The 48,234-nt window shown below is 72.0% G+C and carries 46 protein-coding genes and 2 riboswitches; of the genes, 26 read left to right on the top strand and 20 right to left on the bottom strand.

Annotated features, from left to right (window positions below; translation table 11 throughout):
* Window positions 1–150 precede the first annotated feature (150 nt).
* The 7 genes from ACFVIU_RS20270 to ACFVIU_RS20240 form a co-directional block, all read right to left on the bottom strand.
* On the bottom strand, window positions 151–1,128 hold the full coding sequence (locus ACFVIU_RS20270) for an aminotransferase class I/II-fold pyridoxal phosphate-dependent enzyme (RefSeq protein ID WP_385844031.1): 978 nt from the start codon (window positions 1,126–1,128) through the stop codon (window positions 151–153).
* Complete coding sequence (locus ACFVIU_RS20265) at window positions 1,128–1,367, bottom strand: acyl carrier protein (protein ID WP_385844030.1); 240 nt, start codon at window positions 1,365–1,367, stop codon at window positions 1,128–1,130. Before ACFVIU_RS20265 ends, ACFVIU_RS20270 begins: the two co-directional genes overlap by 1 nt.
* A 26-nt stretch (window positions 1,368–1,393) precedes the next feature.
* Window positions 1,394–2,407: a beta-ketoacyl-ACP synthase III gene (locus ACFVIU_RS20260; RefSeq protein WP_385844029.1), complete on the bottom strand. Its 1,014-nt coding sequence runs from the start codon at window positions 2,405–2,407 to the stop codon at window positions 1,394–1,396.
* 13 nt (window positions 2,408–2,420) lie between these two features.
* The gene (locus ACFVIU_RS20255; RefSeq protein WP_385844028.1) at window positions 2,421–3,440 is read right to left on the bottom strand and encodes a phytoene/squalene synthase family protein; all 1,020 of its coding nucleotides are present in this window, start codon (window positions 3,438–3,440) and stop codon (window positions 2,421–2,423) included.
* Window positions 3,441–3,480: 40 nt separating this feature from the next.
* The gene (locus ACFVIU_RS20250) at window positions 3,481–5,259 is read right to left on the bottom strand and encodes a thiamine pyrophosphate-binding protein (protein ID WP_385844027.1); all 1,779 of its coding nucleotides are present in this window, start codon (window positions 5,257–5,259) and stop codon (window positions 3,481–3,483) included.
* Between the two features lie 54 nt (window positions 5,260–5,313).
* Window positions 5,314–5,994, bottom strand: coding sequence for a hypothetical protein (locus tag ACFVIU_RS20245; RefSeq protein WP_385844025.1), 681 nt, complete (start codon window positions 5,992–5,994; stop codon window positions 5,314–5,316).
* A gap of 131 nt (window positions 5,995–6,125) precedes the next feature.
* On the bottom strand, window positions 6,126–7,073 hold the full coding sequence (locus ACFVIU_RS20240; RefSeq protein ID WP_385844024.1) for a 3-oxoacyl-ACP synthase III family protein: 948 nt from the start codon (window positions 7,071–7,073) through the stop codon (window positions 6,126–6,128).
* 507 nt (window positions 7,074–7,580) lie between these two features.
* Here ACFVIU_RS20240 and trpD point away from each other — a divergent pair.
* The 3 genes from trpD to ACFVIU_RS20225 all read left to right on the top strand — a co-directional run bounded on the left by trpD (window position 7,581) and on the right by ACFVIU_RS20225 (window position 11,649).
* Window positions 7,581–8,645 carry an anthranilate phosphoribosyltransferase gene (trpD, locus tag ACFVIU_RS20235; RefSeq protein WP_385844023.1) on the top strand — a complete coding sequence of 355 codons (1,065 nt, stop codon included), beginning with the start codon at window positions 7,581–7,583 and terminating at the stop codon, window positions 8,643–8,645.
* Window positions 8,646–9,216: 571 nt separating this feature from the next.
* Window positions 9,217–9,891 (top strand): undecaprenyl diphosphate synthase family protein, encoded by a 675-nt coding sequence (locus ACFVIU_RS20230; RefSeq protein WP_385844022.1) that lies wholly within the window; start codon window positions 9,217–9,219, stop codon window positions 9,889–9,891.
* 102 nt (window positions 9,892–9,993) lie between these two features.
* Window positions 9,994–10,110: riboswitch (SAM riboswitch) on the top strand.
* Window positions 10,111–10,287: 177 nt separating this feature from the next.
* Entirely contained in the window at window positions 10,288–11,649 is a 1,362-nt protein-coding gene (locus ACFVIU_RS20225) for an aminotransferase class V-fold PLP-dependent enzyme (RefSeq protein ID WP_385844020.1), read from the top strand.
* Window positions 11,650–11,685: 36 nt separating this feature from the next.
* Here ACFVIU_RS20225 and ACFVIU_RS20220 read toward each other — a convergent pair whose 3' ends face one another.
* Complete coding sequence (locus ACFVIU_RS20220; RefSeq protein ID WP_037931200.1) at window positions 11,686–11,967, bottom strand: Lrp/AsnC family transcriptional regulator; 282 nt, start codon at window positions 11,965–11,967, stop codon at window positions 11,686–11,688.
* Window positions 11,964–12,704: a rhomboid family intramembrane serine protease gene (locus ACFVIU_RS20215; protein WP_385844019.1), complete on the bottom strand. Its 741-nt coding sequence runs from the start codon at window positions 12,702–12,704 to the stop codon at window positions 11,964–11,966. The genes ACFVIU_RS20220 and ACFVIU_RS20215 overlap by 4 nt, the downstream gene beginning before the upstream one ends.
* A 154-nt stretch (window positions 12,705–12,858) precedes the next feature.
* Between ACFVIU_RS20215 and ACFVIU_RS20210 the strand changes: the two genes are divergently transcribed.
* From ACFVIU_RS20210 to ACFVIU_RS20190, 5 genes are all read left to right on the top strand, one after another.
* Window positions 12,859–13,098 carry a hypothetical protein gene (locus tag ACFVIU_RS20210; protein WP_009309707.1) on the top strand — a complete coding sequence of 80 codons (240 nt, stop codon included), beginning with the start codon at window positions 12,859–12,861 and terminating at the stop codon, window positions 13,096–13,098.
* A 44-nt stretch (window positions 13,099–13,142) separates the two neighbouring features.
* The gene (locus ACFVIU_RS20205) at window positions 13,143–14,486 is read left to right on the top strand and encodes an NYN domain-containing protein (protein WP_385844018.1); all 1,344 of its coding nucleotides are present in this window, start codon (window positions 13,143–13,145) and stop codon (window positions 14,484–14,486) included.
* A 212-nt stretch (window positions 14,487–14,698) separates the two neighbouring features.
* Window positions 14,699–15,739 (top strand): NlpC/P60 family protein, encoded by a 1,041-nt coding sequence (locus ACFVIU_RS20200; protein ID WP_385844017.1) that lies wholly within the window; start codon window positions 14,699–14,701, stop codon window positions 15,737–15,739.
* Window positions 15,740–15,998: 259 nt separating this feature from the next.
* Window positions 15,999–17,048 carry an NlpC/P60 family protein gene (locus ACFVIU_RS20195; protein ID WP_385844015.1) on the top strand — a complete coding sequence of 350 codons (1,050 nt, stop codon included), beginning with the start codon at window positions 15,999–16,001 and terminating at the stop codon, window positions 17,046–17,048.
* Window positions 17,049–17,096: 48 nt separating this feature from the next.
* Complete coding sequence (locus ACFVIU_RS20190) at window positions 17,097–18,287, top strand: hypothetical protein (protein ID WP_385844014.1); 1,191 nt, start codon at window positions 17,097–17,099, stop codon at window positions 18,285–18,287.
* A gap of 42 nt (window positions 18,288–18,329) precedes the next feature.
* On the opposite strand, the gene ACFVIU_RS20185 is transcribed toward ACFVIU_RS20190, so the two are convergent.
* Complete coding sequence (locus ACFVIU_RS20185) at window positions 18,330–19,565, bottom strand: glycosyltransferase 87 family protein (RefSeq protein WP_385844013.1); 1,236 nt, start codon at window positions 19,563–19,565, stop codon at window positions 18,330–18,332.
* A 107-nt stretch (window positions 19,566–19,672) separates the two neighbouring features.
* Between ACFVIU_RS20185 and ACFVIU_RS20180 the strand changes: the two genes are divergently transcribed.
* Entirely contained in the window at window positions 19,673–20,815 is a 1,143-nt protein-coding gene (locus tag ACFVIU_RS20180) for a glycosyltransferase family 4 protein (protein ID WP_385844012.1), read from the top strand.
* Window positions 20,816–20,894: 79 nt separating this feature from the next.
* Window positions 20,895–22,532 carry a GMC oxidoreductase gene (locus ACFVIU_RS20175; RefSeq protein WP_385844011.1) on the top strand — a complete coding sequence of 546 codons (1,638 nt, stop codon included), beginning with the start codon at window positions 20,895–20,897 and terminating at the stop codon, window positions 22,530–22,532.
* Window positions 22,533–22,545: 13 nt separating this feature from the next.
* Here the strand turns inward: ACFVIU_RS20175 and ACFVIU_RS20170 are convergent, their stop codons facing one another.
* Window positions 22,546–24,342 (bottom strand): AMP-dependent synthetase/ligase, encoded by a 1,797-nt coding sequence (locus ACFVIU_RS20170; RefSeq protein ID WP_385844010.1) that lies wholly within the window; start codon window positions 24,340–24,342, stop codon window positions 22,546–22,548.
* A 297-nt stretch (window positions 24,343–24,639) separates the two neighbouring features.
* On the opposite strand from ACFVIU_RS20170, the gene ACFVIU_RS20165 reads away from it, so the two are divergent.
* From ACFVIU_RS20165 to ACFVIU_RS20140, 6 genes are all read left to right on the top strand, one after another.
* Window positions 24,640–25,437, top strand: coding sequence for a metallophosphoesterase (locus tag ACFVIU_RS20165; protein WP_385844009.1), 798 nt, complete (start codon window positions 24,640–24,642; stop codon window positions 25,435–25,437).
* A 122-nt stretch (window positions 25,438–25,559) separates the two neighbouring features.
* Complete coding sequence (locus ACFVIU_RS20160) at window positions 25,560–26,000, top strand: SRPBCC family protein (protein WP_385844007.1); 441 nt, start codon at window positions 25,560–25,562, stop codon at window positions 25,998–26,000.
* Between the two features lie 53 nt (window positions 26,001–26,053).
* Entirely contained in the window at window positions 26,054–27,226 is a 1,173-nt protein-coding gene (locus tag ACFVIU_RS20155; RefSeq protein ID WP_385844005.1) for an ArsA family ATPase, read from the top strand.
* A gap of 57 nt (window positions 27,227–27,283) precedes the next feature.
* Window positions 27,284–27,772, top strand: a complete 489-nt coding sequence (locus ACFVIU_RS20150) for a DUF5304 domain-containing protein (RefSeq protein WP_385844004.1) — start codon at window positions 27,284–27,286, stop codon at window positions 27,770–27,772.
* A gap of 67 nt (window positions 27,773–27,839) precedes the next feature.
* Entirely contained in the window at window positions 27,840–28,793 is a 954-nt protein-coding gene (locus tag ACFVIU_RS20145) for an ROK family glucokinase (RefSeq protein ID WP_385844003.1), read from the top strand.
* Window positions 28,794–28,964: 171 nt separating this feature from the next.
* Window positions 28,965–29,717 (top strand): endonuclease/exonuclease/phosphatase family protein, encoded by a 753-nt coding sequence (locus ACFVIU_RS20140; RefSeq protein ID WP_385844002.1) that lies wholly within the window; start codon window positions 28,965–28,967, stop codon window positions 29,715–29,717.
* 6 nt (window positions 29,718–29,723) lie between these two features.
* On the opposite strand, the gene ACFVIU_RS20135 is transcribed toward ACFVIU_RS20140, so the two are convergent.
* Together ACFVIU_RS20135 and ACFVIU_RS20130 are read right to left on the bottom strand one after the other, a co-directional pair.
* Window positions 29,724–30,302: a hypothetical protein gene (locus tag ACFVIU_RS20135; RefSeq protein WP_385844001.1), complete on the bottom strand. Its 579-nt coding sequence runs from the start codon at window positions 30,300–30,302 to the stop codon at window positions 29,724–29,726.
* On the bottom strand, window positions 30,295–31,074 hold the full coding sequence (locus ACFVIU_RS20130; protein WP_385844000.1) for an alpha/beta hydrolase: 780 nt from the start codon (window positions 31,072–31,074) through the stop codon (window positions 30,295–30,297). The genes ACFVIU_RS20135 and ACFVIU_RS20130 overlap by 8 nt, the downstream gene beginning before the upstream one ends.
* Before the next feature lie 174 nt (window positions 31,075–31,248).
* Here ACFVIU_RS20130 and ACFVIU_RS20125 point away from each other — a divergent pair, with 174 nt between their 5' ends.
* From ACFVIU_RS20125 to ACFVIU_RS20110, 4 genes are all read left to right on the top strand, one after another.
* On the top strand, window positions 31,249–31,971 hold the full coding sequence (locus ACFVIU_RS20125; RefSeq protein WP_385844109.1) for a lysophospholipid acyltransferase family protein: 723 nt from the start codon (window positions 31,249–31,251) through the stop codon (window positions 31,969–31,971).
* 35 nt (window positions 31,972–32,006) lie between these two features.
* Window positions 32,007–33,224: a MacS family sensor histidine kinase gene (gene macS / locus ACFVIU_RS20120; protein WP_385843998.1), complete on the top strand. Its 1,218-nt coding sequence runs from the start codon at window positions 32,007–32,009 to the stop codon at window positions 33,222–33,224.
* Complete coding sequence (locus tag ACFVIU_RS20115) at window positions 33,221–33,904, top strand: response regulator (protein WP_385843997.1); 684 nt, start codon at window positions 33,221–33,223, stop codon at window positions 33,902–33,904. The genes macS and ACFVIU_RS20115 overlap by 4 nt, the downstream gene beginning before the upstream one ends.
* A gap of 124 nt (window positions 33,905–34,028) precedes the next feature.
* Window positions 34,029–35,057 carry a 6-phosphofructokinase gene (locus ACFVIU_RS20110; protein WP_385843996.1) on the top strand — a complete coding sequence of 343 codons (1,029 nt, stop codon included), beginning with the start codon at window positions 34,029–34,031 and terminating at the stop codon, window positions 35,055–35,057.
* Between the two features lie 65 nt (window positions 35,058–35,122).
* Here the strand turns inward: ACFVIU_RS20110 and ACFVIU_RS20105 are convergent, their stop codons facing one another.
* Window positions 35,123–36,988 carry an anthranilate synthase family protein gene (locus ACFVIU_RS20105; protein ID WP_385843995.1) on the bottom strand — a complete coding sequence of 622 codons (1,866 nt, stop codon included), beginning with the start codon at window positions 36,986–36,988 and terminating at the stop codon, window positions 35,123–35,125.
* Between the two features lie 340 nt (window positions 36,989–37,328).
* Between ACFVIU_RS20105 and ACFVIU_RS20100 the strand changes: the two genes are divergently transcribed.
* Complete coding sequence (locus ACFVIU_RS20100) at window positions 37,329–38,648, top strand: class II 3-deoxy-7-phosphoheptulonate synthase (protein ID WP_385844108.1); 1,320 nt, start codon at window positions 37,329–37,331, stop codon at window positions 38,646–38,648.
* 139 nt (window positions 38,649–38,787) lie between these two features.
* Complete coding sequence (locus tag ACFVIU_RS20095; RefSeq protein WP_385843993.1) at window positions 38,788–39,012, top strand: bacterioferritin-associated ferredoxin; 225 nt, start codon at window positions 38,788–38,790, stop codon at window positions 39,010–39,012.
* A 13-nt stretch (window positions 39,013–39,025) separates the two neighbouring features.
* On the opposite strand, the gene bfr is transcribed toward ACFVIU_RS20095, so the two are convergent.
* Complete coding sequence (gene bfr / locus ACFVIU_RS20090) at window positions 39,026–39,505, bottom strand: bacterioferritin (RefSeq protein ID WP_385843992.1); 480 nt, start codon at window positions 39,503–39,505, stop codon at window positions 39,026–39,028.
* A gap of 176 nt (window positions 39,506–39,681) precedes the next feature.
* Between bfr and ACFVIU_RS20085 the strand changes: the two genes are divergently transcribed.
* Window positions 39,682–40,314 (top strand): sulfite oxidase-like oxidoreductase, encoded by a 633-nt coding sequence (locus tag ACFVIU_RS20085; RefSeq protein ID WP_385843990.1) that lies wholly within the window; start codon window positions 39,682–39,684, stop codon window positions 40,312–40,314.
* 18 nt (window positions 40,315–40,332) lie between these two features.
* Here ACFVIU_RS20085 and ACFVIU_RS20080 read toward each other — a convergent pair whose 3' ends face one another.
* From ACFVIU_RS20080 to thiO, 5 genes are all read right to left on the bottom strand, one after another.
* On the bottom strand, window positions 40,333–41,214 hold the full coding sequence (locus tag ACFVIU_RS20080) for a deoxyribonuclease IV (protein ID WP_385843989.1): 882 nt from the start codon (window positions 41,212–41,214) through the stop codon (window positions 40,333–40,335).
* A gap of 57 nt (window positions 41,215–41,271) precedes the next feature.
* Window positions 41,272–43,203, bottom strand: coding sequence for a Stk1 family PASTA domain-containing Ser/Thr kinase (gene pknB / locus ACFVIU_RS20075; protein ID WP_385843987.1), 1,932 nt, complete (start codon window positions 43,201–43,203; stop codon window positions 41,272–41,274).
* Between the two features lie 541 nt (window positions 43,204–43,744).
* The gene (locus ACFVIU_RS20070) at window positions 43,745–44,539 is read right to left on the bottom strand and encodes a thiazole synthase (RefSeq protein WP_385843985.1); all 795 of its coding nucleotides are present in this window, start codon (window positions 44,537–44,539) and stop codon (window positions 43,745–43,747) included.
* A gap of 3 nt (window positions 44,540–44,542) precedes the next feature.
* Entirely contained in the window at window positions 44,543–44,743 is a 201-nt protein-coding gene (gene thiS, locus ACFVIU_RS20065) for a sulfur carrier protein ThiS (protein WP_385843984.1), read from the bottom strand.
* Entirely contained in the window at window positions 44,740–45,900 is a 1,161-nt protein-coding gene (thiO, locus tag ACFVIU_RS20060; RefSeq protein ID WP_385843983.1) for a glycine oxidase ThiO, read from the bottom strand. The genes thiS and thiO overlap by 4 nt, the downstream gene beginning before the upstream one ends.
* Window positions 45,898–46,009: riboswitch (TPP riboswitch) on the bottom strand. Its footprint overlaps the gene before it by 3 nt.
* Before the next feature lie 52 nt (window positions 46,010–46,061).
* On the opposite strand from thiO, the gene ACFVIU_RS20055 reads away from it, so the two are divergent.
* The 3 genes from ACFVIU_RS20055 to ACFVIU_RS20045 all read left to right on the top strand — a co-directional run bounded on the left by ACFVIU_RS20055 (window position 46,062) and on the right by ACFVIU_RS20045 (window position 48,143).
* Window positions 46,062–46,412 carry a hypothetical protein gene (locus ACFVIU_RS20055; RefSeq protein WP_385843981.1) on the top strand — a complete coding sequence of 117 codons (351 nt, stop codon included), beginning with the start codon at window positions 46,062–46,064 and terminating at the stop codon, window positions 46,410–46,412.
* Window positions 46,413–46,459: 47 nt separating this feature from the next.
* A complete protein-coding gene (locus tag ACFVIU_RS20050; protein ID WP_385843980.1) occupies window positions 46,460–47,692 on the top strand; it encodes an NAD(P)/FAD-dependent oxidoreductase in 1,233 nt (410 codons plus the stop codon).
* Between the two features lie 85 nt (window positions 47,693–47,777).
* The gene (locus tag ACFVIU_RS20045; RefSeq protein ID WP_030641990.1) at window positions 47,778–48,143 is read left to right on the top strand and encodes an Rv2175c family DNA-binding protein; all 366 of its coding nucleotides are present in this window, start codon (window positions 47,778–47,780) and stop codon (window positions 48,141–48,143) included.
* Window positions 48,144–48,234 lie beyond the last annotated feature (91 nt).

The raw sequence follows: 48,234 nt of genomic DNA, 5'->3' as shown, positions 1-48,234 counted from the left end.
CGCTGCGCGAGTGCGAGCCGCCCCCCCGGCCGCGCTCCCCCGCCCCGCCCCGGGGTGGGGTGTTATCTCCGTCGCACCCACAATCATGGGGGGGGGGGGGGGGGGGGCCCCCCCCCCCCCCCCCCCTCTTCTTCGTCCGCGGTGCGGGCGTTACGACAGCGCGCGCAGCACCGCGTCGTTGGCCTCGGCGTCGCCGACGGTGAGCCGGACGCCCTCGCCCTCGAAGAACCGGGCCAGGACCCCGCTCTGCTCCAGGGCCGCGCGGAGCTGCGGCACCCGCTCCGGCTCGTCGAACCAGAGGAAGTTCGTCCGGCTGGGCAGGACCGCCCAGCCGGCGGCGGTGAGCCCCCGGGCCAGCCGGTCGCGTTCCCGCACGATGCGTTCCACCCGCGCGCCCAGCTCGCCCTGCTCGCGCAGGGAGGCCTCCACCGCGGCCACCGACAGCGAGCTGATGGCGAAGGGAAGCTGGAACTCGTTGATCCGCCGGGCCAGCTCGGGGCTGGTCAGGCCGTAGCCGACGCGCAGGTCGGCGAGGCCGTACGCCTTGGAGAAGGTGCGCAGCACCAGCAGGTTGGGGAACTCCCGCACCCACTCCGCCGAGTCCGGACGCTCCTCGGCCGCGACGAACTCGATGTACGCCTCGTCCAGCACGACCGTGGTCCCGGCCGGGACCAGGGCGAGGAAGTCCCGCAGCTCCTCGGCCGTGACAAACCGTCCGGTCGGATTGTGCGGGTTGCAGACGATCACCGCATCGGCCTCCGCCGCCGCCTTCGCCAGACGGGTGAGATCCTGGTGGCCGCCCGGCAGCAGCGGAACCTCCAGCGGACGGGCCGCCGTCATCCGGGCGAGCAGCGGGTACGCGTCGAAGTTGCGCCAGCCGTACGCCAGGCCGCCGCCGGGACGCACGGTCGCCTGGAGGGCCTGGAGCGCGACACCGACCGACCCGGAGCCCACCACGACACCCTCGCGCGGGAAGCCGAGCCAGTCGGCGAGCACGCCCTTCAGCCGCTCCGGGTAGAACTCCGGATACCGGTTGACCGCGGCGGCATGCCGGGCGATCTCCGCGGTCACCGATTCCAACGGCGGAAGCGGATTCTCGTTCAGGGCCAGCCGGTGTTCCCCGGGCATCAGCTCACACCCAGGGATCTGAGCAACTCGCGGGCGTCCTCCAGATTGTTGTCGATGCCCAGCTCGTTTCCGTTCAGCATCGGGGTGCCGAAGTGACGCTCCATCTCCACGATGAATTCGACCACCCCCATCGAGTCGATTCCCGACTCCTTGAAGGTGGCCCCCGCGAAAAGGGAGTCGGTGGATTTGGGAAAACGATCGTCAAGCAGTGACTTCAGGTTTTCGTCAAGGTTGCCCATGGTTCTCTTCTCGCTTGTACGACTGCTCAGCTCTCGGTGATGGGGACGAGCGAGCCCGGCCAGGTGAGCAGGGCCGAGCCCCAGGTCAGTCCGCCGCCGAAGCCGGTGAGGACGACGGACTGCCCCGCCTCGAACCGGCCGGCCGTGGCGCCCGCGGCGAGCGCCAGCGGAATGGACGCGGCCACGGTGTTGCCGACCCGGTCGATGTTCTTCACGACCCGCTCCGCCGGCAGGCCCAGATCGCGGGCGCAGGTGTCCAGGATGCGCACATTGGCCTGGTGCGGCACCAGATGGGCGAGGTCGTCCGGTGCCAGCCCGGCCCGGTCGAGCACGGCGCGTACCGAGCCGCTCATGTGCCGGACCGCACGCGCGAAGACCTGGGGCCCGTCCATGTGGAAGTAGACGTCCGACGGCGCCGGACCGGTCTCGGCGAGCCGCTGCTCCGAGCCGCCGGCCGGCACGGTGATGAGGTCCACCCCCCGGCCGTCGCTGCCCAGGTCGAACCCGAGCAGCGCGCCGTCCTCCGTCCGCTCGCCGGCCCGGAGCACCGCGGCCCCGGCGCCGTCCCCGAAGATGACCCGGGTGGTGCGGTCGGCCGGGTCCAGGATCGTGGAGAAGGTGTCCGCCCCCACCACCAGGGCGGTGTCGACCACCCCGGTGCCGATCAGTCCCGCCGCGGTGGCCAGGCCGTACACGAACCCGGTGCACACCGCGGCCACGTCGAACGCGCCCACCCCGGTGAGCCCGAGGGCGTCGGCCACCACCGGGGCCGTCGCGGGACACGGCCGGTCCGGGGTGCTGGTGGCCACCACCACCAGGTCCACCCGCTCGGTGCCCGCCGACTTCAGCGCCCGCCGGGCGGCCTCCGTCGCCAGATGGCCGGTGCTCATGCCGGGCGACGCCACATGGCGCCGCTCGATGCCGGTGCGCGTTCTGATCCACTCGTCGGTGGTGTCCAGCTCGGCCGCGAGCATGTCGTTGGTGACCACCCGGGGCGGGACCCAGGTACCCAGCCCGCCGAGGACCGCGGTGCGTGTCATGGTCGGTGCTCCCTTATGCGGCGCTGCCGCCCTCGAAGGCGGGCCGGACGCGGTAACCCCGCTGCGCCGCCTGCTGGTTGATCTTCCGGGCGCGGGCGATGGCCTGGGCGGTACGCGCGATCATCAGCCCCGAGGTGAGGCCCAGCCCCTTCCGCGCGGTCTTGAAGAAGGCGTAGTCGTCCTTGGCCAGGGTCGGGAACATCGAGTCATGGAGCTGGATGTCGGCCTCCATGAACGTCCGCGACGTCGGGTGCAGCGCCTGCGGCCAGGAGCGGCCGGCGTCCAGGTGCTTCCTGGCCACACCGATCTCGTAGCGGATCAGCTCACGCACCGGGTCGCTGATCCGGCCGCTGCCGATCTGCCGGTCCAGGTCCTCGCGCTCCACGCCGAACCGGGCGAGGTGCTCCAGCGGCAGGTAGAGCCGCCCGAGGTCCATGTCCTCGCGCAGGTCCCAGATGAAGTCCAGCAGCTGGAAGGCCGTGATGGTGTGCCGGCACAGCTCCTCGGCCTCCTCGCCGCGCGGCTCGAAGATCTGGTTGATCCAGGTGGCGGGCAGCAGGGTGACGTTCTCGAGGAAGTCGTCGAGCGCCGCGTCGTCCGCGTACTCGTACGTCGTGAGCGCCCGGCGGTTGCCGGCGACGAACTCCGGCACGCGCAGGTAGGGCAGGTCCCAGGTGCGCAGGGTGTGCACCAGGGCGCGGGCGACGGCCGCGTCGGTCTCCTCCGAGCGGGACAGCGGCCGGTCCACCGGCAGCGGGTCGCCCTTGGCGACGGCCAGATAGGTGCGCTCCCACTCGTCGAGCCGGCGGTTGCGGACATCGACGCTGAGGTTGATGTCGTCGGTCAGGTTGTCGACGTAGGCGACGAAGGTGATGAAGGCGTCGAAGTAGGGCCGCTTGGCCTCGGGGAACATGTACCGGCCCAGGAAGCGTCCGCGGCCGATCTTGCGGAACAGCTGGGAGACGGTGATGTAGTCGGCGCGAAGACCGGAGTCCTTGATGCCCGCGAGATCGAGCTCTTGAACCATCGTCATGTCTGTGCTCTTTCGTGTGGGCCGGCCCGACGGCCGGCCGCTAGAGGGTGCTTCCGCTCATCTCGTACGAGTCGACGGACCGCCGTTGCCGCGGCACCGACACCGTGGGCTCGTCGGCCGGCAGGAAGGAGGCGAAGGGAGGCATCTCCTCGACCGGGAGCCGGAGTTCCAGCACACCGGGGCGCCGGCCGTCGAGGGCGTGGTCGTCCAGGTGCCGGACGAGTTCCGCACGGGTGCCCGCGCTCGCGACCCACAGCCGGTCCGGGGTGCCGAGCCCCCGTGCCACCGTGCACACATCGGCCGGCCGGTAGTCCACCGCCGTGATGCGGGAGTCGAAGAACGTCTGCTGCCGAGTGGCGCACATCCCGTGCATGCCGTTGTTGAAGACGACATAGAGGATGGGCAGTTGCAGTTCGACGGCGGTGTGCAGCTCCAGACCGCTCATCAGGAAGGCGCCGTCGCCGCAGAACACCACCGTCCGGGTGGACTCGGAGCAGCCGAGCTGGGCGCCGATCGCGCCGCCGATGCTGTACCCCATGCCGCCCATGCCCAGCGCGATCGTCGAGGTCGACCCCGGCGGCACGGACCCGTAGTGCATGGAGGCGACGGCGCAGTTGCCCGCGTCGTACAGCAGATGGCCCCCGGGCGGCAGGTGCTCCTGGATCAGCTGGACGGCCTCGCTCTGGAGGAGCACGTCGTCGGCCGAGGGAGTGCCCCGGCCCGGGAGCCGGTCGGCCCGCCGGGGCAGGAACCGCGTCATCGTGTACCCGTCGACCACCGGGGCGGTGAACGGGCTCACCTCGCGCAACCGCTCCAGCAGCTGGAACACCCGGCCGGCGTCCCCGCGGACCAGCAGGTCGGCGGCGCCGGAGCGGGCCAGCTGGCCCAGGTCCACATTGACCGCGGCGGCCTTCGCCGGGTCCCAGCCGGGTATCGCCCGGCGGGTCATCATGCTCAGGCCGGTACCGACCAGCACCACGAGATCCGAGCGCTCCACATAGGCGGCGGCCGAGGGATGGCCGCCCTCGCCGACGACCCCCAGGTACAGCGGGTTGTCGTTCGGGAACTCGCCCCGGGCGCCCATGGTCGTCACGACCGGTATCCGGGCGCGCTCCGCGAAGAGCCGTACCGCCTCGGGGGCGGCGGACCGGCGTACCCCGTGGCCGAGCAGCAGCACCGGCGAACGGGCCTCGCCCAGCCGCTCGAACAGCTCCCGCACCGCCGGCTCGTCGACCGGTCCCGGGTCGGCGAAGGCGCCGAGGTCGCGGGGCCAGTCGGCGGGCGGCTCGCCGACCTCCAGCTCGTTGCTGTCCCGGGGGATGAGCAGGGCCACGGGACCCTTGCGCCCGCTGAGGGCCGTGCCGAGCACCTCCCTCAGGGCGGGCCAGAACGCGTCCGCCCCGGTGATCCGGACGGTCTTCTTGGTGACCGCGCTCAGCAGGGGCAGCGCGTCCACCGTGCGGCCGATGCCGGAGGAGTCCTGGAAGGACCCCTTGCCGTCCAGGGCGGCCGGCGGCTGGCCGACGAGGGCCAGCACCGGCACCGATTCGGCGTAGGACTCGGCCAGCCCCGCCACCAGGTTCACCATGCCGCCGCCCGAGGTCGAGCAGCACACGCCCAGGGTCCGGTGGATCCGGGCCCGGGCGTCGGCCATGAACGCCGCGCCGTCCTCCCGTTTCGCCAGGACCGAGGTGAGCTGCCCCTGCCCGAGCCGTTCGACGGCGTCGTGGATGTGCTCGATGTTCGCGCCGCTGACACCGAAGACATACCTGGTGTCCAGGTCCCGCAGAACGGTGACCAGCGCGTCGGCCAGCCGCATCGTCCTACCCCCGTTCGTCGTGGATGTGCTGCCCCGGCTGTGCCCCGCCCCGCGTCAGCTCTGCGCCGAACCGAAACGGTGCTCGAGGATCCGCTTGAGGTTGCCCATCTCGATGCTGTGGCCGGCGTGGAACATGGGCCAGATGTCACCGACCCAGACGCGGTCGGTGCGGGCCCGGCCCTCGGCGATGTAGTCCGGGACGTTCTCCGTCTTGCGGTCGTAGTAGGGGTGCTTGCAGTTGGTCCACAGCACCACGGTGCCCGGCTTGTTGAGGACCTTCGAGGAGTCGATGATCGTCAGGTAGTAGCGCATCCACAGCTCGTGGCCCTGGTCCCAGGCGCACGGGTAGATCACCAGGCCGTGCTCGGGGCCCTTCTGGGCGTCGGCGCGGATGTAGATGTCCGTGTTCGGCTGGATCATCTCGTCGGCCTTGTACAGACCGCCGCCCAGGTGCCTCATGTTGCGGATGCTGTACGTCCACTCCTCCAGGGAACGGGCGTTGGCGGCGTACTCGAAGACGATGTCGTACGGCACGTTGATGTGCTCGGCGAGGGAGCAGTAGTCGCCGAACACCTCGTTGTGGTCGTACGTCTCCTTCGTCTTGCTCTCCATCAGCTTCATCATGTCGTCCATGCCGGTGTTCTCGTTCCACACCAGGCCCAGCTCCACCAGGTCGGAGCGGTCGAGGACGTAGTTCTGCGCGAGGCCCGACTCGTCGGGGACGCGGTTGGCCATGTTTCCTCCTGAATGAAGCAATGGTGAACACACATACAGGTGGTGCAGGACATGCGGTGATGCCGGACATGCCGGCGGTGCCGGGCATGCGGTGATGGTCGATGAGGGGCTGTCCGGACGGCCGGGACGGCTCAGTTCCAGCGCCAGACCATGGACGCGACGAGCTCGCCGCCATGGGAGAACGTGCCGAACGCCACGAGGTCTCCGGGGGAGATCAGCTTCTTCTCCAGGGCGTCGGCGAAGGTCACCGGAAGGGAGCCCTGGAACAGGTTGCCGTAGATGCCCAGGGTGTCGTGCGCACGGGAGTCGTCGAAGCCGCAGCGCTTGCGCCACTCCGCGACGTACTTCTCGTTCGGCTGGTGGGTGATGAGGCGGGCGATGTCCTCGTTCCGTACGCCGGCCTTCTCCAGGGCGGTCTCGACGGCCCGCGGGAGCTGCTCCATGGTGACGGTGTAGAGCCGCGCCAGCATCTTCTGGTCGAAGTTTACCGTCAGGGCGCCGGAACCGTGCGCCCAATAGGGAATTTCCATTCCGTCGACGGCACTCGGCTCGACCTTGAGCGCACCCCAGTTCTCACCGAAGGACTGCTCGTGCACGGAGAGAATGGTGGGCTCCTCGCCGGCGGTCAGCAAGGTGGCGGAGGCCCCGTCGCCGAGCACCCGGGATTCCGGGCTCTGCTGGAATTCCTCCAGCCGGGAGACGAAGTTGGTGACCGTGACCACGGCCACCGTGCGGTACTGGCCCGAGTCGATGAAGGCCTTGGCCGTGTTGATCGAGGAGACCCAGGAGCAGCAGCCGTTGTCCACCTGGAGAACCGCTGCCGAGGTCGCGCCCACCGCGTGCTGAATGGCGGTGCCCACACCGGGCGAGAAAGCGTCGTTCAGCTGGGAGGCGCAGATGATGAGATCCACGGTCGCCGGATCCACGCCATTGCGCTCGAGCAGCTTCTCGAGAGCGGCGGTACCCAGCCGGGCGGAGGTGTACTCGGGCCACGCGAAACGTCGTTCGTGAACGCCCGCGAAGAACGCATGGTCACTCAGGTCGCTGTCCTCGGAAAGCAGCTCACTGTTTCGAACCACTTTTTCCGGCATGAAATTGACTACATCGACAACGCGAGTCGATACCACAAAAATTCCCAATCTTCGCGGTGGGAGTGCTAGTCATGCATTGACCGGGAGAACCAGGAGAGGTGTGGCGGAAAGAAAAAAGAGAATGCGCTGCACGTTCCCCCCTCGAGTCCCCCGTTGACGCTTTGGAGTGGCGTTTATGTCGAGCGTGCTTGCAAGTGGCGCAAAAGCGATGGCAACTCTATGATCATCACGGTCACGGCCAGATCTCAGTTAGGTAACCGTAAGGTAACGGTCGCTCTGGGGGGAAGATATCCGCGATGTCCGGGTGTGCCAGGAAAAGCGGCCTGGACTTCGTTCAACATGCATTGGTTCCGGTGTTCAAACGTAAGATTCCTTACTTTTGAGTGGTCGCACTGTGAGACCGGCGCCCCCGTGCCCCGCCCGGCTGGATAGGCTGGGAGCCTCCCCGCGCGCGCGGTGGTGGATGGCTGAAACCGACGACTCAGGAGCGGCCGTATGAGCGCTGTGACCCCCGCTGGAGGCGACACCGCGGCGGGCCGTTCCTGGCCCGAGGTGCTGAACGCCCTGCTGTCCGGGCGCGACCTGGACGCCGGTGCGACGTACTGGGCGATGGACCGGATCATGCGCGGCGAGGCCACGGACGCGCAGATCGCCGGGTTCGTGGTGGCGCTGCGGGCCAAGGGTGAGACGGTGGAGGAGATCACCGGGCTGGTGGACGCGCTGTACCGGCACGCCACCGTCATCGAGGTCTCCGGGAACACCGTCGACATCGTCGGAACGGGCGGGGACGGCGCCAAGACCGTCAACATCTCCACGATGTCCTCGATCGTCATCGCCGGTACCGGCGCCAAGGTCGTCAAGCACGGCAACCGGGCCGCTTCCTCGGCCTCCGGCGCGTCCGATGTGCTGGAGGCGCTCGGCGTCAACCTGGACCTGGCGCCGAAGCGGGTGGCCGAGGTCGCCGAGGAGGCCGGCATCACGTACTGCGCCGCGGTGAAGTTCCACCCGGCGCTGCGCCATGTGGCCGCCGCGCGCGGCCAGTTGGGGATCCGCACCGTCTTCAACGCGCTCGGCCCGCTGGCCAACCCGGCCCGGGTCAAGGCGCAGGCCGTCGGTGTCGCCGACCCCCGGATGGCCCCGATCATGGCCGGCGTCTTCGCCGCCCGCGGCCACTCGTCCCTGGTCTTCCGCGGCGACGACGGGCTCGACGAGCTGACGACCACGGCCACCTCGCGGGTGTGGGTGGTACGCGACGGCAAGGTGACCGAGGAGGCCTTCGACCCGCGGGACGTGGGGCTGGAACTGGTGCCCGTCGAGGCGCTGCGCGGGGCGGACGCCACCTACAACGCGGGTGTCGCGCGGCGGCTGCTGGACGGCGAGAAGGGACCCGTGCGGGACGCCGTGCTGCTGAACTCCGCGGCCGCGCTGGTCGCCCTGGAGCCGGGCCCGGGGTCCCTGGCGGAGCAGCTGCGGGACGGGATGGACCGCGCGGCCGAGTCGATCGACTCCGGGGCTGCGGCCCGGCTTCTCGAGCGGTGGGTCGCGGCCACCAACGCCTGACGTCCGCCCGGCGGGGCGGCCGCACAAGTCGCCCCGCACTGCGGGAAATTGGCGTCAGATCTTGATCACCTGGCCGGGTCTGTGGATATGCTAGCGTCAAGTGCATTCCCTCGTGGTGATGTGTGTGCCTCCGCTTTGTCCGGAGCACGCATCTGAACGGGGACAACGAAGGGATGACGGGGGCATGGATGAGGGACAGCTGTACCCAGCCATGGAATAGGAATCCGACGCCGCCGGACCGTCGATTACGTCCGGTCCATACCTGAGCCGACTCGGCTCCGCACCGTTTTCATGTCACTCCGCGCGTGATGCGCGTGTCTTCACCACCGGGCGGCATCGACCGCTCTTCAAGCGCCGGAACATTCTCACCGGCCCTTGCTCTGCCCATTCCGGCCTTCTCGACGGCCGTCACATCCGCAGACCGAACCGGTAACCGCACCCAGCACGGGTGCGGAACAGGCCTGCGCACTCTGGCGACACCCTCTCCTCCCTCGTCGGCATCCCCTCGGACGTGCCGTCGACGCACACCCGCACTTGTTCGCGCCAGCGCATTCAGCAAAAGGAGAACACGGTGACCAACTTGATGCTTCTGCCCGACGGCATGCGCCGCTGGTCCATCGAAAACGGTGTCTCCCTCGACGAGGGCTACAAGGCGATGGCGGACAAGCTCGAAGAGTTCATCGGCTGGACCCGGGAGGAGGGCATCAAGACCCTCTACATCACGACGTCCTCGGTGAAGAACTTCAACCGCCCCGAGGCCGCGGTGACGACGTTCCTCGACGCGTTCGACGACCTGGCCCAGCGCGTCCACGGCAGCTGCAACTTCGCGTACTCCGGCTCCCTGGACCTGGTGCCGGACCGCTACCTCGAATCGCTCGAAACCATGCGGAAGGCGTCGGACACCGACTCGGACTTCACGGTCCACTACATCCTCGGAATGTCCCTCTCCCGCGAGGTCATCGGGATCTTCAACAAGCTCAACGGGAAGATCCCGGTCATGACCGAGGAGATCCTGGCCAGCAACGCGTACGTCCCGGAACAGGTCGACTTCGTCATACGCACCGGCGGCGCCGTCCGCATGTCGTCCTTCTTCCCGCTGATGTCCCCGTACGCCGAGCTGTACTTCTCCCCGCTGCTGTTCCCGGACGTCACGCGGGCCGACTTCGACGCCGCGATGAAGGACCTCCGCAACCGCGAGCGGCGCTACGGCGGCTACCCGGAGTCCGGCATGCCCGAGTCGAGCTGACGGCACGACCGACGGCCTCGGCATGCCTCGCCGGCATGCCGAGGTCCCGATATACGGACAGGAGTTGCGGCGCGGCGATCAGCTCCGTTACGTTCCTGTCCAGGTCATGAGCGACAGCCACAAGGCCCCGGCCGGCTGTCCGGCAACCCTCCGTCCGTGGCGGGGTGCCCCGGGTGAGGACCAGGTCGTAGGCAGCGAGGTCTACGGCAAGCGCGGACCCCTCGCACGCTGAGTCGAAGCGTGGACCAGGGGTCCTGGTCGTCGAGGAGTCTTCCGTGAGCAAGCGAATGCGTTAGGGCCGCCGAGCCCCGCCTCCGCGCACCCTTTTCCCCTTTCTCCGTGCTTGAGCGACCTCTGCTCGCGCGGTGATCCCACACGCCTCACGGGAGTTCCGCCATGTCCGTCTCCACCGCTGCCGCCGACCAGTCCGTTTGTGCCCCTCTGCCGGTTCTGGGGCGGGATGTCACCGTTCCGCTAGTCACCGGCGGCGAGGTCACCTACGCGGCCCTCGACTACGCGGCCAGCGCCCCCGCCCTGCAGCGCGTCTGGGACGACGTCGCCGCCTACGCCCCCTACTACGGCAGCGTCCACCGTGGCGCCGGCTATCTCTCCCAGCTCTCCACCGACCTCTTCGAGAACGCCCGCCGCACGGTCTCCGACTTCCTCGGCTGCCGCCCCGGCGACCAGGTGGTCTTCACCCGCTCCACCACCGACTCGCTGAACCTGCTGGCCCGCGCGCTGCCCGCCGGCTGCCAGGTCTTCGTCTTCGAGACCGAGCACCACGCCTCCCTGCTGCCCTGGCAGGACACCCGGGTCACCTACCTCGACGCCCCGCGCACCCCGCGGCAGGCGGTCGAGACCCTGGAGCGGGCGCTCGCCGCCCGCGAGCCCCACGGCCCGGCCCTGGTCTGTGTGACCGGTGCCTCCAACGTCACCGGCGAGCTGTGGCCGGTGCGCGAGCTGGCCGCCGCCGCGCACGCGCACGGCGCCCGGATCGTCGTGGACGCCGCCCAGCTCGTCCCGCACCAGCCGGTGGACGTCCGCGACCTCGACGTCGACTGGATCGCCTTCTCCGGACACAAGCTGTACGCGCCGTTCGGCTCCGGCGTCCTGGCCGGCCGCGCGGACTGGCTGCGCGCGGCCGAGCCGTACCTCGCGGGCGGCGGCGCCAGCCGCACGGTCACCCGGCGCCCGGACGGCGGGGTGGAGGTGGCGTGGCACGAGAGCGCGGCCCGGCACGAGGCCGGCTCGCCGAACGTCATCGGCGCCTACTCCATCGCGTCGGCCTGCAAGGCGCTCACCGAGGCCGGCTGGGACACCCTGGTCGCCCGTGAGCAGCACCTGATCCGCCGGGTGCGCGAGGGGCTCGCCGAGATCCCCGAGGTGCGGGTCCTCTCCCTGTTCGGCGACGACGCCCCGCGCGTCGGGGTGATCTCCTTCGTGGTCGACGGCTGGAACAGCTCCCACTTCGCCGCCGCCCTCTCCGCGGAGTACGGCATCGGCGTCCGCGACGGCCTGTTCTGCGCCCACCCCCTGGTCCGCACGCTGCTGGGCAGCGACCCGCAGACCCAGGGCGAGTGCGGTGCGCCGGAGGCGGCCCCGGGCGAGAAGTCCCTCAACGCCGTGCGCGTCAGCTTCGGCGCGGGCACCCCCGACGAGCACGTCGACCGTTTTGTGAGCGCGGTCCGGGAACTGGTCAGGGACGGTGCCAAGTGGACGTACCGCACGGAGGACGGCCGCTGCGTGCCGGCGGTGTGAGGGGCCGTACCTCCCGATGAGGCGGTGTCCGGACGGTCAGGAGTCGAGGCCGATCGCGAACGCCGCCTCCAGGTCGTGCTGGGAGTAGGTACGGAACGCCACATGCGTGTCCGTGCCCTCCACGCCGGGGATCTTGCTGATCCGGCCCGGGATCACCTCGGCGAGGTCCTCGTGCTCCCGCACCCTGACCATCGCGATCAGGTCGTACGTCCCCGTCACGGAGAACACCTCGCTCACCGAGTCCAGCGAAGCGATCTGCTCCGCGATCTCGGGGATCCGGTCCACGCTGGTCTTGATCAGGACGATCGCGGTGATCACGGCTGCTTCTCTCCCTCGGGCGCCTGGGCAGGGGCGGCTTTCACTCTATCCGTACGGCCGTAGCGCACCCACGCGTAGCCGAAGCCCAGCCCGAAGCCCACCAGGTGCGCCAGATACGCCACCCCCGGGCCCTGTCCGGCCCGCCCCGCCGAGAGCCACTGGAGCGCCGCCCAGAACGGCAGCACGACCCAGGCCGGGAACCGTACCGGCAGGAAGAGGAGGAACGGCAGAAGACTGGTCACGCGTGCCCGCGGGAACAGGTAGAGGAAGGCGCCGAGGACCGCCGAGATCGCTCCGGAGGCCCCCACCAGCGACTGCTCCGAGGCCGCGTTGGCGGCCGCGTAACCGAGCAGGGCCAGGTAGCCGCAGCCGACGTAGAAGAGCGTGTACTCCACCCGGCCCATCCGCTCCTCGGTCATCGCGCCGAAGACGAAGAGGAAGAGCATGTTGCCGAGCAGATGCACCCAGCTCCCGTGCACGAACAGCGCGGTGAGCGGGGTGAGCGCCGCCCTCGGCACGCCCTCGAACAGCTCGGCCGGGACCACGCCCCAGCGGTGGAAGTACACGCGCTGCGCGGCGAGCAGGGACTCCCCGGAGCCGTACGCCCCGGTGAGCCCGGAGGCCGGGCCCAGCACGAAGATCACACAGCACAGGGCGATGAGGGTGTAGGTCATCGGTGCCGATGTGTTCCGGACCGCCCTCACGGTCCGGCCCGCCGTGCTCCAGTTGCCGATCATGGACACAGAGCATGACGTAAGGGGACGCAAGGGGATAGACCGCCTCGCCGCCGTGAACGGACGGGCGGCGAGTCCCCGGCAGGCCGTAGGGTTACGGCCACACGGGTCCGCCCCCCGGGCGCGGACCGACCCGAGAAGGAAGCGAACAGCCACGATGACGGTTCCCCTGCCGACCGCCACGACGCGTTGGCGCTGCACCCTGTGCGGCAACCTCACCCGGTTCGACGTGACCCGTTCCTCGAAGGTGGTCGAGTACGTGCACCTCGACCTGGCGGGTGAGCCGAAGGTGGAGGAGCGCGAGGTGGTCAGTGAGACCATCGAGTCGGTGCGCTGCCGTTGGTGCAACGCGGTGGACCAGGTGGAACTCGTGGACAGGCCGGGCGCCGACTCCTGAGCGGAGCGGCCCCGGGTACAGCGGACGGCTTAGGGGTGTGACGGATGGTGGAGACCGCAGGCGGGGGGCCGGAAGACGGCACCGCTGAGGTGCTTGACCGTCCGCTGCCCGACGGCGTGCGCCGCAGGGTCGTACAGATCGTCTCGGACGGCTTCGGCGGGCTGACCGTGGCGGAACTGCCCGCGCAGCTGCGGCAGTATGCCCGGTTCGCCCCCAACCGCCGGGCGAAGTTCGCCGGGAACGCCATGGCGGCGGCGCTGGAGACCGATCCGCTGTTCCGGCAGCGCATCGGGGAGAAGTTCAGAGAGGCGCATCCGGAACTCGCCGGCGCCCTGGACTCCGGCTCGCCGCCCCCGGCCGCGGACCCGCTCGATGTGGCGGCCGCGGCCTATGTACTGCGCCCCGCGGGCTGGGTGAAGCTGGTCACCGCGGCCGGCGAGGAGGCCCAGCGCGCGGACGCCGAGCGCGCCGACGAGGAGAGCCGGGCGGAGCTGGAGCGGCTGCGCGCCGAGCTGGCCCAGGCCCGCGAGCACACCCGGACCGAGACCGAACGGCTGCGCGCGGAGCTGGAGTCGGCGAAGAAGGAAGCGGAATCGCTTCAGCGCAAGCTGCGGGCCGCGCTCAGCGACGTCAAGCGGGGCGAGGCCGCGCTGCGCAAGGCGCAGGCCGAGATGGAGGCCGTACGCGCCGAAGGCCAGACGCAGCTGTCGGCCGCCGAGAGCGAGTCCCGGCGGCTCAAGGCCCGGCTCGGCGAGGCGGAGGCCGCGCTGGAGGCGACCCGCCGGGCCGCCCGCGAGGGCCGCAGCGTGGAGGACATGCGGGTACGGCTGCTGCTGGACACCCTGCTGGACGCGACCCAGGGGCTGCGCCGCGAACTCGCCCTGCCGCCGGTCTCGGTGCGCCCGGCGGAGACGGTGGACGCGGTGGAGCCGGGGCGGATGACTCCCAAGGACATCGCGGCCCGCGCCCTGTCCGAGCACGACCCGGCCATCCTCGACCAGCTGCTCGCGCTGCCGCAGGCGCATCTGGTGGTCGACGGCTACAACGTCACCAAGACCGGCTATCCGCAGATGCCGCTGGAGAAGCAGCGGCTCCGGCTGCTCGGCCAGCTCTCGGCGCTCGCCGCGCAGACCGGCGCCGAGGTGACCTGTGTCTTCGACGGCGCCGAACTGGCCGCGCCGGTGCTGCTCGCGCCGCCGCGCGGCGTCCGCGTGCTGTTCTCGAAGCCGGGGATCACCGCCGACGAGCTGATCCGGCAGCTGGTGCGCGCGGAGCCGCCGGGCCGTCCGGTCATCGTCGCTTCCACCGACCGCGAGGTGGCCGACGGGGTCGCCAGGGCGGGTGCCCGACCCGTCGCCTCTGCGGTGCTTCTGAAGCGACTGTCCTGAACGCCCAACGGGCATACTCAATGCCCGAATTGGCCGCATCGTCACGCAACGTAGCGTCAATCGCGTCTCACCCCGTGTGAGTTATGGGCAAAGAATGGCTTGCGTGATGCGATTTTCTGCTGTGAGGATTTGAACTGATCACAGCTGGGTCACTAGGGTCTGGGCTCGAACCTCCGAACGGGTGATCACTCACAAGAAGGAGTTCGTCCTCAGTGGCGTCCCACCGTCGACCCAAGCAGCCGAGCCGCACCCGCGTGACCGTGCTCACCACCGCCGCAGCCGCTGCCGTCGCGCTCAGCGCGAACGCCGCCAACGCCGCGCCCAGCGAGAAGCTCAGCAAGGACGAGGTCAAGGCAAAGGTCGACAAGCTCTACGAGCAGGCCGAGCAGGCCACCGAGAAGTACAACGGCGCCCAGGAGAAGCAGCAGAAGCTGCAAAAGGAAATCTCCACCATCCAGGACAACGTCGCCCGCGGCCAGCAGGAGCTGAACAAGCTGCGCGACGGCCTGGGTTCGCTGGCCACGGCCCAGTACCGCTCCGGCGGCATCGACCCCTCGGTCCAGCTCTTCCTCTCCTCGAACCCGGACGACTACCTCGACAAGGCGTCCACCCTCGACCAGTTGAGCAGTCAGCAGGTCGACGCGCTGAAGAAGATCCAGGACAAACAGCGCGAACTCGCCCAGGAGCGGGCGGAGGCGAGCGACAAGCTCAAGGACCTCTCCGCCACCCGCGCCGAACTGGGCAAGAAGAAGAAGGAAGTCCAGGGCAAGCTCGCCGAGGCGCAGAAGCTCCTCAACACCCTGACGGCCAAGGAGAAGCAGGAGCTGGCGCAGAAGCAGCAGCGCGCCGACCGCTCCTCCACCCAGCGGGTCGACATGGGGAACAAGGACACCCCGCCGGCCTCCGGCCGCGCCGGCGCCGCGTTCTCCGCCGCCCAGAGCAAGATCGGCTCGCCGTACGTCTACGGCGCCTCCGGCCCCTCCTCCTTCGACTGCTCGGGCCTGACCTCCTGGGCCTACGCGCAGGCCGGTGTCTCCATCCCGCGCACCTCGGAGGAGCAGGCGAACATCGGCACCCGCATCTACAGCATCAACGACCTCCAGGTCGGCGACCTGGTCTTCTTCTACGGCGACATCCACCACGTCGGCCTGTACGCCGGCAACGGCATGGTGCTGCACGCCCCGCACACCGGTGCCGTGGTCCGCTACGAGGCCATGTCGGACATGCCGTTCCAGTTCGGCGTTCGCGTCTGACCCGCGGTCCGACCCGCGAAACGTCCACCGCCCGAGGGCGCCCGAACGAGCGAATCCCCGGGACCGGAACTGACTCCACGCCCCGCCGGTGACCTGCGTCAGCGGCGGGGCGCGACCGTATCCGGGCCGAAGACGGCGCACGAGGTCTTTGGCCGGAGCCCTTCCGCACGGCTACTGTCTGCCGCGTTTCCCCGGCGCCGGGGCCTCCCCGTCCCCAGGCGCCGGGGAACGGTATCTGTCCGTGAACAGAAGGACTGCCGTGGGGTCCCACCGTCGTCGCCTTGCACCATCCGGATTCGACCGGGGCGCCGCCGCCCTGTGCGTACTCTCCGCCGCGGCCGCCGCGTTCGGCGCGGTACCTGCGCAGGCGGCGCCGCCCGGCGACGCCCGTGCCGAGGTGGACCGGCTGTACCAGCAGGCCGAACAGGCGACCCAGGCCTTCGACAAGGCCGCCGAGCGCGAGGACACGCTGCGCCGCGAGGTGAGCGACGCGCAGGACCGCATCGCCCGCCGGCAGCAGCAGGTCAACTCCCTGCGCGAGCAGCTCGGTTCGCTGGCCGGCGCGCAGTACCGGGCGGGCGGCATCGACCCCGCGGTGGCGCTGCTCTTCTCCGACGACCCGCAGGACTACCTCGACAAGGCGTCCACCCTCGACCGCATCGGCAGCCAGCAGGCCGGCCGGCTCAAGGAGCTGCGGTCCGCGCTGCGCGACCTCGCCCAGGAGCGCGCCGAGGCCACGGGGAAGCTCAGTGAACTGGAGCGCAGCCGCAAGGCGGTCGCCGCGCACAAGAAGACCGTGGAGGGCAAGCTCGCCGCGGCCCGGCGGCTGCTGAACGCGCTGCCGCCGGCCGCCCGCGCCGCCTACGACCGGGCCTCGCGCTCCGACGACGCCGGCCGCGCCGATCTGCCCGGCATGCCCGGCGCGGCGGACCTGCCGGACCTGACCGGCGCCGTCGCTCCCGACGCCCGCGCCGCCGCCGCGGTGGCCGCCGCGCAGTCCGCCCTCGGCCGGCCCTATGTGTGGGGCGCGAACGGCCCCTCCGGCTTCGACTGCTCGGGGCTGATGCAGTGGTCGTACGCACACGCCGGAGTGCACCTGCCGCGCACCTCGCAGGAGCAGCGGTTCGCCGGCCGGCAGGTCCCGCTCTCCCAGGCCCGCCCGGGAGACCTGGTCGTCTACCGCGCCGACGCCAGCCATGTGGCGATGTACGTCGGCAACGGCCAGGTCATCCACGCCCCCTACCCGGGCGCGCGGGTCCGCTACGACCCGGTGAACATGATGCCGGTCTCCTCGGTGACCCGGCCGTGAGACCGGTTCCCCGGCCGCGGCCCCGGGGGTGCCCCTTACGATCGGCAAATGGCTGGTCGTAGACGGGTGCGGAGCGCCGCGGCGGTGGCGGCCTGTCTGCTGGCCGTACCCCTCGCCGGGTGCGGCGGGCGGACGGGTGCCGACTCCGCGCGGGCGGAGGTGCAGCGGGTGCTGGACCGGCGCGCGGCGGCGCTGCTCGGCCACGACGAACCGGCCTACGGCGCCACCGGCACCCGGACCGAGTACACCCGGCTGCGCGCCCTTCCGCTCGCCTCCTGGGCCTACACGGTCACCGCGGTGCACCGTACGGCCTCCGGCGCCACCGCCGACGCCGAGCTGCGCTACCGGGTCGCCGGGTACGACACCGCCCCCGTGGACGCCCGCCGCACCCTCACGCTCGGCCGCACCGCCGACGGCAGGTGGTACGTCAGCGCCGACCGGCCCGCCGGCCGGGCCGGGCAGCAGTTGTGGGACCAGGGCACGGTGACCGCGGTCAAGGGCGCGCACAGCCTGGTCCTCGGCACCGGCCGCTCCGCCGCCGCGCTGCGCGCCTTCGCCCGGCTGGCCGACCGTGCGGTGCCCGCGGTCTCCCGGGCCTGGGGCACGGACTGGACCCGGCGGGTCGTCGTGCTCGTCCCGCGGTCCCTGGCGGGCATGGCGGCCCTGCTCGGCTCGCCCGCCTCCGACTACCGGGGCATCGCCGCCGTCACCACCGGCGAGGTGGGGGGTGCCGGGCGGGCCCCCGCGGACCGGGTGGTGGTCAACCCGGACGCGTACGCCGCCCTCGGCGCCCTCGGCCGGCAGGTCGTCCTCACCCACGAGACCACCCATGTGGCCACCCGCGCCCACACCACCGCGGCGACCCCGCTGTGGCTCTCCGAGGGCTACGCCGACTGGATCGGCTACCTCGGCACCGGCCGCACCCCGGACGAGATCGCGCCGGAACTGGCCCGCGCGGTCCAGGGCGGCCGGCTGCCCTCGGCGCTCCCGGCCGACAAGGACTTCCGCTTCACCAGTGACCCCACCGAGCTGGCCCGGGCCTACGAGGGCGGCTGGCTGGCCTGCCGGATGATCGCCGACCACTGGGGCACGGCCCGGCTCGGCACCTTCTACCGAGCCGTGGGCGCCCACCACGAACGGTCCGGCGCGGTCGAGACGGCCCTGCGGAAGGTCCTGGCCACCACCCCGAAAGCCTTCACCACCCGCTGGCGCGCCTACGTCAAGACCCAGCTCGGCTGAGCTTCCCGATGGCTGGACGGCGCGCCCGCGCCGCGTGCCGGGTCAGGAGGGGACCGAGGTGTGCCGTGTGCGGGTGGCCTGATCGGGGACAGAGGGGAGTGGTGGGAGTGGGGGGACGGTCGAGCGCCGCAGGGTGCGGGCCGCGAGGAGGGCGGCCGTGACCAGCAGGCCGTTGCGTACGGCCAGCAGCGTCAGGCCGTAGCCGTCGCTCAGCACCACGTGGAGGAAGCCGAGCGGGAACTCCAGGACGGTGACGAAGGACGCGGCCGCCACCAGCAGCGCGGGGACGCCCATCCGGCTCGCCCGGTGCGTCATGCAGACCGCGGCCAGGCCGATCAGCCACACCAGGTACTGGGGGCTGATCACCCGGCTGGTCACGGTGAACAGCAGCACCGCGGTGAGCGCGGCGTCGGCGAGGGAGTGCGGCCCGGTCCGGGTCGCGCGCAGCCGCCACCGCACCAGCCAGGCGAAGGCGATCCCGGTCAGCACCAGCGCGCCCGCGCTCACCGTGGCCACACCGGGCCCGACGAACTCGACCGAGCCGTAGTTCAGCAGCACCTGTCCCGGCCAGCCGAAGTGCCGGGCCACATGGAAGACCAGGCCGCCCAGCGACTCCACCTCGGTGCCCCGGTCCCGCTGGAAGGTCAGGAACGCGAGCGCCCCCGGCATGGACACCGCGAACAGCGCCGCGACCACGGACCCGGTCACCGCCGCCGACCGCCACGCCCGCCGCCCGGCACCGGCCAGCAGCAGCGCCGGCCACACCTTCAGCAGCGCCCCGAACGCGGCCAGCGCGCCCAGCAGCCGCGGCCGCCGCGCCCCGGCCAGCAGCGCCGCCACCGCCACCGCGGTCACCATCACGTCGTAGCGGGCGTACACGGTCGGGCCCAGCAGCGGCACCGCCACCACCCACACCAGGGCGCCGTGCGCGGAGCGGCCCGGCCGCCGGCCCGCGGCCAGCAGCAGCGCCAGCACGACCGCGTCCGCCAGGCACGCCAGGACGAAGAAGGCGTGCGGATACGACAGGAAGGGCAGCGCGGCGGGGGAGAGCACGGCGAGGGCCGCGGCGGGCGGGTACTGCCAGGTCACGTCGTCCAGCGGAAACGTTCCGTGGCGCAGCACCTCGTACCAGCCCTGGTAGATCACCGACACGTCCGAGGTGACGTCCGGGCCCGGGAAGACGAACACCCCGAACACGAAGAGCAGCAGGACCGCACGGGTGACGACCCAGGTCGCGAGCAGCCATGCCGGAGGCCGCCCGGTGCCGTTCGTCTCCACGTGCTCCCCTGCCGTTCGATTTCTGGGCCGGGCACCATGATGTCGTGCCCTCCTGTGTACCTGCCACAGACCCGGCCGGGCCGTCCGATTCGGTAGGGTCGGCGGCGATGCGCAAGACCCTGATCGTCACCAACGACTTCCCGCCCCGGCCGGGCGGCATCCAGGCCTTCCTGCACAACATGGCGCTCCGCCTGGAACCCGGCCGGCTGGTCGTCTACGCCTCCACCTGGAAGCGCGGCCGGGAGGGCGCCCTGGCCACGGCCGCCTTCGACGCCGAGCAGCCCTTCACCGTCGTACGCGACCGTACGACCATGCTGCTGCCCACCCCGCAGGCGACCCGGCGCGCGGTCGGGCTGCTGCGGGAACACGGGTGCACCTCCGTCTGGTTCGGCGCGGCGGCCCCGCTCGGCCTCATGGCCCCGGCGCTGCGCCGGGCCGGCGCCGAACGGCTCGTCGCCACCACCCACGGGCACGAGGCGGGCTGGGCCCAGCTGCCCGCGGCCCGGCAGCTGCTGCGGCGGATCGGGGAGTCGACGGACACGATCACCTATCTGGGCGAGTACACCCGGTCGAGGATCGCCACCGCGCTGACCCCCGAGGCGGCCGGGCGGATGGTGCAGCTGCCGCCCGGCGTGGACGAGAAGACCTTCCACCCGGACTCCGGCGGCGCCGAGGTGCGCGCCCGGCTCGGCCTCACCGACCGCCCGGTCGTGGTCTGCGTCTCCCGGCTGGTCCCGCGCAAGGGCCAGGACACCCTCATCCGGGCCATGCCCCGCATCCTCGCCGCCCAGCCGGACGCCGTGCTGCTCATCGTGGGCGGCGGCCCCTACGAGCGCCAGCTGCGCCGGATGGCGGCCGAGATCGGGGTCGCCTCCGCCGTCCGCTTCACCGGCGCCGTCCCCTGGTCCGAGCTGCCCGCCCACTACGGCGCCGGCGACGTCTTCGCCATGCCCTGCCGCACCCGGCGCGGCGGCCTGGACGTGGAGGGCCTGGGCATCGTCTACCTGGAGGCGTCGGCGACCGGGCTGCCGGTGGTCGCGGGCGACTCCGGGGGCGCTCCCGACGCGGTCCTGGACGGCGAGACCGGCTGGGTCGTCCGGGGCGGCGAACCGGCCGAGGCCGCCGAGCGCATCGTGGCCCTCCTCGACGACCCCGAGCTGCGCCGCCGCATGGGCGAGCGCGGCCGCCGGTGGGTGGAGGAACGCTGGCGCTGGGACCTGCTCGCCGAGCGGCTCAAAGCCGTGCTGTAGCGCGAACCAGCCCGAACTTCCTTGACCGGATGGTGCGTTGACGCTTGGCGGAAGCCCGTAATCCGCCCATGCTGCGCGCATGGCACCCAAACTGATACAGCGTCAGCTGACGAGACGTCACATCCTGGGCATGGCCGCCCTCCAGACCGCGGCCGCCCTCGGCTTCACCCGCATCGGACTCCAGTCGGCCCGGGCGGCCGAGCCCGCCGCGGCCGAGTCCGCCCCCGCCGTCGTCGTGGGCTCCGGATACGGCGGCGCCGTCGCCGCCCTCCGGCTCGGCCAGGCCGGCATCCGCACCCTCGTCCTGGAGATGGGCCGGCTGTGGAACACGGCCGGCCCCGACGGCACGGTGTTCTGCTCCACCACCGCCCCCGACCGGCGCTCCATGTGGTTCCGCAGCCGCACCGAGGCCCCGCTCGCCACCTTCCTCTGGCTGGACGTGGTCAACCGGGACATCAGCGCCTACCCGGGCGTCCTGGACCGCGTGCACCACGACGCCATGTCCGTCTACGTCGGCCGCGGCGTCGGCGGCGGCTCGCTCGTCAACGGCGGGATGGCGGTGACCCCGCGACGCTCCTACTTCACCGAGCAGTTCCCCACCGTGGACGCCGACGAGATGTACGGCACGTACTTCCCGCGCGCCCGTGCCGCGCTCGGCGTCAACACCGTCGACCCGGCCTGGTTCGAGTCCACCGACTGGTACCGCTTCGCCCGCACCTCCCGCAAGGCCGCGGCCTGCGCGGGCCTGAAGACCACCTTCGTCCCCAACGTCTACGACTTCGGCTACATGCAGGCCGAGGCGGCCGGCACCGCCACCCGGTCCGCGCTCGCCGGCGAGGTCATCTACGGCAACAACCACGGCAAGCGCAGCCTCGACAAGACCTACCTCGCCGCCGCCCTCGGCACCGGCAACGTCACCCTGCACACCCTGGAGAAGGTCACCTCCGTCCGCCGGGCGAGCGACGGGTCGTACGTCCTGACCGCCGACCGGATCGACGCCACCGGCGCGGTGGTGGAGCGCAAGCAGTACGGCTGCACCTACCTCTTCCTCGGGGGCGGAAGCCTCGGCACCACCGAACTCCTGGTCCGCGCCCGGGACACCGGCACCCTGCCCGACCTGAACGCCGAGGTCGGCGCGGGCTGGGGCACCAACGGCAACACCATGCTCGCCCGCGCCAACCACCTCTGGGACACCGTCGGCGCCGACCAGTCGACCATGCCGGTGCTGGGCATCGACGACTGGGACAACGCCGACAACCCGGTCTTCGCCGAGATCGCCCCGCTGCCCATGGGCTTCGAGCACTGGGTGAGCCTGTACCTGGCGATCACCCGGAACCCCGAGCGGGCGTCCTTCTCGTACGACTCCCGGACGGACGCGGTACGGCTCGGCTGGACCGCCGAGCAGAGCGCGGTGTCGGTGGCCATGGCGAAGAAGCTCTTCGACCGGATCAACCTGGCCAACGCCACCCTCTACCGCTACGACCTCTTCGGCCCGGCCGGCAAGGTCTTCGCGGACGACTTCACCTACCACCCGCTCGGCGGCTGCGTCCTCGGCCGGGCCACCGACGACTACGGCCGGGTCAAGGGATACCCGCGGCTCTACGTCACCGACGGCTCGCTGGTGCCCGGCTCGATCGGCGTGAACCCCTTCGTCACCATCACCGCGCTCGCCGAACGCACGATGGCGCGGGTCCTCGCCGAGGACACCGCGCCATGACGCGAGGAAGCCGCTACTTCTGGTAGATGGCCTCGATCTCGGCCGCGTAGTCCTTCGCCACCACGTTCCGCTTGAGCTTCAGCGACGGGGTCAGATGGCCCGACTCCTCCGTGAACTGGGAGGGAAGAATGCGGAACTTCCGCACCGATTCCGCCTTCGACACCGCGGCGTTGCCGTCGTCCACGGCCGCCTGGATCGCCGCCAGCAGATCCGGGTCCTCGCGCAGCGACGCCGCGGTGGAGCCCGCCGGCTTTCCGTGCTCGGCGGCCCACCGGCCCAGGAACTCCTCGTCGAGGGTGACCAGCGCGCCCACGAACGGCCGCCCGTCGCCCACCACCATGCACTCCGCGACCAGCGCGTGCGCCCGGATCCGGTCCTCGATCACCGCGGGGGCGACGTTCTTGCCGCCGGCCGTGACGATGATCTCCTTCTTCCGGCCGGTGATCCGCAGATAGCCGTCCTCGTCGAGGGTGCCGATGTCACCGGTGTGGAACCAGCCGTCCGCCAGCGCCTCCGCGGTCGCGCCCGGGTTGTTCCAGTACTCCTTGAACAGGTGCTCGCCGTGCAGCAGCACCTCGCCGTCGTCCGCTATCCGCACCACCGAGCCCGGCAGCGGCTGGCCGACCGTGCCGATCTTCTGCCGGTCCCAGGGGTTGAAGGCCGTGGCCGCGCAGGACTCGGTCAGGCCGTAGCCCTCCAGCACCGTGAAGCCGATGCCCCGGAAGAAGTGCCCGAGCCGCTCGCCCAGCGGGGCGCCGCCGGAGATGGCGTACTCCCCGCGGCCGCCGAGCACCGCCCGCAGCTTGCTGTAGACCAGCTTGTCGAAGACCTTGTGCTTGACCTTCAGACCGAAGGACGGACCCGAGGGGCTGTCCAGCGCCTTGCTGTAGGCGATCGCGGTGTCCGCCGCCCGGTCGAAGATCGCGCCCTTGCCGTCCGCCTGGGCCTTGGCCCGCGCGGAGTTGTACACCTTCTCGAAGACCCGCGGCACGCCGAGGATCAGCGTCGGCCGGAACGCGGCCAGCTCGTCGGTGAGGTTCTTGATGTCCGGGACACAGCCGAGCTTGATCGGCGCCATCATCGGCGCGATCTGCACCAGCCGCCCGAAGACGTGCGCGAGCGGAAGGAAGAGCAGCACCGAGCACTCACCGGTGCGGAACAGCGGACGCAGCCGCTCCACCACGTTCCCGCACTCGGCGAAGAAGCTGCGGTGGGTGAGGACACAGCCCTTGGGCCGGCCGGTCGTGCCGCTCGTGTAGACGATGGTCGCCGGGTCGTCGGCCCGGGCGAGCGAGCTGCGCTCCTCCACGGTCGCGTCCGACAGGCCCTCGCCGAGCCGCCCCAGCTCCGCCACCCCGCCGGCCTCGATCTGCCAGACGTGCTTCAGGGCGGGCAGCGTCTCGCGCACCGACTCCACGGCGGCCAGGTGGTTGTCCAGCTCCACGACGCACGCGGTGGCGCCCGAGTCCGACAGGATCCACTGGACCTGCTCCGGGGAGCTGGTCTCGTACACCGGCACGGTGACCGCGCCCGCGGACCAGATCGCGAAGTCGAGGAGCGTCCACTCGTAGCGCGTGCGGGACATCAGGCCCACCCGGTCGCCGGGCTGGACACCGGAGGCGATCAGGCCCTTGGCGGCGGCCCGGACCTCGGCGAGGAAGGCGGTGGCCGTCACGTCCTGCCAGGCCCCGCCGGTCTTGCGGGCGATCACGGCGACGTCGGGATGCTGCGCGGCGTTTCTGCGGACGATGTCGGTCAGATTGCCGTCCGCAGGGACCTCGTACAAAGCCGGAAGGCTGAACTCGCGCAAGACTGCTGCTCCTCATAGGGCGCCGGCGCCACGACGTTGTGCGATGCGACGGTGCGGTCCAAGGCTCGGGCTAGTGCTCGAAATCCGGTGATTGAAATTCAGAGCACGACTGGACTGCCCGGACGTTACCCGCCGGTATGGCTTCTACGACAGGGGGTCCCTGCGAGATGTTCGCTGCGTCACACATGTGCGGCGTTCCTTCGCGCACAGTAGTCCACGGCCGAAGCAACCGGCGAGTAACCGCAGGCGGCACCGAGACTGTTCACAACTGCACCGCTCCGCCTACCCTTGATCGTCATGGCCTCCACACCCTCCGCCCAGCGCGGTACCCGCGTCCACGTGGTCAGCGACGTACACGGCAACGCCCGGGACCTGGCCAGAGCCGGTGAGGGGGCCGACGCCCTGATCTGCCTCGGCGACCTCGTCCTCTTCCTCGACTACGCCGACCACTCGCGCGGGATCTTCCCCGACCTGTTCGGCACCGAGAACGCCGACCGGCTCGTGGAGCTGCGCACCGCCCGCCGCTTCGAGGAGGCCCGCGCCTTCGGCGCCCGGCTGTGGGCGGGCATCGCCGCGGACCGCGCCACCGCCATCGAACAGGCGGTGCGCAAGCAGTACGCCGAGCTGTTCGCCGCGTTCCCCACCCCGACCTACGCCACCTACGGCAACGTCGACATGCCGCATCTGTGGCCGGAGTACGCGCGCCCCGGGACCACCGTCCTCGACGGGCAGCGGGTGGAGATCGGCGGCTGGACCTTCGGCTTCGTCGGCGGCGGACTGCGCACACCGATGCGCACCCCGTTCGAGATCAGCGACGAGGAGTACGCCGCGAAGATCGAGGCGGTCGGCGAGGTCGACGTGCTGTGCACGCACATCCCGCCGGAGGTGCCCGAGCTGGTCTACGACACGGTCGCCCGCCGCTTCGAGCGGGGCAGCCGTGCCCTGCTGGACGCCATCCGCCGGACCAGACCCCGGTACTCCCTCTTCGGACACGTCCACCAGCCGCTCGCCCCCCGGATGCGGATCGGCGCGACCGAGTGCGTGAACGTGGGGCACTTCGCCGGGACCGGACGGCCCTTCGCACTCGCCTGGTGACCGGCCGGACATGCGGGTGAAGGGGGCGGGCCGGCGGCGCGGTAGCCTTCACGCTGCACACACGTGCGCAGCCCGGCGCACGAAAGACTCTCTTCGGTCCGGTATCTGGAGGAGCCACGGCGATGGCGGAACACACCAGTTCGAGCATCACGATCGAGGCGGCTCCGGCCGACGTCATGGCGGTGATCGCCGACTTCGCGCGCTACCCGGACTGGACCGGTGAGGTGAAGGAGGCACAGGTCCTCGCCACCGACGGCCAGGGCCGCGCCGAGCAGGTCCGCCTCGTCATGGACGCGGGCGCCATCAAGGACGACCAGACCCTCGCCTACACCTGGACCGGCGACCACGAGGTCTCCTGGACCCTGGTGAAGTCCCAGATGCTGCGCTCCCTGGACGGCTCCTACCTGCTGAAGCCGGCGGGCGCGGGGACCACCGAGGTGACCTACCGCCTCACGGTCGACGTCAAGATCCCCATGCTCGGCATGATCAAGCGCAAGGCGGAGAAGGTCATCATCGACCGGGCGCTGGCGGGCCTGAAGCAGCGCGTGGAGTCCGACGGCTAGGTGCCACCGCGCCGGGCGCCGGTCCGGCACCCCGTCCGTTACGGTTCACCCTCATGCGCACCATCCTGATCACGGGCCCGGGCGGCAGCGGTCGTACCACCATCGCCGCCGCCACCGCGCTCGACGCCGCCCGCGACGGCATCCGGACGCTGCTGCTGAGCGCCGACCGCACCGACACCCCCGGCGCCGCACTGGGCCACCCGACCGGACCGGCCCCCACCGAGGCCGCCCCCCACCTCACCGTCTGGCGCCCGGACGCCACCACCCGCTTCCGCGAGGACCTCACCGCCTTCCAGGACCGCGCGGCGAGCGTCCTCGACCTGCTCGGCGCCGCCCGCCTGGACGCCGAGGAGGTCACCCCGCTGCCCGGCGCCGAGGAACTGTCCTTCCTGCGGGCCCTCAGGGACGCGGCCCTCTCCGAGCGCCACGACCTCCTCGTCGTGGACCTCCCGTCCCTGCCCCAGGCCCTCGCCCTGCTCGGCCTGCCCGGGGAACTGCGCCGCTATCTGCGCCGGCTGCTCCCGCCCGAGCGGCAGGCGGCCCGCGCCCTGCGCCCGGTCCTCGGCCGGCTCGCCGGCGTCCCCATGCCCGCCGACTGGCTGTACGAGACGGCCGCCCGCTGGGACGTCGAGCTGGCCGCCGTGGAATCCGTGCTCGCCGACCCCGGCACCGCCGTACGACTGGTCGCCGAACCCGGACCGGCCGGCACCGACGCCGTCCGCACCGCCCGGCTCGGCCTCGCCCTGCGCGCCCTGCCCACCGAGGCCCTGATCGCCAACCGCACCCTGCCGGACACCGCCCCCGACACCTGGTGCGCCGGACTCCTCGCCCAGCAGCGCAAGGCGCTCGCCGAGTGGCGCCCCGACCACGCCCCGCACACCGTCGCCCACCTCGGCCGCGACCCCCAGGGCGCCGACGACCTCACCGCCCTCGCCGTCCCCGCCGTCAACCCCGCGACCACCCCGGTCGAGTGGCCCGTCACCGACGCCATCCGCGAGGACGGCGTACTGGTCTGGCACATCCCGCTGCCCGGCGCGATACGGGACGAGCTGGACCTCATCCGGCGCGGCGACGAACTCGTCCTCACCGTCGGCCCGTTCCGCCGGATCGTCCCGCTGCCCTCCGCCCTGCGCCGCTGCACCGTCGCCGGAGCCGCGCTCCGCGACGGCGAGCTGCGCATACGCTTCGCCCCCGACCCCGCCCTGTGGCCCGCCGCCGGCCGCTGAACCGGGCACGCCCGTTCGGGTAACGTCGTAAAGGCGAACCGCAGTCAGGAGTCCGCCATGAGCGAAGAGCGCCCCGCACCCGATCCGCACGAGGAGCCGGCCCGGGCGACCGACGCCGACGCCTGGGCCACGGCCTGCGCCGAGGACCTCGCCGCCGAGAAGGCCCGCCGCCGCGCCGACTCCGGCCCCCCGCCGGGCTCGGCCGCCGAGGAACTGAAGAAGCTCGTGGAGACGGTGGCCGACAAGCTCTCCGGCCTGCGCTCACCGCTCCTCGGAGCACTCGCCGGGCCCGCCGCCGAACAGGTGGTGCGCCAGGTCGTCCAGCAGGCGAAGGCCGCCGTGGAACCCGTCATAGAGCGCAACCCGGACGTCTTCGACCACCTCGCCGCGGCCGGTAGCGAACTGCTGGCCGCCTACCGCTCCGCCGTCGAGGCCCAGGAGCGGCGCTGGACCGCCCGGACCGCCGACGACCTCGCCGAGGACTGGCGGGACCGGCGCGACAAGGGGGAGGACGGTGGCCCGGGGGAACGCATCGACCTGGACTGACGCCCTCGCGGGGCAGGGCCTCGGGTACGGTTGGCCGTAGCGGGGCTCGACCGAAACTGAGGGATTCATGGGACTCACCATCGGCGTCGACATCGGCGGCACCAAGATCGCGGCCGGCGTGGTCGACGAGGAAGGCAACATCCTCTCGACCTTCAAGGTGCCGACCCCCACCACGCCCGAGGGCATCGTGGACGCCATTGCCTCGGCGGTGGAGGGTGCGCGCGCCGGACACGAGATCGTCGGCGTGGGTATCGGTGCGGCCGGTTATGTGAACCGGCAGCGCTCCACGGTGTACTTCGCGCCGAACATCGACTGGCGCCAGGAGCCGCTGAAGGAGAAGGTCGAGGCCCGCGTGGGCCTCCCGGTCGTGGTCGAGAACGACGCCAACGCCGCCGCGTGGGGCGAGTACAAGTTCGGCGCCGGCAAGGGCCACCGCAACGTCATCTGCATCACCCTCGGCACCGGTCTCGGCGGCGGCATCATCATCGGCAACAAGCTGCGCCGCGGCCACTTCGGCGTGGCCGCCGAGTTCGGCCACATCCGGATGGTCCCGGACGGCCTGCTCTGCGGCTGCGGCTCGCAGGGCTGCTGGGAGCAGTACGCCTCCGGCCGCGCCCTGGTCCGCTACGCCAAGCAGCGCGCCAACGCCACCCCGGAGAACGCCGAGGTGCTGCTGTCCCTCGGCGACGGCACCCCGGACGGCATCGAGGGCAAGCACATCTCCATGGCCGCCCGCCAGGGCGACCCGGTCGCCGTGGACTCCTACCGCGAGCTGGCGCGCTGGGCCGGCGCGGGCCTCGCCGACCTGGCCTCGCTCTTCGACCCGTCCGCGTTCATCGTCGGCGGCGGCCTCTCCGACGAGGGCGAACTGGTCCTCGACCCGATCCGCAAGTCGTACAAGCGCTGGCTGGTCGGCGGCAACTGGCGCCCGGTGGCCGATGTGATCGCCGCCCAGCTGGGCAACAAGGCGGGCCTGGTGGGCGCGGCCGACCTGGCCCGGGAGCCCGACCCGATCATGTAAAGAAGCCTGTGCCGCACCAGGGGCTGTGCTGCACCAAGGGGCGCGGGGCTGTATCAACATGCGGCTCCGCCGCGTGGGCGCGACCAGCCACGACAACGCGGCAGTCGCGCACGAAACCCCGCGCCCCGAGCTATGAGGCGCCCCCACTCCCGTGCGGCGTAAATTGACCGCATGGTCATCGCGCCGCTCCCCAACTCCACGACAGAGCCCGACGGTTCGGCCGTCATCCGCGTCCTCAGCTACAACATCCGCTCGATGCGCGACGACACCGCCGCCCTCGCCCGGGTGATCACCGCCTGCGACCCCGACCTGGTCCTCGTCCAGGAAGCCCCCCGCTTCTTCCGCTGGCGCAAGAAGCTCGCCCGGCTGGCCGCGGCCTCCGGCCAGGTGATCCTCACCGGCGGTGCGACGGCCGCCGGACCGGCGATCCTGTGCAGTCTGCGGGCCACCGTCGAACGCACCGAGGACACCCTCCTCCCGCTCACCCCCGGCCTCCACCGGCGTGGCTTCGCCACCGCGGTGGTCCGCTTCGGCGGCGCCCGCCTCGGCGTGATCAGCTGCCACCTCAGCCTGGACGGCAGCGAGCGGTACGAGCAGAGCGGCATGCTCCTCGACCGGCTCGCCGCCCTCGGCACCGAGCACGCCGTCGCCGGGGGAGACCTCAACGAGGGCCCCGGCGGCCGCGCCTTCCGCAGGCTTGCCGGGCCGCTCCAGGACTGCCGGGCCGTCGCCCCCTGGGGCGGCGAGGACACCTGGACCCACAGCGAGCCGCACCGCCGTATCGACGCGGTCTTCGCCACCAAGGGCGTCGAGGTGCTCGGCTGCGGGGTGCCCCTGGACCAGCCGGGCGTCAGCCGGGCAGACCTGAGGGCGGCCACGGACCACCTCCCGGTCCTGGCCGCCCTCAGAATCCCGGCCGGCTGACGCGCGCTAGACCACGGCCCCCCGGCCGGGGTCGCCGTCATCGTCGTCGTCCGTACGCATCCGGGCGACCAGCGTCGCGAAGCCCCCGAGGAAGCCGCCGATGCTCAGGGTCGCCAGCCACCAGGTCATGTCCCAGCCGAGCAGCACCGCGAGCAGCAGCAGGACCGGGCCGCCGACGACGCCCAGCCAGGCGAACTTGGCGGCGGTGTCGGCGGTCGGCAGCGGAGGCGGCTCGGGCGGTACGAAGTGACCCTCGTCGTCCTCGTCGAAGTCGTCCTCGGAGGGCTCGGCCACGGTGTAGTCGCGCGGACCGACCCCGGGCGCGAAGGACACCGAGCTGCCCAGCGGCCGTACCGGACGCTGCGCCGGCGCGGTCTCGCCCTCCTCCTCCGGCTCCTCGGGTTCCGGCAGCGCGAGATCCTCCACCCGCCGGAAGGGCCGGGAACCCGGCGGATCCGGCGGCTCCTCGCCGTACCCGGCGACGATGGCCAGCCAGGCGGCGTCCTCGTCGAACGGCACCCCCTGCTCCTCCGGCTCGGGGCCCTCCCGATCGCGGTCCCCGCGGTCGGAGTCGTGCTCAGCCAACTGCGGCCGTCCCTTCCTTGCCGACACTGGGTGCGAGCCGGCCGATGAAGGCGAGGCTCTCCTCGAAGATCCGGTCCGCGTCCTCGTCCAACGTCGCCACGTGGTAGCTGTGTTCCAGCACGACCTGCGATACGTCCGTGGACGACACCCGGCTCAGCACCCGGGCCGAGTCGGCCGCCGGCACGACATGGTCCCGGGCGCTGCGCAGCAGCAGCAACGGCTGGGTGACCTGGGGCAGCTCGCCGTCCAGCCGGCGCAGGAACACCCGCAGCGAGTGCGCGGCGTGCAGCGGCACCCGGTCGTAGCCGAGCTCGGCCGCGCCCTCCTTCGCGATGTCGCTGGCGATCCCCCGGGTGGTCCGCACCAGGTGCCGGGCCACCGGAAGGGCGTACGCCGACAGCCCGTGCACCTTGTTCGCCGGGTTGACGACGACGACGCCCGAGACCCGCCCGCCGTGCCGCGCGGCCAGCCGCAGCGCGAGGGCACCGCCCATGGACAGGCCCGCGACGAACACCTGCGAGCAGCGCCGGGCGAGCACCCGCAGCTCGCGGTCCACCTCCGCGTACCAGTCCTGCCAGCCGGTGAGCTGCATGTCCTCCCAGCGGGTGCCGTGCCCGGGCAGCAGCGGCAGGGACACGGTGAGGCCGTGGGCCGCGTGGTGCTCCGCCCAGGGGCGCAGCGACTGCGGCGAGCCGGTGAAGCCGTGACAGAGGAGGACACCCACCTCCCCGCCCGCGTGGCGGTACGGCTCGGCTCCGGGGAGAACCGGCACCTTTCGACTCTCCTGTTCCTGGGCAAGGCCCCCGTCGGCGGCCGGCGGAGACGTGAAGAACTCGCGGATGTGGTTCACCGTACGCGACCGCACTGACACCGACCAGGGTCGTCGGCTCCTTCGCCGGTTCTCCGGGTTAAGGTCTGTTCGACGAAACCAGGAGGAGCACGGGTGTTGTACGGCACGATGAAGGTCGCCATCGGAGGGCCGCTGAAGGTCGCCTTCCGGCCCTGGGTGGAGGGCCTGGAGAACATTCCGGCCGAAGGCCCCGCCATCCTGGCCAGCAACCACCTGTCCTTCTCGGACTCGTTCTTCCTGCCGGCCGTGCTGGACCGCAAGGTCACCTTCATCGCCAAGGCCGAGTACTTCACCACCCCCGGAGTGAAGGGCCGCCTGACCGCCGCCTTCTTCAAGGGCGTCGGCCAGCTGCCGGTGGACCGCTCCGGGGCGCGCGGCGCCGGCGAGGCCGCGATCAAGAGCGGCATAGAGGTGCTGCGCCGCGGCGAGCTGTTCGGCATCTACCCGGAGGGCACCCGGTCGCCCGACGGCCGGCTCTACCGGGGCAAGCCCGGCGGCCTCGCGCGCGTGGCCCTCGCCACCGGCGCCCCGGTCATCCCCGTCGCGATGATCGACACGGAGAAGATCCAGCCGCCCGGCAAGGTCGTACCGAAGCTGATGCGGCCCGGTATCCGGATCGGCAAGCCGCTGGACTTCAGCCGCTACCAGGGCATGGAGCACGACCGGTTCGTGCTGCGCGCGGTGACCGACGAGGTCATGTACGAGATCATGAAGCTCTCCGGCCAGGAGTACGTCGACATCTACGCGACCGCCGCCAAACGGCAGATCGCGGAGGCGGCGAAGGCGGCCAAGGAAGCGGAGAAGAAGACCGAGGCCTAGCACGGGCGACGGGGGGGCGACGGGGGCACGGGGGCGTGGCGAAGCGCGAGCGGGTCATGAGGATGTCGGTCGAGCTGCCGCTGTGGCGCGCGCTCGCCGGCTACCGCGTGCTCACCATGCTCTACGCCATCGGCCTGTGCGCCACCGCGTACTCCCACTTCGTCCGCCCCTGGGTCGCCGTCGGCTACTACGCCGTCCTGGTGGTGTGGACCCTCGCCACCCTGCCCCGGGTCCGGAACGCGGCGAACTGCACCAAGGGCTTCCTGGCCGCCGACCTGACCGTCGCGCTCACCGGCATCCTGCTCACCCCGCTCGCCGACAACCACGAGCGGATCGCGGGCGGCGGCCCCACCCTGCCGTCGATATGGACCGCCGGCTCGGTGCTGGCCTTCGCCGTCAAGGGCGGCTGGCGCTGGGCGGCCGTCGCCTCCACCGCCGTCGCCGCGGTCAACCTGGTCGAGCGCGGCAGCCCCGCCCGGGACACCGTGCACAACGTGGTCCTGGTCTGGGTCGCCTCCATCGCCATCGGCTACGTCGTCGAGGTCGCCCGCGCCTCCGAGCGCACCCTCGCCCGCGCCCTGGAGATCGAGGCGGCGACCCGGGAACGCGAGCGGCTGGCCCGCAACATCCACGACAGCGTGCTCCAGGTGCTGGCCATGGTGAAGCGCCGGGGCGCCGCCCTGGGCGGCGAGGCGGCCGAGCTGGGGCGGCTCGCCGGGGAGCAGGAGGTGGCCCTGCGCACCCTGGTCTCCGGCGGCCTGCTGCCGGTGTCCCGGGTGTCGGAGGACGCCCTGGCCGGGGCCGTCGTACGGCTCGTGGACGAGCCCGCGGACGACGGCCACGACGGCCCGGTCGACCTGCGGACCCTGCTCGCCCCGTACGCGGGCGCCCGGGTCAGCCTGGCCGAACCCGGCGCGCCGGTCGAGCTGGCCGCCGCCGCGGCCCGGGAGCTGGCCGCAGCGGTGGGGGCCGCGCTGGACAACGTGCGCCGGCACGCGGGCCCGGACGCCCGGGCCTGGATCCTGGTCGAGGACTGGCCGGACGAGATCGTCGTCACCGTCCGGGACGACGGCCCCGGCATCCCCGAGGGCCGGCTCGCCCAGGCGGAGGGCGAGGGCCGGCTCGGGGTGGCCCAGTCGATCCGCGGGCGGCTGCGCGACCTCGGCGGCAGCGCCGAGCTGATCTCCGTCCCCGGGCAGGGCACGGAGGTCGAACTGAAGGTACCGAAGAGCACGAAGGCGGGGCGTCGATGAGCGAGCAGCAGGAACAGGACCCGATCAGGGTCATGGTGGTGGACGACCACCCCATGTGGCGGGACGCGGTCGCCCGGGACCTCGGCGAGGCCGGCTTCGCGGTGGTCGCCACCGCCGGCGACGGTGAGCAGGCGGTCCGCCGCGCCAAGGCCGCCGCCCCCGACGTCCTGGTGCTGGACCTCAACCTGCCCGCCAAGCCGGGCGTCCAGGTGTGCAAGGAACTCGTCGCCCACAACCCGGCGTTGCGCGTCCTCGTGCTGTCGGCCAGCGGTGAGCACGCGGACGTGCTGGAGGCGGTGAAGTCCGGCGCGACCGGCTACCTGGTGAAGTCGGCTTCCACCGAGGAACTCCTCGACGCGGTGCGCCGTACCGCCGTGGGCGACCCGGTGTTCACCCCCGGCCTCGCGGGACTGGTCCTCGGCGAGTACCGCCGCCTGGCCGCCGAACCCGCCCCCGCCCCGGACACCGAGGAGCCCGGCGCGCCCCGGCTGACGGACCGGGAGACCGAGGTGCTGCGGCTGGTCGCCAAGGGCCTGAGCTACAAGCAGATCGCCGAACGCCTCGTCATCTCCCACCGCACCGTGCAGAACCATGTGCAGAACACCCTCGGCAAGCTCCAGCTGCACAACCGCGTCGAGCTGGTGCGGTACGCGATAGAGCGCGGACTCGACGACGCATAGGGCGTGTTCGCCCCGGCGCGGTCACCGGCACGCGCCGGAAACACCCTTCCCGCCTCTCCCGATGTGACGCAACTCACCATTAGCGTGACAGTGCGTCACACCACCGCGGCGAAGGGACATGTCCATGCGGGTCGGAGTACTCACCGGAGGCGGCGACTGCCCCGGACTCAACGCCGTCATCCGGGCCATCGTGCGCAAGGGCGTACAGAACTACGGCTATGAATTCGTCGGCTTCCGGGACGGCTGGCGCGGCCCCCTGGAGAACGACGCCGTCCGCCTGGACATCCCGGCGGTCCGCGGCATCCTGCCCCGCGGCGGCACCATCCTCGGCTCCTCGCGGACCAACCCGCTCACCGCCGAGAACGGCGTCCGCCGCATCAAGGACAACCTGGCCAAGCAGGACGTCCAGGCCCTCGTCGCGATCGGCGGCGAGGACACCCTCGGCGTGGCCGCGCGGCTGTCCGGGGAGTACGGGGTGCCCTGCGTCGGGGTGCCCAAGACGATAGACAACGACCTGTCGGCCACCGACTACACCTTCGGCTTCGACACCGCCGTCTCCATCGCCACCGAGGCCATCGACCGGCTGCACACCACCGCCGAGTCCCATATGCGGGTCCTCGTGGTGGAGGTGATGGGCCGGCACACCGGCTGGATCGCCCTGCACGCGGGCCTGGCCGGCGGCGCCAACGCGATCCTCATCCCCGAGCACCGCTTCGACGTCGACCAGGTCTGCGCCTGGGTCACCTCCCGCTTCCGGGCCTCCTACGCGCCGATCGTGGTCGTCGCCGAGGGCGCCATGCCCCGGGACGGCGAGATGGTCCTCAAGGACACGTCGCGGGACTCCTTCGGGCACGTCCGGCTGTCCGGGGTCGGCGAGTGGCTGGCCAAGGAGATCGAACGGCGCACCGGCAAGGAGGCCCGGACGACGGTCCTCGGGCACGTCCAGCGCGGCGGCACCCCGAGCGCCTTCGACCGCTGGCTCGCCACCCGCTTCGGACTGCACGCCATCGACTGCGTCCACGACGGCGACTTCGGCACGATGGTCGCGCTGCGCGCCACCGACATCGTCCGCGTCCCGCTCGCCGAGGCCACCGCCCGGCTGAAGACGGTCAAGCCCGAACTGTACGAGGAGGTCGGCGTCTTCTTCGGCTGACCACGCGGTGCGGTGTCCCGGACGGGGCCCCCGACCAGGACACCGCACCGCTCACGGCCGGCCGGTCAGGACACCGACGTGCCGGCGCCGTGCAGCCGGCCGATCAGCTCCCGCACCACCGCCGCCCCGTTCAGCGTGAGCACCGACTCGGGATGGAACTGGACCGACGCGAAACCGGGGCCGCGCAGGGCGTGCACCTCGCCGTTCTCCGCGCGGCTCACCTCGATCCCGTGCGCCGCCAGCTCGCCGGCAGCCTCCTCGTCGCAGCGGGCCACGAAACTGTTGTAGAAGCCGACCGTCTCCGGCCGCCCGAACAGGTCGATCACCGTCTGCGCACCCTGGTACGGCACCTCCTTGCGGACCAGGTCCAGCCCCAGCTCGGCCGCGATCAGCTCATGGCCCAGACAGACCCCGAGCACACCGTGCGGATGCTCCCGGATCACCGCGGCGGCCAGACCGCGCAGGAGGCGCATCTTCGGATCGGCCGGATCGGCGGGGTCGCCCGGGCCCGGACCGAGCACCACCGGACCCTGGTGCGCGAGCACCGCCGCCCGCAGCCCCGACTCGTCGTAGCGCCGTACGGTCACCTCCAGACCGGTGGAACGCAGCACATGGGCGAGCATCGCGGTGAAGGTGTCCTCGCCGTCCACCACCAGCGCGTGACCGGTCAGCTCCCGGCTCTGCTCCTGCATCCGCAGCCAGAACGGCGCCAGCGAGGCCCGGCGCCCGTCGAGCGCCGCCCGCACCCGCGGGTCGTCGGCCAGCCGGGGCCGCTCCCGCTCCGCGGCCGCCCGGGACGGCCGTACCCCCAGGGCCGCGAGCACACCCGCCGCCTTGGCATGGGTCTCGGCGACCTCGCCCGCCGGATCCGAACCGCGCACCAGCGTCGCGCCCACCGCGACCCGCAGCCCGCCCGCCGCGTCGATGTCGGCGGTGCGGATCAGAATGGGGGAGTCCAGGGTCTGCGCGCCCCCGGAGTCCCGGCCGAGCAGCGCCAGCGCCCCGGCGTAGTAACCCCGGCCGCCGCTCTCGTGCCGTTCGATCACCCGGCACGCGTTCTGCACCGGCGACCCGGTCACGGTCGCCGCGAACATCGTCTCCCGCAGCACCTCCCGCACATCCATCGAGGACCTCCCGCGCAGCTCGTACTCGGTGTGCGCGAGGTGTGCCATCTCCTTCAGCCGCGGCCCGACGACGACCCCGCCCCGGTCGCCGACGGTGCACATCATCTTCAGCTCCTCGTCGACGACCATCGACAGCTCCTCGATCTCCTTGCCGTCGGCGAGGAAGGAGAGCAGGTGCTCCGGCGTCGGCCCGGCCGCCGGATAGCGGTAGGTCCCGCTGATCGGGTTCATCACGACCGTGCCGCCGGACATCCGCACATGCACCTCCGGGCTGGCCCCGACCAGCGTCCGCTCGCCCGTGTGCACGACGAACGTCCAGTACGCGCCCCGCTCGCCCGCCAGCAGCCGCCGGAACAGGGCGAGGGCGTCCGCGCGGGAGAAGCCGGGGATCTCGCCCCGGTACGTCCGCCGGATCACGAAGTTCGCGCCCTCGCCCCGGCCGATCTCCTCGCGCAGCACCCGGCCGACGATCCCGGCGTACTCCTCGTCGTCGACGTCGAAGCCGCCGTCGCGCACCCGGACCTCGTGGCCGGGCAGCTGGTCCAGCGCCTCGGCGAGCGGCAGCGTGTGCGTCTCCTCGGGGCTGAGCACCGCCAGCGGCGTCCCGTCGTCCCGTACGTCGAAACCGCGCTCGCGGATCTGCCGGAACGGCACCAGGGCGAGGCCCTCGTCGGGCAGGTCGGCGAGCCGGCCGTAGGTGCGGACCGGGCCGATCAGCACCTCCACGGTGTGCTCGTCGTGGCCCGGCGTGCGGCGGCGCAGCAGGGCGAAGGGGCGGGGGTCGGACAGCAGGTCCTGGAGGTTCACGGGTCATCCTTCTCGGTCTTCCGGCGCGGTCTGCCGACGGAGAGGGACGACCCCGGAAAACACCGAAGGCCGCCCCTCGGGCGGCCTTCGCGAAGTCGTGGGTACGCGCAGTCAGCGGGCCGCCGGAGAAGCGGTCCACCACCAGTTCCGGCCAGCGCGGTGCCGGGTCGAAAGCGCGAACATGCCGGGAACCCTAGGCCCACGGCCGCGCCCGTGTCCACCACGCGGGGGCCGGACGCCGGGTCCCGGGACCCGGCGTCCCACAGTTTGGGCGTGGGACTGACACCGCGCACACAGCCCGTAGGCTGGGGGCGTGAACGCAAACGCCTCCATCCTGGACATGAACACCTGGCGACACCTCCCCGCGGCCCAGCAGCCGGAGTATCCGGACCAGGGAGCTCTGCGTAAGGTCGTCAGCGAACTGGAGAGCTTTCCGCCGCTCGTCTTCGCAGGCGAGTGCGACCAGCTGCGCGCCCGGATGGCGGCCGTCGCCAAGGGAGAGGCGTTCCTCCTCCAGGGCGGCGACTGCGCCGAGGCCTTCGACGCCGTGTCGGCCGACCACATCCGCAACAAGCTCAAGACGCTGCTCCAGATGGGTGCCGTCCTGACCTACGCGGCCTCCGTGCCCGTGGTGAAGGTCGGCCGGATCGCGGGCCAGTACTCCAAGCCGCGCTCCAAGCCGACCGAGACCCGCGACGGCGTGACGCTCCCGGTGTACCGGGGCGACTCCGTCAACGGCTTCGACTTCACCGAGGCCAGCCGCATCCCGGACCCGGAGCGGCTGAAGCGCATGTACCACGCCTCGGCGTCCACGCTGAACCTGGTGCGCGCCTTCACCACCGGCGGTTACGCCGACCTGCGCCAGGTGCACGCCTGGAACCAGGACTTCGTGAAGACCTCGCCGTCGGGCCAGCGCTACGAGCAGCTCGCGCGCGAGATCGACAACGCGCTGAACTTCATGCGGGCCTGCGGCACCGACCCGGAGGAGTTCAAGACCGTCGAGTTCTTCTCCTCGCACGAGGCGCTGCTGCTCGACTACGAGTCCGCCCTGACCCGGGTCGACTCCCGCACCGGCAAGCTGTACGACGTCTCCGCGCACATGGTGTGGATCGGCGAGCGCACCCGGCAGATGGACCACGCGCACATCGAGTTCGCGTCCCGGATCAGCAACCCGATCGGCATCAAGCTCGGCCCGTCCACCACGGCCGAGGAGGCGCTCCAGTACATCGACCGCCTCGACCCCGAGCGGGAGCCGGGCCGGCTGACCTTCATCGTCCGGATGGGCGCCGACAAGATCCGCGACCGGCTCCCCGAGCTGGTCGAGAAGGTCACGGCGTCCGGTGCGACGGTGGCCTGGGTGACCGACCCGATGCACGGCAACACCTTCGAGGCGGCCTCCGGGCACAAGACCCGCCGCTTCGACGACGTGCTGGACGAGGTCAAGGGCTTCTTCGAGGTCCACAAGGCGCTCGGCACCCACCCGGGCGGCATCCATGTGGAGCTGACCGGCGACGACGTCACCGAGTGCGTGGGCGGCGGCGACGAGATCTTCGTCGACGACCTGCACCAGCGCTACGAGACGGCCTGCGACCCGCGGCTCAACCGCAGCCAGTCGCTGGACCTGGCGTTCCTGGTCGCGGAGATGTACCGGGACCAGTGAGCATCCGAAGGGGCGCGGATCACACCGGATCCGTGCCCCTTCCCCTTTTGCGCATCCAGGGGGATGGGTAAGGTTAGGTTTGCCTCACCGAAAAACGGGATGGCAGTCCATACAGCGATCCCGTCGGGAGGTGAACCGCGTGTACGTCTGTAGCTGCTTCGGCATCACCGAAGCCCAGGTCATGCAGCACGCGGAGGACGGCGCCTGCACCCCGCGCCAGATCGCCTCGGCCTGCAAGGCGGGCACCGACTGCGGCTCGTGCGTCCGCCGGATCCAGGCCATCCTCGGCCGTGGCGCCTGCCCCCGCCGGGAGCTGGCCGACCAGGGCCGGCCGGTGCTCACCGAGCTGCCCGAGGCGGCTTAGCCGCCGCTCCGGCCTAGCTCTCCGGCTGCTCGATCAGCTGGGCGATGTACAGCGCCTCGCCGAGCTTGTCCACCAGCTCCAGCTGGGTGTCGAGGTAGTCGATGTGGTGCTCCTCGTCGGCGAGGATGTCCTCGAAGATGTTCGCGGACGTGATGTCGCCCTTCTCGCGCATCACCTTGATCCCGCGCCGCAACCGGTCGATCGCCTCCACCTCGATCTGCCGGTCGGCCTCGAACATCTCCCGGACCGTCTGCCCCACCCGCACATGGAACAGCCGCTGGTAGTTGGGCAGCCCCTCCAGGAACAGGATCCGGTCGGTGAGCACCTCGGCGTGCTTCATCTCGTCGAACGACTCGTGCCGCGTGTACTTGGCGAGCTTCGTCCAGCCGAAGTTCTCCTGCATCTTCGCGTGCAGGAAGTACTGGTTGATCGCGGTCAGCTCGCCGGTGAGCTGCTCGTTGAGGAACTCGATGACCTCGGGGTCGCCCTGCATCGCAGCGGCTCCTTCCACACGGGGTAACGGGGAGGGTGTGCGGCGGCATGATTGCACCGGCGAGGAAGATCGTCCAGTAAGTGCGTACTTAGTAAGTACATGCTGAGTTGATGGCAGTTGTCCGGTTCCGGTGGTGGTGGTCAAGGGCATCGCCCAAGGTCTGTCAGGATGGATACATGGGGCATCCGGTGGAGCGAGAGTCTGGAGCGACGGCAGGGTCCGAGCTTCCGCCGGGTCAGCGGCTCCAGCGCGGCTGGCCGGTCACGCACTACGGTCCGGTGCCGAAGTTCCGGCCCGAGCGCTGGGAGTTCCGGGTGTTCGGCGCCACCGCCGACGGCGACAAGCACACCTGGACCCACGAGGAGTTCACGGCCCTGCCGTACACCACCGTGGTGGCCGATCTGCACTGCGTGACCAAGTTCAGCATGCTCGGCGCGGAGTGGGGCGGGATCCCCGCCCAGGCCGTCGTGGACCTCGCACCGCCGGCCCCCGACGTCACCCATGTGATGGTCTGGGCCGAGTACGGCTTCAGCTCCAACCTGCGCCTGGCCGACTTCCTCTCCGACCGCACGATCTTCGCCACCCACAAGGACGGCGAGCTGCTCACCGCCGAGCACGGCTTCCCGGTCCGGCTGATCGTGCCCCACCTGTACGCCTGGAAGGGCCCCAAATGGGTCCGCGGCGTGGAGTACATGACCGCCGACCGGCGTGGCTTCTGGGAGGAACGCGGCTACCACAACATCGGCGACCCCTGGAAGGAACAGCGTTACTCCTACCAGGAGGAACCGGGGGAGGGGCCGGAGCTGTGAGCCCGGCCGCCCGGCGGCTCAGCCGTCCCTGAGCTTCTTCAGGCGCTCCACGTCCGCCGCGTGCCCCTCCTTGCCGCCGGGCGTCTCGATGATCAGCGGCACGCCCGCCGTCGCGGGATGGGTCATCAGCGCCCGGAACGGGTCCTCGCCGATGTGACCGGCGCCGATGTTGGCGTGCCGGTCCTTGTGCGCGCCGACCACGTCCTTGGAGTCGTTGGCGTGGATCAGCTTCAGCCGGCCCTCGCCCACCGTGTCCACCAGCAGGTCCAGCGTCCGGTGCATCCCGTCCGGCCCGGTCAGGTCGTGTCCCGCGGCGAAGACATGACAGGTGTCCAGGCAGACGCCCAGCTTCGGATGGGCGTCCAGTGCCTCGAAGTACGGCCCGAAGTCCCAGGTGCGCGAGCACAGCGAGGAGCCCTGGCCCGCGGTCGACTCCAGCAGCAGGAACGGGTCGTCGTCGTGGGTCAGCTCGTCCAGCAGCGGCAGCAGATGCGCGCGCACCTGCTTCAGCGCGACCTCCCGCTCCCGCCCGCCGGTCGCGCTCCCCGTGTGCACCACCACACCCAGCGCACCGATCTCCCGGCCGCGCCGCAACGAGTGCCGCAGCGACTCCACCGAGCGCTCCACGGTCGCCTCGGTGTGCGAGCCGAAGTTGATCAGATAGGGGGCGTGCACATACGCCGGGACCGACTCCTCGGCGCACGCCGCGCGGAACGCCTCGTCCTGCCGGGGGTTCCCGGCGGGCGTCGCCCAGCCGCGCGGATTGGCGACGAAGACCTGCACGGTCTCCGCCCCCAGCTCGCGGGCGTACGACAGCCCCACCGAGTGCAGGCCGCCGGCCACGGGCACATGACCGCCGACGGGGTTGCGGGGCAGGGAGGAGGACAGGTCGGGACTCACCCGTTCAGGGTGTCATGCCCGCCCCGCCGTCCGGACCGCGGCCGCCGGTGACCCCCGTCACCGGATGGTGATCGTGACGGTCGATCCCTTGGGCGCCTTGTCGCCGCCGGCCACCGACTGCTTCTGCACGGTGTCGCCGAAGATCCCGAGGAGCCCGCGGTCCTCCTCCACCTGGAAGCCGGCGTCCTGGAGCGCCTTCTTCGCGTCGTCCACGCTGTCGCCCACCACGTCCGGGACCTCGACCATCTCCGGGCCCTTGGACAGCGTCAGCGTCACCGTGTCGCCCTCGGCGGCCCGGCTGCCGTCGCCCGGGCTCTGCCGGGCCACCTTGCCCTTGTCGTACTCCGAGTTGACCTGCTCGGGGGCGATCTTCACCTTCAGACCGGCGTCCGTCAGATCCTGCCGGGCGCTGTCCAGGTCCTCACCGGTGACGTCCGGCACGTCGATCGGGCTGCCCTTGCTCACGGTCAGCGCGATCGCCGAGCCCGCGTGCCGCTTGGTGCCCGGCCCGGGGGCCGTGGAGACGACCGAGCCCTTGGCGACGTCCTCGCTGAACTGCTGGGTGACCATGCCCGGTTCCAGCCCGTCCGCCTTCAGCATGGCCCGCGCCCTGGCCAGCGGCCGGCCCGTCACATCCGGCACGTTGACCGTCTCCGGACCGAGGGACACCGTCAGCGTCACCCGGTCGTGGTCCCGGACGCGGGCGCCCGGCGCCGGGTCGGTGCCGATGACCGTGCCCCGCTGGACCGTGTCGCTGTACGCCTTCCTGACCTGCCCGACGCGCAGCCCGGCCGCCTGGAGCCGGTCCCGCGCCTGCGCCTCGGTCTTCGCCAGCAGCGGCGGGACCTTGGTGAACTGGCCGGAGTTGATGTACCAGACCCCGGCGCCCACGCCGAACACCAGCAGCACCGCGGCGACGACGGTGACCATCAGGCGCCGGGAGCGCCGCGGCGGGGCGGTGGGACCGGGCGGCACGGGCGGCCCGCTGAACCGGGTCGTCCGCTCGACGGGGGCCTCTTCCGCGTCCTCGTTCACCGGCAGCGGCCGGGGCACCGTGAGCGAGCGGGGGATCACGCTCGTCCGGTCCTCGGCGTTGTCGTGCTCCGCGGACCGCGCCTGCGGCGGCACCGCGTCCAGCTGCTCGTCGCTCAGTCCCTGCCGCGCCTGACGCACCCGGGCGAGCAGCGCCACGGCGTCCGCCGGCCGGTCGTCCGGGACGCGCGCGGTCGCCACGGCGACCAGCTCGTCCAGCGCGTACGGCAGCCCCGGCACGAGCGCCGACGGCGGCGGCACGTCCTCGTGGATGTGCTGGTAGAGCACCTGCGCGGGGGAGTCCCCGGAGTGCGGCTTGGCGCCCGTCAGCATCTCGTAGAACATGACCCCGCACGCGTACACGTCGACGCGGGGGTCCGCGGTGCCCTGCTCGATCTGCTCGGGCGCGAGATACGAGACGGTGCCGAGCACGGAACCCGTCGTGCTGGTCACCGTGTCCACGGAGCGCACGAGTCCGAAGTCGGCGACCTTGACCCGGCCGTCGTCCCCTATCAGCACGTTCTCGGGCTTCATGTCCCGGTGCACGAAACCGGCCCGGTGGGCGGCGCCGAGCGCGGCGAGCATCGGTTCGAGGATGTCCAGCGCGGCCCGGGGGCGTACGGCGCCGCGCTCGCGCAGCACGTCACGCAGGGTGCAGCCGGCGATGTACTCCATCGCCAGATACACATACGACCCGTCGGTGCCCTGGTCGAAGACCTGCACCACGTTCGGGTGGTCCAGCCGGGCGACGGACTTCGCCTCCCGGATGAACCGCTCCACGAAGGACCCGTCGGCCGCGAGCGTCGGGTGCATCACCTTCAGCGCGAGGACCCGGTCCAGGCGGGTGTCCAGGGCCCGGTAGACGGTGGCCATCCCGCCGGCCGCGATCCGTGCGTCGACGCGATACCGGCCGTCGAGCACCTGCCCGACGAGGGGGTCCTGAAGGGTCGTATCCACGCACGCGAGTCTACGAGGCCCCCAGACCCCCCCACCCCGCCCACCCCGGACCGAACCCGACCTGTAACACCCACCCACACCCGCCAACGCCGAGCCCGCCTCAGGAAAGCCCCGCCCACCCACACCCGCCGACGCCGAGCCCGCCTCAGGAAAGCCCCGCCCACCCGCACCCGCCGACGCCGAACCCGCCCCAGAGGAAAGCCCCGCCCACCCGCACCCGCCGACGCCGAGCCCGCCCCAGAGGAAAGCCCCGCCCTCCCGTCGGCAGACTTCTCCCACCCACCCGCACCCGCCAACGGCGAGCCCGCCCCCCGGCAAAGCCCCGCCCCACGGCAAAGCCCCGCCCCCCAGCCGGCAGTCTTCCCCCACCCACCCACCCGCACCCGCCGACGGCGAGCCCGCCCCACGGCAAAGCCCCGCCCCCCAGCCGGCAGCCTTCCCCCACCCACCCACCCGCACCCGCCGACGGCGAGCCCGCCCCACAGGAGAGTCCAACCCTCCAGTTGGCAGTAACGGGTGGTGCGCGGGTGGGAGAACCCGGTCAGAACGCCGGCCGCTCGGGGTCGAGGTGGGCCATTCCCGCCGTAGGAGACGACGCCTCCGCGAAGTGCCTGCGCGGAATCCGCCCGGCCAGCCGAGCCAACCTCCCCGCCTCCACCCCCTGCTTCATGGCGGCAGCCATCAGCTCCGGCTCCTGCGCCCGCGTCACCGCCGACGCCAGCATCACCCCCGCACACCCCAGCTCCATGGCCAACGCCACGTCGGACGCCGTACCCGCCCCCGCGTCCAGGATCACCGGCACCCGCGCCTGCTCCACGATCAGCTGGAAGTTGTGCGGATTGCGGATGCCGAGCCCGGACCCGATCGGCGACCCCAGCGGCATGACCGCGGCACAGCCCACATCCTCCAGCTTCCGCGCGAGCACAGGATCGTCATTGGTGTACGGCAGCACCGTGAACCCGTCGTCCACCAGCGTCTCCGCCGCCTCCAGCAGCTCCACCGGATCCGGCAGCAGCGTCCGCTCGTCGGCGATGACCTCCAGCTTGACCAGGTCCGTACCCAGCGCCTCCCGGGCCAGCCGGGCGGTCAGCACGGCCTCCCCGGCGGTGAAGCAGCCCGCCGTGTTCGGCAGCACCCGGATCCCGAGCTTCTCCAGCACCGACAGCACCGAGCCGTGCACCGAGGGGTCCACCCGGCGCATCGCGACCGTGGTCAGCTCCGTGCCGGAGGCGATCAGCGCCCGCTCCAGCGCCTCCAGGCTGGGGGCCCCGCCGGTACCCATGATCAGGCGGGAGGAGAGGGCCATGTCCCCGAGGACCAGCGGATCGTCGGCCATGGCTCAGCCTCCCTGGACGGCGGTGAGAACCTCGACCCGGTCACCCTCGGCGAGCGCCGTGTCCGCCCACCGGCTGCGCGGGACGACGGTCTCGTTGAGGGCGGCGGCCACTCCGGAGGGCGCCGGGGTCAGCATCTTCACGACGGTGTCGAGAGCCGTACCGGGAACGATCTCCTGCGGCTCCCCGTTGACGGAGATGATCATGCGGGCTGCTCCATGCGGACGGCGCCGAAGCGCTGCGGGGTGAACGGGCGGGCCTCCTGAGGCAGTTCACCACCGGCCAGCAGCTGCCCCATCAGGTCCCCGGTGACCGGGGTGAGCAGGACACCGTTGCGATAGTGCCCGGTGGCCAGCAGCAGCCCGGCGAGACCGGACGGGCCGAGCAGCGGCGCGTTGTCCGGGGAGCCGGGGCGCAGTCCCGCGCGGGTCTCGGTGAGCGGCAGCTCGGTGATCCCGGGCACCAGCTCATGGGCGTCGCGCAGCAGCTCGTACACCCCGCCCGCGGTGACCGTGGTGTCCCAGCCCAGCTCCTCGCTGGTCGCGCCGACGACCAGTTCGCCGTTCTCCCGCGGCACCAGATACACCTGGCTGCCGCGGACCACGGCCCGCACGGTCCGGCTCAGGAACGGCGCGTACCGCTGCGGCACGGTCAGCCGCAGCACCTGCCCCTTGACCGGCCGCACCGGCGGCAGCAGCGCCTCCGGCACCCCCGCGAGCCGCCCGCTCAGGCTGCCCGCCGCGAGCACCACCTGCTCGGCGCGCAGTTCGGTGCCGTCCGTCGTGGTGACCCCGGCGGCCCGGTCCCGTACCACGTCCAGCCGCTCGGCCCAGGCGCGGTGGAAGACGACACCGGTCCGCTCGCACGCGGTCACCAGCGCCGCGGCCAGCCGCCGCGGATCGATCTGGTGGTCGCCGTCGACGCGCAGCCCGCCGCGCACGCCGGGCGCCAGCATCGGCTCCAGACGGCGGCACTCCCGGCCCGACAGCCACTGCGACTCCAGCCCCGAGCGCTGCTGGAGCAGGTGCAGTTCGCGCAGGTGGGCGCGGTCGTCGGCGTCCAGGGCGACGGCGAGTGTGCCGCAGCGGCGGTAGCCGAGGTCCTGGCCGGTCAGCTCGGTCAGCTCGGCGGCGAAGCCGGGGTAGCGGCGCGCGGACTCCAGGTTGAGGGCGAGCAGTGTCTCCTCGCCGTAGTGCAGTTCCGTGACCGCGGCCAGCATCCCGGCCGCGACCTGCGCGGCCCCGCCACCGGGCTCGGGGTCCACCACGGCCGTGGCGAGCCCGCGCTGCGCCGCGCGCCAGGCCGTGACCAGGCCGATGATTCCGCCCCCGATGACGAGGACGTCGGACGTACGTGACGACATGGGCGTCCAGCCCCTCCCTTCGCCGGAATGACCCGGATCAGGTTCGTACGGTCGGAGGCCGCCAGCCTCCCTCTCAGCCCGGTGCGTCCGGGCTCCCGCGAGTGCTTGTACGGTGGCCACCCTAGCCCGCCCCGCTCAGCACCCGTAAGGAGCCCCTGGCCGTGCCCCGCTCGCTGGATGGACTGACGCTCGCCCCCGTGGCCGATCAAGCCGCAGGTCAGGTGGGTACCCGTACCCGCTTCGCCTACCACGAGAAGGACGGCGAGATCTGGGCCGAGTACGCGGGCGGGGACGTGGTCCGCGGCCATCTGGTCGGCACCCGCGAGGGCGACCGGCTGGACTTCCGGTACGTGCAGCTGAGGACCGACGGGACGACCGCCTCCGGGCACTGCGTCTCCACGGTCGTCGAACTGCCCGACGGGCGGCTGCGCCTGGAGGAGACCTGGGAGTGGGAGTCCGCGCCGGGCTCCGGGAGCAGCGTTGTGGAAGAGATCACCGAGCCGGCCCCCTGACTGACAATCCGTCACTTGTCTATGGTGAGCGGGTGAGTGGTGATCGGGTGAGCGAGCAGACAGCGCACGAGGGCGTCGGGCAGGCCCGGCGGGTGGTCGTCGTCGGCGCGGGCATGGCCGGGGTGCAGACCGCGGTCGCCCTGCGCGAGCAGGGGTTCCGCGGCGAGGTGACCGTCATCGGCGCCGAACCCCACCAGCCCTACGACCGGCCCCCGCTGTCCAAGGCCGTGCTGCTCGGCAAGGCCGAGGACTCCGCCTTCGACGTGGACTTCGAGTCGCTCGGCGTCCGGCTGCGGCTCGGCTGCGAGGTGCTCGGCCTGCGCCCGGACGCGCACGAGCTGGACACCGAGGCCGGCCCGGTGCCGTACGACGTCCTCGTGCTGGCCACCGGGGCCGAACCGGTCACCCTGCCCGGCACCGAGGGCGTGCCCGGGGTGCATCTGCTGCGCACCCTGGACGACGCCGAACGGCTGCGGCCGGTGCTCGCCCGGCAGCACGACATCGTGGTCGTCGGCGCCGGCTGGATCGGCGCGGAGTTCGCGACGGCCGCCCGGGAGGCCGGCTGCGCGGTGACCGTCGTGGAGGCCGCCGACCGGCCGCTGGCCGGTGCGCTGCCCGCCGAGGTCGCCGCCCCCATGGCCGCCTGGTACGCCGACGCGGGCGCCGAACTGCGCACCCACGCGCGCGTGGCGCGCGTCGAGCCCGGCGCGGTGGTGCTCGACGACGGCACCCGGCTGCCCGCGGGCGCGGTCGTCGTCGGCATCGGCGCCCGCCCGGCCACCGGCTGGCTGGCCGGCTCCGGTGTCGAGCTGGGCGCGCACGGCGAGGTCCGCACCGACGACCATCTGCGCACCTCCGTGCCGGACGTGTACGCCGTCGGCGACTGCGCCTCCTTCCCCTCGGCCCGCTACGGCACCCGGCTGCTCGTCCACCACTGGGACAACGCGCTCCAGGGCCCGCGCGCGGTCGCCGCGAACATCCTGGGCGAGGCACCGCAGGCCTACGACCCGGTGCCGTACTTCTGGTCCGAGCAGTTCGGCCGCTTCGTGCAGTACGCCGGCCACCACGCGACGGCCGACCGCCTGGTGTGGCGGGGCGATGCGGCCGGGCCCGCCTGGACCGCCTGCTGGCTGAGCGGGGACCGCCTGGTGGCGCTGCTGGCCGTGGGCCGGCCGCGGGACCTGGCCCAGGGCCGCCGGCTGATCGAGGCGGGCCGGCGCATGGACCCGGTCGCCCTGGCCGACCCGGCGAAGCCGCTGAAGGACGCCACGGCCGGCTGAGCTGCGGCGCGCGGGGCCACGACGGCGGCGCACCCGGACGGCGACCGATCGCGGCGCCCGCCGCGCAGCGCCTACCCTTGTCCTCGTGACCGAGATTGACGCAAAGATCGATGCTCTCGTCCCCGCCTGGCTCACCCTGCCCGACATCGCCGAGATGCTCGGCGTCGAGGTGACCCGGGTGCGGCAGCTGGTCAAGGAGGGCCAGCTCATCGCCGTACGACGTGGAGAGAACCGCGCACTGCACGTCCCCGCCGCCTTCATCGACGGGGACAAGGTCGTCAAGGGCCTGTCCGGGACCCTGACGCTCCTGCGGGACGACGGCTTCACGGTGGAAGAGATGATCGAGTGGCTCTTCACCCCCGACCCGACCCTGCCGGGCACCCCGGCGCAGGCCCTGAGCGAGAATCGCGGCACGGAGGTGAAGCGCCGGGCCCAGGCGCTCGCCGTCTGAGCCGAGCCGTACCAGGAGGTGGGGGGGGGGGGGGGGCGGGGGGCGCCCGCCCCCGCCCCCGCCCCCCCCCCCGCCCCCCCGCCCTCCGCGC

Origin of the sequence: Streptomyces sp. NPDC127190 (assembly GCF_042672505.1) — a bacterium.
Taxonomy (GTDB): Bacteria; Actinomycetota; Actinomycetes; order Streptomycetales; family Streptomycetaceae; genus Streptomyces.
Note: the sequence above shows the minus strand (reverse complement) of the source record. Positions and strands in the feature narration are given on the sequence as shown.

Excerpts from the sequence above, each read along its gene's own strand:
- ACFVIU_RS20260 (WP_385844029.1), bottom strand. The coding sequence starts at position 2,407 with ATGACACGCACCGCGGTCCTCGGCGGGCTGGGTACCTGGGTCCCGCCC.
- ACFVIU_RS20155 (WP_385844005.1), top strand. The coding sequence starts at position 26,054 with ATGCGCACCATCCTGATCACGGGCCCGGGCGGCAGCGGTCGTACCACC.
- ACFVIU_RS20190 (WP_385844014.1), top strand. The coding sequence starts at position 17,097 with ATGGCTGGTCGTAGACGGGTGCGGAGCGCCGCGGCGGTGGCGGCCTGT.
- ACFVIU_RS20205 (WP_385844018.1), top strand. The coding sequence starts at position 13,143 with ATGGTGGAGACCGCAGGCGGGGGGCCGGAAGACGGCACCGCTGAGGTG.
- ACFVIU_RS20115 (WP_385843997.1), top strand. The coding sequence starts at position 33,221 with ATGAGCGAGCAGCAGGAACAGGACCCGATCAGGGTCATGGTGGTGGAC.
- ACFVIU_RS20180 (WP_385844012.1), top strand. The coding sequence starts at position 19,673 with ATGCGCAAGACCCTGATCGTCACCAACGACTTCCCGCCCCGGCCGGGC.
- trpD (WP_385844023.1), top strand. The coding sequence starts at position 7,581 with ATGAGCGCTGTGACCCCCGCTGGAGGCGACACCGCGGCGGGCCGTTCC.
- ACFVIU_RS20175 (WP_385844011.1), top strand. The coding sequence starts at position 20,895 with ATGGCACCCAAACTGATACAGCGTCAGCTGACGAGACGTCACATCCTG.
- ACFVIU_RS20225 (WP_385844020.1), top strand. The coding sequence starts at position 10,288 with ATGTCCGTCTCCACCGCTGCCGCCGACCAGTCCGTTTGTGCCCCTCTG.
- ACFVIU_RS20255 (WP_385844028.1), bottom strand. The coding sequence starts at position 3,440 with ATGACGATGGTTCAAGAGCTCGATCTCGCGGGCATCAAGGACTCCGGT.
- ACFVIU_RS20110 (WP_385843996.1), top strand. The coding sequence starts at position 34,029 with ATGCGGGTCGGAGTACTCACCGGAGGCGGCGACTGCCCCGGACTCAAC.
- ACFVIU_RS20160 (WP_385844007.1), top strand. The coding sequence starts at position 25,560 with ATGGCGGAACACACCAGTTCGAGCATCACGATCGAGGCGGCTCCGGCC.
- ACFVIU_RS20140 (WP_385844002.1), top strand. The coding sequence starts at position 28,965 with ATGGTCATCGCGCCGCTCCCCAACTCCACGACAGAGCCCGACGGTTCG.
- ACFVIU_RS20250 (WP_385844027.1), bottom strand. The coding sequence starts at position 5,259 with ATGCGGCTGGCCGACGCGCTGGTCACCGTTCTGCGGGACCTGGACACC.
- ACFVIU_RS20165 (WP_385844009.1), top strand. The coding sequence starts at position 24,640 with ATGGCCTCCACACCCTCCGCCCAGCGCGGTACCCGCGTCCACGTGGTC.
- ACFVIU_RS20210 (WP_009309707.1), top strand. The coding sequence starts at position 12,859 with ATGACGGTTCCCCTGCCGACCGCCACGACGCGTTGGCGCTGCACCCTG.
- ACFVIU_RS20265 (WP_385844030.1), bottom strand. The coding sequence starts at position 1,367 with ATGGGCAACCTTGACGAAAACCTGAAGTCACTGCTTGACGATCGTTTT.
- bfr (WP_385843992.1), bottom strand. The coding sequence starts at position 39,505 with ATGCAGGGCGACCCCGAGGTCATCGAGTTCCTCAACGAGCAGCTCACC.
- ACFVIU_RS20145 (WP_385844003.1), top strand. The coding sequence starts at position 27,840 with ATGGGACTCACCATCGGCGTCGACATCGGCGGCACCAAGATCGCGGCC.
- ACFVIU_RS20270 (WP_385844031.1), bottom strand. The coding sequence starts at position 1,128 with ATGCCCGGGGAACACCGGCTGGCCCTGAACGAGAATCCGCTTCCGCCG.
- ACFVIU_RS20100 (WP_385844108.1), top strand. The coding sequence starts at position 37,329 with ATGAACACCTGGCGACACCTCCCCGCGGCCCAGCAGCCGGAGTATCCG.
- thiS (WP_385843984.1), bottom strand. The coding sequence starts at position 44,743 with ATGATCATCTCCGTCAACGGGGAGCCGCAGGAGATCGTTCCCGGTACG.
- thiO (WP_385843983.1), bottom strand. The coding sequence starts at position 45,900 with ATGTCGTCACGTACGTCCGACGTCCTCGTCATCGGGGGCGGAATCATC.
- ACFVIU_RS20150 (WP_385844004.1), top strand. The coding sequence starts at position 27,284 with ATGAGCGAAGAGCGCCCCGCACCCGATCCGCACGAGGAGCCGGCCCGG.
- ACFVIU_RS20215 (WP_385844019.1), bottom strand. The coding sequence starts at position 12,704 with ATGATCGGCAACTGGAGCACGGCGGGCCGGACCGTGAGGGCGGTCCGG.
- ACFVIU_RS20085 (WP_385843990.1), top strand. The coding sequence starts at position 39,682 with ATGGGGCATCCGGTGGAGCGAGAGTCTGGAGCGACGGCAGGGTCCGAG.
- ACFVIU_RS20070 (WP_385843985.1), bottom strand. The coding sequence starts at position 44,539 with ATGGCCGACGATCCGCTGGTCCTCGGGGACATGGCCCTCTCCTCCCGC.
- ACFVIU_RS20245 (WP_385844025.1), bottom strand. The coding sequence starts at position 5,994 with ATGGCCAACCGCGTCCCCGACGAGTCGGGCCTCGCGCAGAACTACGTC.